Below are 57671 nucleotides of genomic sequence, written 5' to 3' on the forward strand. Positions count from 1 at the left end.
CTACTATACTAGATACGCCAATTACAGCAAAAAATCTCCCTATTCGAATCGAATAAGCCAATTCTTTTCGAATGTATATATAATTTACGATACAAATCATGATATATATGATAAGTGTACTATAAGCCGCACCAGTTATGCCAAATTTACTTACGAGTACTATATTTAATATGACTTTTACAAAACTCGCTCCAACAACTATCCACGCCGCTTGCTTAGAACGGTTAATTCCTTGCAAAATTCCTATTGATAATACCATAAGTGATGTAAAATACGAACTACCAATTAGAATAGCTAACATGCCGCTTCCTTTAGCGTCTGTAAACAATCCAACATTTAACGGAACTGTAAGCGCCATGAGCCAGATTGTTATCGGCGTTGTTAAAACATGAGCAAGCTCATTTGTTCGTTCAATTGTTTGTTTTGCTAACGCTATATCTTTCTTTGTTAATGCAGCAGTTAACAGCGGGATTAACGGAAATACCATCGCACTTGCAAACACGACAATTAATTGTGTAAACGCAAAGCCACGACTATATATACCAAATTGTTCTTGAATCGTTATAGTAGATTCATGCAACATATGTGGAATCGTTACAGAATCAACTAAATTTAACACCGGCATCGATAATGCTCCAATTGCAATTGGAATCGAAACCTGAAGTATCTTTTTTGCATTATTTTTAAAATCTTGTAATGAATATGTAGTGCTTTTATAACGATATATACTTTTTACATACTTCAATCTTAAATAAATAAGTGATGTAATTACCCCAAGGCAAGAACCAATCATTGCGCCACCTGTTACAACATCACTGTCTTTATTCCAAGATACAAATAAGAATGCAATTGCTAACATAAAGAAAACACGAATGAATTGCTCAATTACTTGTGACACCCCGGTAGGAATCATATCTCCAAAACCTTGGAAATACCCTCGATATACCGCCATATATGGTGCGATTAATAAAGCAAACGAAGTAATAATTAATGGGAGTCTCGTATCTTGTCCGCCAAGCATATTTGCAAACATGCTGGATCCAATCATAATAACTGAAAATCCAAGCACCCCAAATATTACTCCAATAATAGATGCTGACGTAAATAGTTTAGCAATCCCTTCTTTATCATTCTTCTCATGAAGTTCAGCAATTAACTGTGATATAGCTAGCGGTACTCCCGCTACTGATAAAGTTAAAGCAATCATATATACAGGAAAAACAAGGCGAAAAATCCCCAGCACTTCATCTCCTGCTATATTTTGTAATGGGATTTGAAAAAAACTTCCCAACACTTTCGATAAAAACGTTGTAATCGTTAAAATCGCAGCGCCTTTCACAAACTTATTATTCATCTTCTAGCTCTTTTCTTTCAATATATAATTTTCATACATATTACATCATAAAACGAGATAACTATATTCTTCTCTTTTTAGAAAAATTCCACTTTATCTCATTTAGCTATCATACCAAATTTATTATACATTGAATACTCTCTTTCTTTAATGGCTTTCAAATATACTATTTGCAATAACACCTTAATTCTATCCAGTTTTTTCTTCAATTTACTACTTCTACTTATTCCGGATAAACATGTGCTATAATGTAGCTATTGTCAGTAAGAGGAGTGTTTACAACATGCTGAATTCGGTAAAAAAGCTGTTAGGAGATTCTCAAAAGAGAAAACTAAAAAAATATGAACAACTTGTTCAAGAAATTAATAATTTAGAAGAAAAACTATCTGATTTATCTGATGAAGAATTACGTCATAAAACGAGCACATTTAAAAACATGCTACATGATGGAAAAACAGTGGATGATATAAAAGTAGAAGCGTTCGCTGTTGTACGTGAAGCTGCAAAGCGTGTACTTGGATTACGTCATTATGACGTGCAGTTAATTGGTGGTCTTGTACTATTAGAAGGTAATATTGCCGAGATGCCAACTGGTGAAGGAAAAACATTAGTTTCTTCTCTTCCAACGTACGTACGTGCTCTTGAAGGAAAAGGCGTTCACGTTATTACTGTAAACGACTATTTAGCAAAACGAGATAAAGAATTAATTGGCCAAGTTCATGAATTTCTAGGTTTAAAGGTTGGATTAAATATTCCTCAAATCGATCCTGCCGAAAAGAAACTTGCTTACGAAGCTGATATTACATATGGTATTGGAACAGAATTTGGCTTTGACTATTTACGAGATAATATGGCCGCTTCAAAAAATGAGCAGGTACAACGTCCTTATCATTTTGCTATTATCGATGAGATTGATAGCGTTTTAATTGATGAAGCGAAGACGCCTCTTATTATCGCTGGTAAGAAATCAAGCAGCTCTGATTTACACTATTTATGTGCAAAAGTTATTAAATCATTCCAAGATACCCTTCATTACACGTACGATGCAGAAACGAAATCTGCTAGTTTTACAGAAGACGGTATTACAAAAATAGAAGATTTATTTGATATCGATAACCTATATGATTTAGAGCATCAAACTTTATATCATTATATGATTCAAGCATTACGAGCTCATGTCGCTTTCCAATGTGATGTTGACTATATTGTACATGATGAAAAAATTCTACTCGTAGATATTTTCACAGGCCGCGTTATGGATGGTCGCTCTTTAAGCGATGGTTTACACCAAGCTCTTGAAGCAAAAGAAGGTATAGAAATCACAGAAGAAAACCAAACACAAGCGTCCATTACAATTCAAAACTTCTTCCGTATGTATCCAGCATTATCTGGTATGACTGGTACAGCAAAAACGGAAGAAAAAGAATTTAATCGTGTATATAACATGGAAGTTATGCCGATTCCGACAAACCGTCCTATCATTCGTGAAGACAAAAATGACGTCGTGTACGTAACAGCCGATGCTAAATATAAAGCTGTACGTGAAGATGTTCTAAAACACAATAAACAAGGACGCCCGATTTTAATTGGGACAATGTCTATTCTGCAATCAGAAACTGTTGCTCGTTACTTAGATGAAGCGCATATTACATATCAATTATTAAATGCAAAAAGCGCAGAACAAGAGGCGGATTTAATCGCAACAGCTGGACAAAAAGGACAAATTACAATTGCGACGAATATGGCCGGACGAGGTACTGATATTTTACTAGGTGAGGGTGTCCATGAAATTGGTGGCTTACATGTAATTGGAACAGAACGCCATGAATCAAGACGTGTTGACAATCAGTTAAAAGGTCGTGCCGGTCGTCAAGGAGATCCAGGTAGCTCTCAGTTCTTCCTTTCTTTAGAAGATGAAATGCTAAAACGTTTCGCACAAGAAGAAGTCGAGAAATTAAATAAATCACTGAAAGCAGATGAAACAGGACTTATTCTCACTTCTAAAGTCCATGATTTCGTGAACCGTACACAATTAATTTGTGAAGGTAGCCATTTCTCAATGCGTGAGTACAACTTAAAGTTAGATGATGTAATAAATGACCAGCGTAACGTTATTTATAAATTACGTAATAACTTGTTGCAAGAAGATACAAATATGATTGAAATTATTATTCCAATGATTGATCATGCTGTAGAAGCTATTTCTAAACAATATCTTTTAGAAGGTATGCTTCCGGAAGAATGGGATTTCGCTCGTTTAACAGCAAGTATAAACGAAATTTTACCGGTAAAAAACATACCATCACTATCAGCGAATAATGTACACTCACCGGAAGATTTACAATCCGTTTTGAAAGATACATTATCTCTATATAAAGAGCGCGTAAATGAACTAAATAGCAATACTGATTTACAGCAGTCGCTACGATATGTTGCCCTTCATTTCCTAGATCAGAACTGGGTAAATCACTTAGATGCAATGACCCACTTAAAAGAAGGCATCGGGCTAAGACAATACCAACAAGAAGACCCTACTCGTCTGTATCAAAAAGAAGGTTTAGATATCTTTTTATACACATATGGTAATTTCGAAAAAGAAATGTGCCGCTATGTTGCAAGACATTTAGGTGTTCCTGAAAACGTACAATAAAGAGGTGAAAGATTATGTTATCATTCCTAAAAAAAGCTAAGAAAAGCGGAAAAGATACGACTGTCTCTAGTAATCAATTATTCGGACAAGAAGAAACAACTACTGAAAATAAAGCTGTAAAACCAACGCTTTACTTCCACCCAAGCTGTGGTACAGTAGCACAAGAACAAAAATACATTTATCAATTTTTACATAAAGAACTCACGCGTTTACAAGAATATCAAATTTCTTTATCTGGAATTGAGATTGAAAAACGTAATAGTGGTTATGACGTAGCTGTATTTATTCGCAGCACTGTTCCGAAACCAATTTCTTTCGAAGAGGTTACATTAATTCTTCTAAATAAAGAGAAGAAACTATGCGCACGAAAAACATTTAACCTTTCTGCACTTGGCGATATTCCTGCAAATGTAAATATGCCATTCATCTTTACATTCGAGCAAGAAACAATTACGGATGCTGAATTATCGCAAACAGATTGGGAATTAGCATTTGAACTTGAAAGTAAGCATGTATTAGATTTAGATCCATCTTGGGAAGCTCAGTTACCTGAAGCAAGCAAAGAAGCTTTACGTAATTTCGTAGACAATTTAACACCTCCAAATGATGGTGAAATTAACTTCCTAGGTCTGCAAGCTGCAAGAAAAGAAAACGGTGATTTACATACAACACTTCTTATTCGTAACGGTTGCAAAGACACGATTCAACTAGAGCAACTTCCTCTTCATATTGAAGATGCTTCAGGTGCAGTTGTCGTTAAAGGTGCTTTCACGTTACCGAACCTTGAAATTAAAGCGAACACTACAAAACCGTGGTCATTTGTCTTCCCTGCTTCATCTATATTAAAAGAAGATATGGATCTATCTTCTTGGAAAGCGTTTGTACCACAAGACTAATAAGAGAGGCTGCTCTAGCAGCCTCTCTTATTCTTTTCCATACAAAAAAACCTGTTCAAAAAGATGGTCATCACACCTCCTTGGACAGGCTTATTCTTTATGTAAAATTTACTTCGTTACTAATAAACGTTCAATATGATATTCAGCTTCTAACTTGCACATTTCATCTACATGCTTCACTTTATTTTTCTTTAATTGCTCTACTTGCTCTTCGCTCGGCTCTTCATTAATAAGGTCGTTAATTTTTTCATTCACTTTCACTGCTAACGCTTGATGGAAATCTGGATGTTCTTTCAACTCATCATCTACTTTATTGATCCAAGTTGATTTTGTGTATAAATATTGTTTCCACTGTTCAACAAATTGCTGCATATCAAATTTTTCTTCATTCCATTCAATTTCTTTCATATACTTCTCAAAAGAAACAACAATTGAGCGTGTAATCCCGATCTTCACTCCGTGTGGTAACTGTTTGTACATCAAATATTCCCTCCAGCTTAAAGCTCTTCCTTCTGAATATAAAGGAATCTCAAAATTCATATACCTTCTTATAATAGCACATTGCTAATCTAAGATGTTACTATACTGCTAAGATTCATAAATGTCAATAAACGCAAAATATCCCTATATAGAGATATTAAACTGAATAAAAAACACCCTCATACGAGGGCATTTCCTTATATAGCTTCAGCTTTTACAAACTGTAATTTATCTTTCTGCTCATTGCTTGCCATCGTTACTAACGTGTTTTCAATATGAGCAGGCACTTGTTCTAGTGTCACACTCGCACCTACTTTATCCGACTGCTCCACAAAGTTCAGCAAAGCCATTGCGCCTGATACATCCATATAGCGCACATCTTTCATACGTAAAACAACCGGAGACTTTACGTCTTGTAAAGCATAAAAAACACGATCCACTGTTAGGAAAGAAAGCGGACCTTTAATTTTATATGTTGCTTCCTTTTCTTTTATAATAGAGGCATTACGTTCTTTACATTTCACCATGTATATAAGGAACGAAAGAATAATACCGAACGCAACAGCGATCATTAAATCAAACTTCACTGTGACAACCATCGTTACGATCATAACAATGACATCACCTTTTGGTGCTACATGCATTTTCTTCATGCTTTCCCAATCAAACATGCCAATACCAGTTAAAATTAAAATACCTGATAATACAGCGAGCGGAATGTATTGTACAACCGATCCAAGTCCCATAATGAAAATAAATAATATAACACTATGCATACTTGCTGAAAGCGCCGTTTTACCACCGCTTCTTATATTCACGATAGATCGTACAGTCGCCCCGGCCCCTGCTAATCCGCCAAATAATCCACTCATCATATTACCGATACCTTGTCCGACCAGTTCTTTATTGCTTTTATGACGTGTACCCGTCACATTATCCATTACAACCGATGTTAACAACGAGTCAATCGATCCTAATAAAGCAATACTAAGCGCTGGTAAAATAAGTTCTGCGATGCCTATTCCGCTTAAAGATGGAATATGAAGCGTCGGCATTGCTTCTGGAATCGTTCCAATCTTTTCAATCACCTTATTTAATGACAAGTTTCCGATAACCGGTAACTTCACTGTAAGCCCTTCTAGCGCAGAAGAAAATAAAGGAAGCATAGCTGTCACACCTACTAATGCGACTAAACTAGATGGAATCGCCTTAATCCATTTTCCAGAAACAATCATGACAATAATCGTTAATACTACGAGTAGAAAGCTATTTTGCACATGCTTCATTTCACCTAAAATAATAATTAATGCAATTCCGTTCATAAATCCTGAAACGACAGAATATGGAATGTATCGAACGTAAGAACCAAGCTTACATACACCGAATAAAATTTGAAACAGTCCCGCCATCATAAACGCTATAAAGCTCGCCTCTAATCCGTGCGTCGCAATCACTCCTGTCGCAATAACGGTAATCGGTCCAGTTGGCCCTGTAACTTGCCCAGGTGTACCACCAAATAACGCCGCAAATAAACCTGCAAAAATCGCACCATACAATCCGACTAGTGCTCCCTCAGACGTTCCGGTTGCTGCAATACCAAATGCAATGGCAAGTGGCAACGCAACAATCGCAACAGTAAAACCTGCTAAACATTCCTTTGCTATTTTTTGAAACATATAAAAACCACCTTCGTATAAAGTGAAACTTTAATCAGTGGGGGTTTTGTTCATCCCCCACTGATTATTAGTTGAACCAATCGGGCTTTTACAGGCAGTTAATCTCCCACCTAACTTCTTTGCTCCAGCCATATTTTGAGGTGGGAGTTTTACTGCCCGTTAATGCGGGGTAAAGTCCATTTCCCATTGTACACCTAAAAGAATATATTCGTTAGTCCACTTTTTACAGTATCGTGACGTAAACGCATTCAATTATAAGCCTCGCCTTATCTTTGGAAACTATTATAACTATGTTATAATGAACAAATTAAATCTTTTATTATATATTTGGAGGCACTATGCTAACTTTTGAAGAAAAATTATCGATTATTGAATCTTTCCCTGAATTAGAAAGAAAGAACGTATCATTAAAACGCGTGAACTTTCACTTTGAAGAAAGTCGTTTAGATAAAAAGAACGTTGTTTATCACTTACATCCAAATGGAAACGGATTTGTATATGCAAGTGGTATTAAAGGTTACAAAACGGATGATAAAGGTATGGTTAACATCCGCGAATTTTCAGCAGATGAATTACGCTCAGTAATCGAGCAATCAATTGAATTACTTTCACAAGAAGAAGTAGTTGTTCCTGCAGAACCTGCGAAAGAAGAAGAATGGCATAACGAAGACGGCCATATCCTTACTCTTATCTCAGAGGACGATATGTGGAACGTATACGCTGGTGTAAACTTAGACGGTACATTCAACTCTTATCCAGAAGCTGCGGAATACCTTGATGAAGAAGGATTTTCACGTAAATAATATAAAAAGCGGAGACTTATCGTCTCCGCTTTTTTTTACATCTTATTCTAAAAACACAAGAACTTAACACTCTCAAACTCATTATTTTTTTGGACGTCTAAATAACAGCGCACCCATAATTAATGCGAACATACCTGCAATAGTAGAAGTAGCTTCAGTTGATACTCCTCCTGTTTGAGGAAGTGATTTTGATTGCTTATTACTTTCTTTACTAGCTGGTACTTCATGTTTATTTTGTACATCTTGTTTGTTTTCTGCTTCTACTTTACCTTGAGCCTCTGGTTTGTTTGAAACTTTTGGCTGGTCTTTTACTTCTGACTTGTTTGGTTCTTCTACTTTTTCTTCTTCTGGTTTTACATGGATTTCCGGTTTTTCCGTAACTTCTGGCTTCTCTAGCTCTTTCGGCTCTTCTGTTACTTTCGGTTCTTCCGGCTTTTCTTCTTTTATTTCTTCTGTTGTTCCTTCTTCAACTTGTTCTTCTTCTGGTTTTACATGAATTTCCGGCTTCTCCGTAACCTCTGGCTTCTCTAGCTCTTTCGGCTCTTCTGTTACTTTTGGTTCTTCCGGTTTTTCTTCTTTTATTTCTTCTGTTGTTCCTTCTTCAACTTGTTCTTCTTCTGGTTTTACATGAATTTCCGGTTTTTCCGTAACTTCTGGCTTCTCTAGCTCTTTCGGCTCTTCTGTTACTTTTGGTTCTTCCGGTTTTTCTTCTTTTATTTCTTCTGTTGTTCCTTCTTCAACTTGCTCTTCTTCTGGTTTTACATGAATTTCCGGCTTCTCCGTAACCTCTGGCTTCTCTAGCTCTTTCGGCTCTTCTGTTACTTTTGGTTCTTCCGGTTTTTCTTCTTTTATTTCTTCTGTTGTTTCTTCTTCAACTTGTTCTTCTTCTGGTTTTACATGAATTTCCGGCTTCTCCGTAACTTCTGGCTTCTCTAGCACATTCGGCTCTTCTGTTACTTTTGGTTCTTCCGGTTTTTCTTCTTTTATTTCTTCTGTTGTTCCTTCTTCAACTTGCTCTTCTTCTGGTTTCACATGAATTTCCGGTTTCTCCGTAACTTCTGGCTTCTCTAGCACATTCGGCTCTTCTGTTACTTTCGGTTCTTCCGGTTTTTCTTCTTTTATTTCTTCTGTTGTTCCTTCTTCAACTTGTTCTTCTTCTGGCGTTACATGAATTTCCGGTTTCTCCGTAACTTCTGGCTTCTCTAGCTCTTTCGGCTCTTCTGTCACTTTTGGTGTTTCCGGTTTTTCTTCTTTTATTTCTTCTGTTGTTCCTTCTTCAACTTGTTCTTCTTCTGGCGTTACATGAATTTCCGGTTTCTCCGTAACTTCTGGCTTCTCTAACTCTTTCGGCTCTTCTGTTACCTGTGGTGTTTCTGGGTTAGTTGGAGCTTCCAGTTCTTCTATCGATTCTTCTTTACCTTGCTCTTCTACTTCTGTTACTTCGTGGATTTTTATATTTGTAATATCATATCCGTTAACTTTTGATTGATATCCTAATACTGGTTGTTCTTTCACTTCATACGTATGAGCTTTTCCATCGTTATCAAATGCTGGTAACTTTCCAAACTCATATTTCCAATCATTTGCTGCCGTAACTTCTTTCGTTGCAATGACTTTACCATTTTGCAGTAAATCTACTTTAATCGTTTTCGGGCGATCGTTTACTTTATCGCCTTCCCACGTTTTCGTTCCTGCAACAGATATAGTTTTTAACTTATTTGGAACCATAAGTTTTATTCCGTTTGTAGCATCCGTCTTAATTGTGAAAGGAATTTTCGCTTGTGAATCAAACTCTACATAGTTCGGAGCAGATATTTCTTGTACGTAATAATTACCTGGAGTAAGGTTTGGTGCTTCAACTATTCCATCTTGATTTGTTGTATAGGAATCACCAATTTGCTGACCTGACTCTGTAAACAATTTAAAAGAAACACCTGGAATAAACTTATTCTCGTCTCCTTCAATATGTTTAACAATCTGCAACGTTCCTTTTGCAGGTAAAACTCCTTCAGCCCCGCCGCCAAATGATATATTTTCAACCTTTACACTATTAGATTCAGAAGTAGGCTTCTCATATAAAATTTGATAATCAAGCTTGTAGTCATTCTGTAGATGTTTCAACTTTTTCCCGCTATCAGTAATCGTTGATGTGTAGAAAATGGTAAACGACGTAGCGTTCGCCATATGTCTATAAATTACAACTTCAAATGAGTTATCACTAGTGAGCTTAATATATCCATAACCTCGGTCTTGAAATTGTTTAAGAGATAAATACTCTTTATTATTGATAGTAATAGTAAAACTATCTTTATTTAGCGTTTGTCCTTCTTGTAACGTATCTTTTAAAACGATGTTGTCATGTAAATATTGTTTCTTTAAATTTATATTTAAAAACCAACGCACTTCATTACTTTCGTCTGGCTGAATATCACCAGACTTATAGAAAAAGATCCCCGGTTCTGTACCCTCTCCTTTTGGATGCGTAATACTTACCATTTGTTTTTCTAAATCTGTCCCTAAATTCGTTTGTACATCTTTCGTCTTTCCGGCTTCAACATTCGTACCTTGAACAGTGAAATTAAAGTTCCCTCTAATATTTTCAAGCTTTTCTACCGTATCATTAAATGTACAAACTACATTATTTGCATTAATCTGGCACGTACCAAAAATACGCCCCGAATCATCCTTTAATGGAATTGTGCCACTATAACCTTTTAATTCTGGCGGAAGTGCTAGCGTTAATGTATCCCCAGACTTCATCTTCTTTCCAGGCTTTTCACTAAAGTTTACATGAATGCTAGTCTTTTCCCCATAATTTAATGTTGTCTTTTCAAATGCAAAACTATCAACAAATCCTGTCGTATTTAATTCTTGGGCATGCCCTATGATAGGCATAAAAATCTGTCCAATAAGAACAGTAAAAATAAAACAAATCACAGATATTCTTTTTAAATATGTACTCATAAAACCTCCAATATTAATTGTTAATCTTTTTAGCCGTGAGATCCATTCCACCCAAAATACCCCTTAAACTAAGGGGGTACGGACTAAAGATTATTTGCAGCATCAAACCATCGTTAGTTCTACACATAAAGTAATAAACAACAAAATTCATTAATTATCTTGCGTTCATTTCTACTTTTTTCAGGCAGCCAACAATAAATACTAGTCCCAATAAAAATACATTACAAGACTGTTCATTTACATATTAATTTGTTACTATATTCATGCTACCAAAATATACTAAGTGACCAATTCATTCATCAGGTCATCTGACGACTGAATTTCTTTATCTTTCAGCGATAATTCTCCTTTCATAACTTCATTCCACTCTTACTAAAATTATTATCTCAATATCTATAAAGTCCATCTGAAAAATTCATTAAACCCTTATTTAAAGCGGTTTGTATAAATTTATAAACAAAGTGCAATACTCCAAAAAATATTTTTACATAATAATAAAAGAAGATTTATACCATTTTTTCAATCGTTTTTAAAAAAATAAAGCTACCTTTTCGTATTAGAAAAGATAGCTTTATCTGTATAGACGACTGCTCTACTCCCTATTGTTTTGCGCCTTTCAACGACTCTCTCAGGACAAATTTTTGTAATTTCCCACTCGCATTACGAGGAAGTTCATCCACAAATAAATAATGACGTGGGCGTTTATAATCTGCTAATTCATCACTTTCTTTACAATATATTTCCAAATCATTTTCTGTAATCGCTTCATCTTTCTTTACAACGACAGCCACTACACGTTCTCCCCATAATTCATCTGGCTCACCAAGCACCGCAACATCTAATACACCAGGATGACTATGAAGGAAATCTTCAATTTCACGTGGATAAATATTAACGCCGCCGCTAATCACCATATCATCCACGCGATCTGCGACAAATAAATAGCCATCTTTATCGAAGTAACCTAAATCACCAGAGTGGTACCATCCTTTATACATCGATTTTGCATTTGCTTCTTCTCGGTTATGATAACCAGCCATCATAGTTGGGCCGCGCAAAATAATCTCCCCTACTTCATAAGGAGGTAGTACATCATCTGGTTCTGCTGGTGCATCATCATTTGGTTTTACAATACGAATTTCATGACTAAAGCACGGTGTTCCCGCTGAACCTGCTTTCGTAATTTGATCTTCTTCTACGAGAAACGCAACAACTGGTCCCATCTCTGTCATTCCGTATATTTGTACAAGATCAATATAAAGACGTTCTTTACATTCCTTCACTAGCGCTGGAGCCATCGCCGCTCCTCCATATATACCAATCTTCATCGATGTTAAATCGTACTGCGTTAAATCTTTTTGCAATAACATATTCCACATCGTCGGTGCTGCAAAAAACGTCGTAATCTTCTCTTCTTGAATCGTATGTAATACTCTATCCGTATCAAAGTGATGTAAAATAACATTCTTTCCGCCAACTTGAATGCGCGGAATAATCCCAGCGTTTAACTCGCCGCAATGATATAAAGGCGCCACTACAAGCCCCGCACTATCTCTATTATATTTTAAGAAATACGTACAAATCATACTATGCTCAGCCATATCACGATGGCGATGTAGTACGCCTTTCGGATGACCAGTCGTACCGCTCGTATACAGCATAGAACAATAATCCATTTCATCGACTTCAATATCTACTTTTTCAGCTGATGCTTCATTTACTTTTTCATGGTAAGAACTAGCATAGGAAGGTGTGTCGTCTTCTACATACCAAAAAGACGAATTTGGAAAATCTCGTTCAATGATAGCAACAGTTGATTCAACCGCCTTTTCAAAGACTACTACTTTCGAGGCTGCATCCTGGAGAATATACGATAACTCTTTTGCTTTTAAACGGAAGTTAATTGGGTTAAAGATTGCCCCAATTTTCGCACAGGCTAAGTAAACGTTTACAAATTCACGGCAATTATATAAGTAAACAGATACCGTATCTCCCTTTCTTACCCCTTCTTTCAATAAAGCTTGCGCCGTTTTATTTATTTGCTCATCCCACTGTTTATACGTCCAGCGAATATTTTTTTCTGGTTCCACTAACGCCTCTTTATTTGGATACTTACCAACAGATAAATCAAATATTCTCCCTATCGTCATGTACATGCCAACAATTTCCCCCTTTTCTCTTTCATAAATCTATCATTTCGTCCATAAGTAGACATTGTCCTTTAATGATTTGACTAATTTTTCTGATTATTATCGACATAGTTTTACAAACGGTTCCGCTTTTGGCGGTCAGTGAAATTATATCGGCGATTTTCCGGATATATCGACCGTAACTTGAAATATATCAGCGATTTTCAAAATATATCGACCACAACTCAATTTATATCAGCGATTTTTCAAATATATCGACTTACCGACAAAAACTGACAAAATAAAGTGGAACTTTAATCGGCCCACACCTATCGAGCATTTACGTGCAGCCCGAATCCCACAAATAGCGGAATAAAAAGAGGTTGTTCCAAATCGGAACAACCTCTTTCTTCTTATACAAATAGCTCTTCTAAAATTTTCAGTTTATCTTCTGTATATTTTACGAAGCCATCGTTATATGATTTTGGATCTTTCGGATTTGCGAAGTGCGTAATTGCACCTGTCTTCGGATGAACAAATTTACTTGATGCACCACAGCCAAGTCCGATAATCGATTGAACTTCTTCCATAATGACAATGTTGTAAATACTTTCTTGCGTCGGCATTGCATAACCAACGTTCTCTAAGTTACCTAAAATATTCTTTTGACGATATAGGTAATATGGTACGTAATTATGCTTTTGCGTCCACTCTTCTGCTTCGTGCATCATCGCTGTAATTTCTTCGCGACCTGCCACTTTATATTTACGTTTGTTTTGCGTCATTTCAGAAGCACGTTTGAATGATAACGTATGAACTGTTAATGATTCTGGCATTAACTTTTCTGTTTCATCTAACGTATGCTTGAAAATATCTAACCCTTCACCAGGAAGACCAATAATTAAGTCCATATTAATATTGTTCATTCCCATTTCACGAGCTAAATGATACTTCTCAATTGTTTCTTCTACAGTATGGTGACGTCCGATTGCTTTTAGTGTCTCTTGATGGTATGACTGCGGATTAATACTAATACGGTCAATATTCCATTTGTTTAACACTTCTAGCTTCGCTGGCGTAATTGTATCTGGGCGACCTGCCTCAACTGTTACTTCACGCACATTTTTCACATCTGGGAACGCTTCATACATTTCTTCATACAGCATATCCATCTCTTCTGCTGTAATACTTGTCGGTGTACCGCCGCCGTAATAAATCGTCGTAACTGTTACACCTTTTTCTTTTAAAAACTTACCAATTTCACGAACTTCATAATGTAAACCACCTAAGAATGAATCAACAGAACCTTGACGTCCGTTAATTGCATACGCCGGGAATGTACAGTATGCACACTTTGTTGGGCAGAATGGAATACCGATATAAATACTTACTTCCTCTTTCAAACGGTATAAATCCGGAACTACCGCTAATTGGCAATCCACAATACGCTGAAGAAGTTCAATTTTCTCTTCATGAATTAAATAGCTTTCACGAAGTTCTTGGTGTGCTTCTTCTTTTGACATACCATTTTGAAGCATTTTATGAAGAAGTTTCGTCGGACGAACTCCCGTTAAAATGCCCCAGCTTTGTTCAAGCCCAGTTAACTGCTGAAGAACAGAAAGATATACATAAGAAACAACGTGCTTCACTTGCTTCATACGCTCTTTTTCATCTGTGAAAGCAGATAAATCTTTTGCGAATGTTTCTTCATACACATTTCCAGTCGCAACATCTGTTAAACGAGCTGATGCTTTCACATTCTCTTCAATGTGTATGTCAACGATAAGATTTGCTTCCTCTTGTTCAAATCCAATCGTACTATCTTCAAAAAATAAGCCGCCAATATTTTGTAGCGGACGTAAAAAACGATCATCTTGTAACGTTTTAATTGAAATTAACAACATTATCACCTTTTCATTTGCAAACTCTCTTTAGTTTACTTGAAGGGCGTTTGCAGGTCAATACAGAAGGTTTTACCTTATTTAGATATCCTATTTAAAACAAACTGAATATTGATTTTTAATGAACTTTCTCTAGTTGTATAGACATTAGAATATACTCTTGTTACAATCTAGAACGTATTAGTACTTGCTACTAATTTAAATACATATAAAGGAGGACTCTTAACACGCAATAAAGACTATCACGTGTTAAAACAACTATGAAAAAAAAGCTTTACAACATTTTAGCATTATCTTTGGCATTACAAACATGTATAGTACCTACCCATTCATTCGCAGAGAATATAGAGAGAACTGCGGAATTGTCTATGGATGAACAAGCTTTAAAAAGCATTGAAGAACATGCAAAGCAGCATAGACATGACGAAGAAAACGACCTTGAAATCTCGGGTGAATATCTTCTCCACTTATTAACAAAACTTCCACTATACGATTCAAACGACTTAAAAACCAAAACAAATATTGAAATTGCTGAACCAGTAGTAAATGCAACGAAGAAAAAAGGGAATGCATATTACGTGCAAACTACATCCGGTTCTGGCTGGGTTAATAAGGAAAGTAATAGTTTAGAAGTACAAGAGATTCATAAACTTTCGAATCAAAAACTAATTGTAACAGAAGAAACATCAGTATATTCGTTCCCTTTCCAATCGTTTAAAGAAGAAAAGACGTTACAGCCACAAACAGTAACTCCTACTGAACAAGCTGGAAATTGGTTTAAAATTCAAATGAACGGAACTGAAAAATGGATTTATGCTCCTTCAGCGACATTTGAAGGTACGAAAGCATCATTATTTGAAAAAACAGATGCTATCGAAAAGAGAAGCGCAACTTTCTTCAAAACACCTTCTAATTTACCTACAAATAATATTTATGGTGTTACATTTAAAGAAATGATCGTCCCAAAAGGGAATGAAAATATTCGTCCTGGCTACGCAATGGAACCAAAATACATAACAATTCACGAAACTGCTAATACAAGTAAAGGTGCGAACGCTTTAAATCATGCGAAGTACTTAGATAATCAAGCCCGCGGAAATACTGACCGTTCAGCATCTTGGCATTTTACAGTAGATGACAAAGAAATTTATCAACATCTTCCACTAAATGAAGTTGGCTGGCATGCTGGAAATAAGACTGGAAACTATGAATCTATCGGAATTGAAATTGCTGTGAATAGTGATGGAAATTATGCTAAAGCAGTAGAAAACGCACGAAAATTAGCAGCCTATTTAATGAACGAATTAAATATCTCCCTCGATCACGTTCAAAAACATCAATTTTGGAGCGGAAAAAACTGCCCTGCATTTATGATTCAACGTGGACAATGGGATGCTTTCTTAAAGGGCACGAACGCTTACTATAATGAACATCGTAAAGAGGTTATTCCGCCGCCAGAAGTCCCTCATGAAAAAGACGATATTACAGGTGGATGGTATGAGCAAGACATTCGTCAGTTAGCAGCTAGAAAAATCATGTTCGGTGACGGAAATGGTTCTTACTGGCCAAATCGTCTTGTCACACGAGCTGAGTTTGCAAATTTAATGTCGAGAGCTTTACAATTACCTGCTGGAAATGCTAAATTTACAGACTTAAACGAAGCACATCCATCTTTAGTGGATGGAATTAAACGTGCTGCTAGTGCAGGTATCATTAGTGGTCGTGGGAATAATAAATTTGATCCCAATGCTACAATAACACGTGATGAAGCTGTTATTATGATTGACCGTGCATTAGAATATAAATGGATTTATAGAAAAGAAGTGAAATTACCATTCACTGACCAAAACTTAGCATACGATAAAAAAGCATTACAAAACGTTTATGCATATGGAATTGTAAAGGGTAACGAACGGAATGAATTCGTACCAAAAGGCACAGCAACACGCGCTGAATCAGCCGCATTTTTAAATCGAATGCTTAAGGTTATTGAAGCGTGAACAAAGAAAAACGTAGCGAAAACGCTACGTTTTTCTTTTATCGTTTCGGTGTATTTTTATGATTCTTCAAAAACGGAAGCGGGAATTGCTTGCGGAAATGTTCTTTAATCATATACTCTACACCGTTTTCACTATTTGAACGTGTAATCCAGTCGGCTGCTTGCTTTAATTCTACAGGCGCGTTCCCCATCGCTACCCCGAGACCCACATTTTCAATGACCTCTAAATCTTCCATACTATCTCCAATCGCAACCATTTCGTTTAGCGAAATATTTAAATGCTCTCCAAGCAATTGTAATCCACGTAATTTCGATACATTTTGCGGCAAAATTTCTATTCGTTTTGAATCACACTCAACATACTCTAAATCTTGGAACGCTTTTCTTAATGTATGGATCCCTCGTTCTTTTTCACCTTTACTTTGGAAAATAACATCAATTTTTGGCGCTGCTACTGGATGATCACGAAGCGCATCACCTAATGAGTCTACAAATTGAACTGGATAAAATAACGGATCTGCACTCGATAATACAGTACGCGCAATTAAGTTTGGTGTATTTCTCTCACGATTTCCGATTGAAAACCGTTCATGAGAAATGCGGACGTTACAGTCAAAATGCTCTAATACTTGCACAATGTTAAACGTCTTCTCTTCCGATAATCTTCTTTGAACATACGGCTTATCTAACGTTGCTGAAACGAAAGCACCGCCGTGTGTCACTAATATAGAATCTAATTTTAGCGCCTTTGCTACTTTATGAGCGGACTGAAAATTACGGCTCGTAAACAATGTAACGTATACATCTTTTCTTTTCACAAATTCAATTGTTTCTCGTAATCCTTTTGCAATTTTTCCGTTGTTGTATAGTAGTGTCCCATCTATATTAAGAGCTAGTAAGCGATAAATCATGTCGCACTCCCCCTCTTCGCTGTTGTACTCTATCCATAATTTATGAAATAAATGTAGCAAATAGAACGAGTTAGAATTACTACTGAAAATTTGGTTTACTATATACATATACACTCAGTAAAGGAGATAGTACAATGCAAGCACCACCTTCCTTTTATGAAGGCGATACGTTAGAAGTCGCAAAGAAGTTACTCGGGCAAAAACTTGTGCATATTGTAGATGGAATAAAACGAAGCGGAATCATTGTAGAAGTAGAAGCATACAAAGGTCCCGATGATAAAGCCGCGCATAGTTACGGAGGCAGACGAACGGACCGCACAGAAGTTATGTTTGGTGCGCCAGGACATGCTTACATATATTTAATTTACGGTATGTATCATTGTTTTAATGTCATTACAGCGCCAGTTGGCACCCCGCAAGGTGTTCTCATTCGAGCCCTTGAACCGGTAGACGGGATTGAAGAAATAAAACTCGCGCGCTACAACAAAACAGACGTTACAAAAGCGCAGTATAAAAACGTAACGAACGGACCTGGCAAACTATGCCGTGCCCTCGGAATTACTTTAGAAGAACGAGGCGTATCATTACAAAGTGAAACATTACATATTGAACTCGTCCCAGAAGAAGAACACATGTCATCACAATATGAAATAACAGCAGGACCTCGTATTAACATCGACTATGCAGAAGAAGCTGTACATTATCCGTGGCGTTTTTATTATGAGGGACATCCGTTCGTTTCAAAGAAATAAACGATTCAACAAAAACTATTCAAAAAAGAAGACTGTTCCAAAATGGAACAGTCTCTCCCTTTTTACTCCGCACCTTCCGCAGTCGCAATATTATCCTCTAAGTTTTCTCTTGATAATTCAGCCGCCATAAAATCCGCTGTTTCCGGAAGTGCTAAATGCATGTGAGCTTTTTGACAAATTTGAATCGTACAGTTTTCAACAACATAGTCAAAAACATGTCCGCCTCCGCTTCTTTCATCGTCAATATAATGTAAGTGGAAACCAGCTACACCAATACCTTGTGCGTAATCTGGTGTCCAAAATCCAGCAAGCGTACCTTCTGTATGTTTAAATGAAAAGATCGGTTGTGATTTCGTCACTTCAACGAGCGGTGTATACGGTTTTTCTTGTCTCGGAACAGTTCTCGTTCTCACTTCGCGGAACGTACCGTCCATTCGAATACCATAAAATAAGTTTTTACTCGGCATTAATTCATGTAATAATGCCTCAACTTCTTCACGATTCATCGGACGCTCTACTGTATAACTCATTTCTTTTTCAAAAAACGTTACCGTCGCAAACGGCGTTGTTTCTTCCGGTTCTACTTTTTCTGCTGAACCGTCTGAACGTAAATGATAAAATTCATTATCAAATGCGATCATTTCACCATCTAATTGATCAAATGTACCGATGCCGAAATCACCACGTTCTTTCAATTCCTCAAAGCTAATTACACCATCATATATACCATCTAATAGTGCAAGCATTGTAGATGTTTGATATACTTCATTACTCGTTTTCGTTTTTTTTGCATCAATATCGATTAATTGCGCAACAGTCATCTCAAATCTGCCTCCATTAGTTTAATTGGTTTGGTAATAATTTTTCGCTTAATTTAATGTTGTCACGGTAGTCGATTGGAATATCAATAATGACAGGACCGTCTGCTGCTAATGCAGATTTTAATACCCCTTCTAATTCATCAGGCGTGTTAACACGAAGACCTAACGCCCCGAAACTTTCCGCATATTTCACAAGATCAACATCGCCAAACTCTGTAGCTGATGTTCTGCCGTATTTCATCATTTGTTGGAATGCAACCATATCATATGTGCCGTCTCTCCAAACAAGATGTACGATTGGAGAATTTAAACGTACCGCTGTTTCTAATTCCATCGCGGAGAATAAGAAACCACCGTCACCTGATACGGAAACTACTTTTTTACCTGGTTCTACTAAAGTAGCTGCAATTGCCCAAGGAAGTGCAACACCTAACGTTTGCATACCGTTGCTAAATAATAATCTACGTGGTTCATAAGAACGGAAACATCTCGCCATCCAAATAGAATGGGAACCGATGTCACATGTAACGGTTGTATCGTCACTAATTAAAGAACGAAGTGTACGAATCACTTGAAGTGGATGCGTAACACCTTCTGAAGGACGATTTGGCACTTCTGCTTGTTCTGATAATTTCGCGCGTAATCGTTCTAATACTGCTTCTGATTTCGTACTTAATACAAGTTTCGGTAATTTTTCTGCGATGCTATTTACTGTTAAGGCAATATCACCAATTAATTCACGCTCTGGTTGGTAATCATGATCGATATCTGCTTGATGATCATCAAGATGAATAATCGTTCTGTCCCCAAGTTTATTCCAGAATTTCGGATCATATTCAATTGGGTCATAACCGACAGAAATAACAAGATCTGCTTCTTCTAGTAAAATATCACCTGGTTGATTACGGAATAACCCAACACGGCCGAAGAAATGATCTTCTAACTCACGTGAAATAGCACCAGCCGCTTGATATGTTTCAACGACAGGAAGTTCTGTATCTGCAATTAATTCACGAACGGCTTTCGTCACTTCATTTGTGCTCGCTCTCATACCGAGTAAAATAACCGGTAATTTCGCTGCTTTTATTTTTTCTACTACATATGTAATATCCTGTGTGGGAGCGATTCCAAGTTGTGGCTTAGAAAGCGCACCAATAGACTCTACAGTCGTTTCCGCAGTCATAACGTCTTGCGGAAGACTTACTAAAGTAGCGCCTGGATTTGTGGAAGTCGCACTTCGAAATGCATTTGATAATGCTTCTGGCACATTATCAGGATGCTCTACTTCTACGCTATATTTTGTGATTGGTTCGAATAGTGCAGCATTATCCATAGATTGATGCGTACGTTTTAATCGATCTGTACGTGGAACTGCACCAGCTAAAGCAACAACGGGATCACTCTCCGCATTCGCAGTAACAAGACCTGTCGCTAAATTTGATGTCCCTGGTCCTGAAGTTACAAGACATACGCCCGGTTTCCCTGTTAATCTACCAATCGCAGCTGCCATAAATGCTGCATTTTGTTCATGACGACAAACAATTAACTCTGGTCCTCTTTCTTGCAGTACATCAAATACAGAGTCAATCTTCGCTCCTGGAATACCGAAAACATGTGTAACACCTTGTTTAATTAAACAATCAACAACAAGATCTGCTCCTTTTGTTTTTGCCTTCACGTCGTTTGCTTTTACACCTGTCAAACTAATCATCCCTTTATTTCATAATGTGTGTAATAAAGATTTTTAATTTCACCTAGTTAATTAACGTGGTGAAGTATTATTTATCATTATATTACAAATGCTTTATTTTTCCAACGATATGAATTTGACAGTTTTTTGACGCTCATTAAGGAATGCGCTTACAATCCTTTATTTATCCTAAAATAATATTTTCATATTTTCTCGAAAAAATCTAAAAAACTTCCATCTCATCACAGTATTTTAAAAATAACAGTACCTTGCAAAGAACACTACCAAATGATATATTTGTAAATAATGGAATACCCATTAATTGTAATTCGTATCCCCCTTTTCAAAAGATAAGATTCTCAGCTTTCATTCATCATTCTATAAAGGAAAGTGATCGTTATGAACAAAAGTGAATTTTTAGAACAACTTAGTTCCTCCCTGCGGAATATGCCTAATGCAGAAAAGAAAGATATTATTTCAGAGTATGAAACTCATTTTATTAGTGGTAAACAAGATGGAAAATGTGAAGAAGAAATTGCTAGAAAACTAGGAAACCCTAAAATGATCGCGAAAGAACTGAATGTTTCCTATGCAATAAGCAATGCTGACAAGAAACGCAGCTTCAAAAATATGATAACTGCACTATTTTCTGTTATGAGCTTAAGTGTTTTAAACTTTGCCTTTATCTTTATCGCCTTTTTCGTACTACTCTTTTTATTACCGATTATTCTAGCACTTATCATTGCCACTCCAGTATTAATCATTTCACCTATTTTATTAATAGGATTAGGATTCTTTAAAGGGTTTCATCAAATTAGTTATTCCGATGTTTATAATGTGTTCATCGCTTTTTGCGTCGGTTTACTCATATCCGTCATAAGTTATCAAATGATCAAACATCTATACGCAGCTTTAGTTAAGTATTTGAAATGGAATGTAGCTATTTTACAAAGACACTAATGCAAAAGGAGATTAAGATGAAAAAGTATATTTTATATCCACTCATGCTACTGACAATTTTATTTCTATCAGCTTGTTCAAACAGTGCAGAACCTAAGGAAGAAAACGATGTACAATCTATTAAAGATGTTACGGTTAAAATTCCGGAAACTATATTTACTTCCTCAAAAAAGAATGAAACGATTAACGAAAACGAAATGAAACAAAATATAAAAACGTATTTAAATTATAGCGGAGAGTTATACGAAAACATCGTCCCACTTTCGTCAGCCATGTCTGACGAGAATGTCACGGAATCCGACCGGGAGAAATTAAAACAACTAGTAGATTTAGCGCAACAAAACGATGCGAACTTCCATCATTTTATTAGTAACAATACGATCCCCGATGATTACAAACAGCCTTCGAAGGAAATTCATGAATATATTTCATCGTCTACGGCACTTTCAGTAGAACTAGAGCAAGAACTAGACAAACTCGCTGAAGATGGTAACTTATTCAAGACTGATTTTTCTTTTACAAAACGCTTTGAGAAAGTTAATGGTAGGAAGCAAAAAGAAATTGAAAAGTTTTTGAAGGAAAAGAAGATTGAGACTGAGTATTTCAAAAAATAAAAAATAACAAACAAAAAAGACGTGTGTAGAGATAATAAAGTTGTTTACTTCTTATAGAACTAACGAAGTAGTTTAATAGAAGAAGAATTTATAGTGAGTGTTATAATAATCAATAACTTAAGCAAAGGAGGCAGCATTTTTGCACAAACTCAATGCATTAATACCAGAGCTATCAGTTTCAGATATGGAGAAAAGTTTAAATTTCTATTCGGAAATTCTCCTATTTAAAATTGAATATCAAAGACCAGAGGATAAGTTTGCTTTACTGTCTTTAAATGACTGCCAGATTATGATTGAAGAAGTAAATGGTCATTGGAGTACTGGGGAGTTATCTTATCCCTACGGAAGAGGAATCAATTTTCAAATTATCATAAATGATATTGATTCACTATATGATAGTTTGAAAAAGAACGAGTATCCAATTAAATTTGATATTCAAGAGAATTGGTATAGAGCTGATACTAAATTAAAGGGACAAAAAGAATTTTTAATTATGGACCCTGATGGTTATCTATTAAGATTTGTTCAAAATTTAGGTGAAAAAGATGTTGAGGCAGATTAAGCTATGTAAAACAGGATGAAAATTTAGTAAATGGAGCAAGCTACTTTTTTTCAATAAGCGGCATTAGTTGAAAAAGAATTAACCAACTTTATTATTTTTATAAATTAAAGGCCACAACAATTAAATTTAGTCTTAAATAACTTTAAAACCACCTACAAGTTAATTTTAGTAGGTGGCTATTACATTTCTTATACTAAAATTAAATACCTTTATTGTCACTGAAAAAGACGCCCCTATACTAGGAGCGTCTTCACTATTACGCTTGTTGTTGCGCGTTATATAAATCTTCAAGTGGCTTCATGATAATTTTGTTAACGTCAGTGATAACGATGTTTAAACGTTGCTCAGTTTCCATTAACTTTGTGATTTTAGCATCTTGTTGAATGCGAGCTACAACTTCTTGTGCTTTTTGGTTATCTTCTTCAGTGATTTCTTGACCTTGCATCATTTTTTGTTGTAGGCCAAGTTGCATTGTACGGAACTCATCGAATAAGTTCTTTGAAGCAGTATCAGCTTGAACTGCTGCGTAGCTTGCTTTTAATGTTTGGAAATCTTCGTTTTCAGCGATTGCTTTTTGTAATTCATATGCAACATCATGAATGTTTTTTGTCATTTTATTTTTCCTCCTTTAGAAGGCTAGCACTTGTCATGCGCACTGCCTTTTCAGTACGTTTACATACGCACCTCTTCTTACCATATCAAACTATGCAAGAGATGTGAAGAAATTTCACTTTTATTTCTATGTACTTAGCTTATTATTTAAGGAACAACAGTAATAATCCTTGCAAGAGTCCAATCATCCCGCCTAATAATGCTCCTAAATACGTAATCATTTTCAGTTCATTTTTTGTAATGGACAACACTAAATCTTCTAGTCTCTCCGTTGAAAATGTGGATACTTCTTGTTGGACAATTTCCGCAAGATGGAGATTCTTTAATATACTCGCTACGTTTTCTGTCCCCCACTTCAAACCTTTCGTTACTGCACTTGGGACTACCTTTTCCATAATTGTTTCTCGAACTGGCTCACATACTTGCTGCACAGATTGATTTAAAAACTTGCTCACTGTTTCCTCAACTTTAACCGCTGACAAGATGGAGTTTACAATCATTTCTTTTTCTACAAACGTTTCTAATTCTTTTACATCTCTTCCTTTTAACTTTTCCCACTCTTTTTGCAATACATCAGTTAAAAGTTGTTTCGTGCCTTCTTGCCCTAAAAACTTAATGACTTCTGGCTGCACACGATCCACTACACTTACATTCCCTAAAAACATTCCGACTAAGTTAAGCAGCGTTCCCCTAGAAGCAAAGAAATCATCAATCATTTTTGAAAGACGAGCTTTCCCTTCTTCACTTTCAAAAAAACGAATTCCTCGCTCTACAATAAACGCCGAAACATTCGGGATCGTATTTTCTATTTTTTCATGAACAGAATGAGGTAAAGCCTGTTCCCATGTATATGTATAGTACTCTTCTAAAAATGCCTCAATCTTTTCTGTAATCACATGTTCGATTTTCCCGGTTGCTTCTTTTTCTACATGCGCTACATCCCATTTTTCTAACATTTGTCGCATTGATTGTTCGTTCGTCATTACTTTATCCACTTCTACTTGCGCCCAGTGGATTAAACCTTTTTGAAACTCTTCATTTGTTAGCTTCTTTCCGATTCCTTCTGGCGTTAACAAATGCTCGACAACCATTTTTCCTAATTGCACAGCAAGTTCATCGCGTCGCTTCGGAATTAATCCTGGTGTAAATGGAACTTGAAATTTCCCAATATAAATAGGGCGATGAGGACGAAATAACATTTTTATCGCTAAATGATTTGTGAATCCTCCAATAATTGCTCCGAGCCCTGTCGTCGTTAACATACTTAACCATATATTCATTACAATCAACCTTTCGCTTCTCCAAAACTATAGCATATCATCATACGGACAAAAGTATAATGGTATAAAAACGTATTTGCAATATATAGCTTCGCCTATTGTGCCAACATTTTGTTAGTAAAGGAGTGATTTCGTTGGTTCTTGGTATTTTAACTTCTCAGCCTCATTATGAGCAAACGTATTACACCGAAATCGCTAAACGCGCTCGGCTTTATCATAATGTCGTTGCCCAGTTTACGCCATTTAGTATTGATCCTAAAACAGATCTTATTTCTGGTCTGATTTATGATACTGATACAGGAAAATGGAAAGAGCAAACATTCCCTATTCCTTCTTATATATACGATCGTTCTTCTTTTAACGAGGACACAGACTTTGAAAAAGCAAAGTCAATTATTCAATCATTACACAACCATCCTACCACTACCTTTTTAAATAACACACTCATTGACTTAAGTGAACTACATGATGTATTTCTCACGAATAAAAAATTATCTCCTTATATACCAAAATTTGAAATAGCGACGATACAAAACATTTTCAAACTGTTATTAAAAACAAAAGATATTATTATACGTCCTACTAACACACATTCCAATGAAAGTCTGTACCGAGTCGTTTATAAAAATAAAACGTTTCATATTGATACGATAAATACCGCATATCGTACTTCTGTTCCAATCAAACGGACAGATGAATTTATATCTTGGTACAAATCTAATATACGATCAGCACGTTACATTACCCATACAATGCTGCAGCCCCCAAACCAATTAACATACCCACTCCATATTCGAACCATTTTGCAAAAGAATAAAGAACAAAAGTGGAATGCTATCGGACAATTTATACAAAAAAGCTCATTTCCGAATCAACTTTTACTTTCGGCAACAGATGATTCCTCGCTGCATTCATTTTCAAAAGTTAAATACGTACTATCTAGTACCGGTGTACAGTTATTACAAGACGCTTTACAAGACATTATAAATGAAGTATTTCAAACACTAGATCAATCTTATTCTTCGTTATTTGAGCTAGAGCTTTCCACCATTATGGATCAAAAGGGGGCAATTTGGCTTATGTATGTCAACACGATTCCCCCGTACGAACATTACATTCGTCATAGTGATTCATTAGCCGAGAAAATATATCACGGACCACTAAAGTTTAGTCGCTTTACACCATAATGAAAGGAGGTAAACCTATTTTGAAAGAGCACATATATACATTAAACATTTCAGATGAACATCCAAATAGTATTACTTTACCTTATATTTTTTCCATTACACCACCCATTACATCCCTTTCCTTCGGCGTACGCCATGTTGCAAGTGCGGAGGTAAAAATTCATTATTCCTTTACTCGCGAAATCATTATTGGACAACAAATTGCAGAGAAGCTTTTGCTTCCTCATTCCACTACCATTCATGCATTCACACAAAATGAAACGATTATTTTCGGACCATTAATCGGGATTTTCACAACTGGTTTTAATGATGATTCTTCTAATCCTTTAGGAAACCGTTCAACTTCTCTTGGCGAGTTACTCACGCCGCCATTCACTTTGCGACCATTTGTATTCGTTTTTGGTGTGCAACATATAGACTGGGAAGATGAAACAATTGAAGGGTATTTCTTTCAAGAGGAACAATGGATTAAGAAAAAAGTACCTTTTCCGAATGTCATTTACGATCGCTTACCAAATCGGAAAGCCGAAAATTATAAACCAATTGTAAGAGCAAAAAGAAAATTAGAGCATGATTATGCTATTCCATGGTTTAATCCAGGATTTTTTAATAAATGGGAAGTGCATCAACTTCTTATGAAAGACGAATCAATCATGCCGTTCTTACCAAACACAGAAACATTCCAACACTTCGAACAAGTAGAACGATTTCTCGGTACGTATAAATCGATTTACATGAAACCAATTCACGGCAGCTTCGGCAGAAATATTCATCAACTATTTTATTCTCAAGCAGAGAATTGCTATTACTGTCGTTATCGTGAAAATGAAGAAAACAAACTAAGAAAGTATCAATCATTAGAAACGCTTCTAAATCATGTGTTAAAAGGACATGATTTAAAAAAGTTTATCGTACAGCAAGGTATTCCCTTACTTCGCTTCGATGGGCAACCTGTTGATTTTCGCATTCATACAAATAAAAATCATTTCGGCCAATGGATGGTCAGTGCAATCGTCGCAAAAATTGCTGGCAAAGGTAGCTTAACAACACATGTAAATAGCGGTGGTGATACGAAATTACTGCAAGAACTTTTTCCGGATTCCACGAAACAAGTACAAATTGAAAATAAGTTAAAACATACCGCCTTACAAATTAGTTACGCGCTCGATGAACAAGTAACCGGAAATATTGGAGAAATCGGTTTTGATATCGGTTTAGACACGCAGGAAAACCCATGGCTCTTTGAAGCGAACTCTAAACCTGGGCGAACTGTATTCCAAGACGCCAAGTTAAAAGAACAAAGTGAACTAACGCGCCAATTATTTTACGAATATGCCATCTACTTAACTGAACATTCTTTGCGCGATGCAAAAGAAAAAATGTCTCAAATAAAATCAGGCGCTTCCTTAAGCACTGAGCATATCCCGTCCCCTATGATTCACTCACAAATACGAAAACAAAAACTTCCACCTCATTCATAAGGTGGAAGTTTTCTATTTACACAAGTTTTACTACAACCTCTGTTTCCACATTACACACTCCGCAATAAAAAATATGATTGCAGTATTCATTTGAATTATTATTTGTTAATCCATCTACTGCACTTAATAACTCTTGGTCCATATACGCACTATAATCGTCTATGTAATCTACAGTTTTCCCATAATCTTGGAGTATACTTTGGCAATTTTGACAAGAATATGTTTGTGATTCTAATGCATTACAAAGCGGGCAAATTCCCATCACGATTCCTCCATACGTTATCAGTACATAGGAGCGCTCTGTCTCACTCCTACTCAAAATAGAACTATACGTGTGATAAGTCATAAATAAGAAGTTAATGATTTCCCCCAAAGTAGCGGGATACAAAAAACATATTTCAAATCGCTCTTAGTTTAGCCTTCTTTCTAAAAAATACAACGATTACTCTTATTTCATACTTTACGAAATCACTAATATTTTTTACAAAATTTACAAATTATTATTTCGTATATCTTTCTAGGTAACATCCATACTATGAGTACAAACTTAATTACCGATGGATTAGCGCCAAACGGGGCGATAATCTGGTTCAACTCCAGCTAGTCCAACCAAAAAAATTTTTATAACTCTAAGGAGGATATATTCCTATGGCAAACCAAAATTCTTCAAATCAATTAGTAGTACCAGGAGCAACAGCTGCAATCGACCAAATGAAGTACGAAATCGCTCAAGAATTTGGTGTACAATTAGGAGCAGATTCTACGGCTCGTGCTAACGGTTCTGTTGGTGGAGAAATTACAAAACGTCTAGTTGCAATGGCTGAGCAAAGCCTTGGCGGATTCCAAAAATAAATATATATGGCAAAAAGGTCTCAAGGCATATGCCTTGAGACCTTCCTTATTTATTGCAACATTTGTAAAAACTTCTTCGTACGTTCTTCTTTTGGATTTGTAAATACATCTTCTGGTGTACCTTGTTCGACAACGACACCGCCATCCATGAAAATAACGCGGTTCGCAATTTGATGTGCAAAGCGCATTTCGTGCGTTACAATAACCATCGTCATGCCTTCTTTAGCAAGTTCTTTCATTACTTTCAGAACTTCTTGAACGAGTTCAGGATCAAGCGCTGACGTCGGCTCATCAAATAGTAACACTTCCGGCTCCATCGCAAGCGCGCGAGCAATTCCAACGCGCTGTTGTTGTCCGCCTGATAATTGGAACGGATATAAGTCTACTTTATCCGCAAGACCAACTTTTTCAAGGAAATAGTTTGCTTTCTTCTTCGCATCTTCTTTCCCCATCTTTTTCACTGTAACGAGCCCTTCCATTACATTTTGAAGTGCTGTTAAATGTGGAAATAGATTATGGTGCTGGAATACCATACCTGTTTGCGTACGAAGATTGACAATATCTTTCTTCGATACTTTTTGAGAGAAGTCGAGCTCTTTATTACCGATACGAATACTACCAGCGTTCGGCGTTTCTAGCACGTTGAGACAACGTAAGAATGTCGTTTTACCAGATCCAGATGGTCCGATAATAACAACAACTTCTCCCTTCTCAACTGATAAATCTATATGCTTTAGTACGGTATTATCTCCGAAACTTTTTTGTAAATGTTGAATTGAAATCATAAAAACAAAAACTCCTTTTATGAAAGGGTTATTTTAGAGTGTAACGTTCTGAACGTTTTTCTAATATTTGTTGCACGATAGATAATAAGAAGCAAATTACCCAATAAATAAGACCTGCTTCGAAATAAACAATTAAAAACTCGTAGTTCATTGCCGCAATTTCCTGTGCTTTTCTGAACATTTCTGTTACTAAAATTAACGATGCTAATGAAGTATCCTTCACTAAACTAATAAATGTATTCGAAAGCGGCGGGATAGATACGCGCGTCGCTTGCGGTAAAATAACACGTTTTAGCGCTTGCGGATATGTCATTCCAATTGTGTAAGCTGCTTCCCACTGCCCTTTCGGAATGGAAAGAATTGAAGCACGAATAATTTCAGATGCATATGCACCGACATTTAATGAAAATCCAATAACTGCTGCTGTATATGGCTCAACCTCAATATTAAGAGTTGGAAGACCATAGAAAATAATGAATAATTGTACAAGAAGTGGCGTTCCGCGAATGATAGATACATAGATACGAGCAATCCATTGTAAAATACGACTACCTGAAATACGTGCAAGCGCCGTTAACGTCGCAAGTATAAGACCGATAATAAATGTAATAAGCGTTAATGGAATTGTCGTAAAAACAGCTTCCTTCAGCATAGGCATGAAGGAAGACTGCATAATATCCATCCAAGTAGACAATCGATCTGAAACCAACGCACTACTTAGATACATTTTCACCGAACCATTTTTTCGTTATTTTGTCATACGTACCATCTTTTTTCATATCTTCTAACGCTTTATCTACTTCTTGTACTAGCTTAGTGCTACCTTTACGGAATAAAAATCCACTTTCTGAAGCTTCTTTTTCTGTATCTACAATTTTAATTTTTGCATCTTTTTTCGTTTCTAAATAGTTTAACACTGATAATTTGTCATTAATTGTAAAATCAACGCGTCCTGAAGCTAATAATTCTGCTGCTTGGCTAAATCCTTCTACACCAACAATTTCCGCGCCATTTTTCTTAGCGATATCTGCATAGTTACTTGTTAAAGATTGTGCTCCTTTTAATCCTTTTACATCAGCAAATGTAGCAGGTTTATCTTTATCTTTTGCAATAACTAATGCCGCTGAAGATGAAACATACGGTTTAGAGAAATCATATTTCTTTTGACGATCTTCACGAATACCAACTTCATTCGCAACCATATCGAAACGTTTTGCATCTAGACCAGCAAGTAAGCTATCCCATTGTGTTTCTTTAAATACAGGTTTTACACCTAAACGTTTTGCAACTTCTTCTGCTAATTCAACGTCAAATCCAGTTAATTTATTGCTTGAATCGTGGAATGTGAACGGTGGATATGTACCTTCTGTTCCAATTACAAGTTCACCACTTTGTTTTATCTTTTGTAACGCATCTTGACTAGCTGTATCTTTTTTCTCTTCTTTACCGCAGCCCGCTACAATCCCGATCGCTAATGTAGTTACTGCAAGTACTGAAAATAATTTTTTCATAATGGTAATCCTCCAAGTATTCTGATAGGAATTTAAAAACTATATTGATTGTATGCAATCTTGAACAATTTTTCAATGAAAATGTTCTTATTTAGTTTATCCTTTTTCTTCATAATCAAACAAAAGGGGAAAATAACGCTACATACAAAAAATAAGTAACATTTTTTAATATAGCATTTATTGTAGGAAAGGTAAAACAATACTTCTTATTTAACTGCCCTGATTCACTAAAAAAAGAACTTGCGAAAATCACAAGTTCTCTCCCCTACCTATTAAGCGCTCTGATTACCTTCCATTTGCGTTTTGTACATATCGTAATAACGCCCGCGCTTTTTCATTAATTCATCATGAGAGCCTTTTTCTAAAATCGTTCCTCTATCAAGCACAATAATTTGATCTGCGCTTTTAATTGTGGAAAGGCGGTGAGCGATAATAAATGTCGTTCTTCCTTTTTTCACAACTTCTAGCGCTTGTTGGATCATCGCCTCTGTTTCCGTATCAATACTAGACGTTGCCTCATCTAAAATTAAAATAGCTGGGTCAAAAGCAAGTGCCCTAGCAAACGATATAAGCTGACGTTCTCCGGTTGAAAGTGTACTTCCTTTCTCCGTAATTTCTTCATCTATATTGTTCGCAAACCGTTCAGCACCAACATCACGCAATGCTTTTACGATGCGCTCTTTTGAAATGTTTTCATTCTCTAAGCTAACATTAGATGCCACTGTTCCGCTAAATAAAAACGGATCTTGCAGTACGATTCCCATATGCTCACGAGTTGCTTGTTTCGGCATCTCTTTTACATCGTGACCGTCAATCGTAAGCTTTCCTTTTTCAAACTCGTAAAACTGAAAGAGTACATTCATAATGGAACTTTTTCCTGATCCAGTATGGCCGACAAGTGCTACTGTCTCGCCTTGTTTCGCTTCAAAAGAAATATTTTTTAACACTTCATCTTTTCCATTATAAGAAAATGACACATTATCAAATTTCACATTTCCTTGTAAGCGAGGCATACGCTCTTCTTCTACAGCTTCCCCTTTTTCCTCTAGCAATTCAAAAACACGTTCTGATGCAACACGCGATTGTTCTAAGTTAGCAAGCTGATTTACCATATTTGTAATCGGTGAGAACAATCGTGTTAAATAATCAACGAACGCATACAGTATCCCTAGCGAAATGACGCCTGTAGCACTTAATGAAGCGCCACCGAAATACCAAATCACACCTGTGAATGCGATATTTCTTAATACAGACACTAAGTTATGCGAAGTTGCTGCATTTAAGTTCAAAATTTTATTTTGATACTTAAAATAATCGCCATTTAATTCTTCAAATTCTTTCTTCGTTTCACGCTCTTGACGAAACGCTTGAATAATTGGCATACCTTGAATGGATTCATTCACTGTTCCGTTAATATCAGATAAACGTGAACGCATTTTATGATTGTATACAGACGCATACTTTCTATAAAGAATGGCCCAAACGATTAAAATCGGGATAATAAGTAAACATAACGTCGCCAATTTTACATCGAGTAAAAATAGCGCAGCGAATATCCCGATAATATAAATGATACTAGAGACGAATGTCGCAAGCACCGTTACATATAAATCCCGAATGGCTTCCGTATCATTCGTTACACGCGATACAATTTTCCCTGCTGGTAAATGATCGAAATAACGAATCGGCAACGTTTGAATATGAGAAAACACATCTTCCCTCATAATTTGAATAATTTTGTTCGCTGCCTTCTGTAAGAAAAATTGCTTTCCGTATGCAAATAATGAAACGACTACTAATAAAGCGAAATAGCCACCACCAAGTAATAATAGTCGGTTTATTTCTGGTTTATAAAACGCAAACACTTCTTCTTTCGTTAATGCTTTCGCTTTATACACTTGCACCGCCTTACCATTTTGAACGGTAATCATATCACCTTTTACAGTACGTGACCCTTCAGCATTCACTTTATTCGGCACAAAGTAATATTGAAAACCGACTTGCATCACGCGTACTTCTTTTCCTTTTTTCTCACCTTGTTCAAAGCGATCGCTTCGCTTATAAAAGGTGCCATTATACGAAACAGCCTCTTCACTCTTTTCTGTTTCATACCAAGGTTTCTCTATTCCAACGATATGATCGTCAATCATCGTTTTCGCGACGAAAGGACCAGCAAGCTCTGCGATAACGAAAATAAATAACATTAGCATCGCCGCGAAAATTGTCCCTTTTACTTTCATCGCGTATTGAAACAATCGTTTTGAAACGCTCATATTTTCACCCCACTATCCGCACTTTCACTTTCCCCTTGTTGTCTTTCGAACTGCTCAGCATACCAGCCTCCGCGCTTAATAAGCTGATCATGCGTACCCTCTTCCATTACTTCACCTTCATCCATAACGAGAATCCAATCCGCATGTTGTACGGCTGATAAACGATGCGTCGTAATAATCGTCGTCTTTCCGCTTCTTTCTGTTCTTATATTTTCAATAATCGCTGCTTCCGTACGAGCATCAACAGCTGATAAAGAATCGTCCAAAATTAAAATTTCTGGATTTTGAATCACAGCTCGTGCAATCGAGATCCTTTGTTTTTGCCCTCCTGATAAAGAAACACCCTTCTCTCCAACGAGTGTTTCTAACCCTTCTGGTAAAAACTCTAAATCCTTTGTAAACGCCGCAATCTCAATCGCTTTCTCGAGTTCTTCTTCCGTCGCTTCCCTATTCCCGAATAAAATATTTTCCCTCGCTGTTTTTGAAAATAAAATATGTTCCTGAGGTACATACCCAATCCACCCGAGTACATTTTCGTTCGTTATGTTATTTAACGTCACATCAGAGACTGCAATATCCCCATCTCCAAGCGGATATTGACGAAGAAGCTGACGTACAAGCGTCGTTTTTCCGCTTCCTGTTTTTCCAACAACCCCAAGCGTTTCCCCTTGTTTTAATGTAAATGAAACCTTTTTTAAATTTGTTTCAGTTGATGAAGGATATGAAAAGGTAACGTCATCAAACTGAATATAATCCGGTTCTTGTACAAGCTTTGGATGTTTCGGATCCTTTACATCTGGTTCATACGCTAACGTTTCATTCACACGGTCGAGTGAAGCATTTCCTCTTTGCATAACATTAATTAATTCACCAATTGCAAACATCGGCCAAATCATCATCCCTAAATACACGTTAAAGGAAACGAGTTCACCAAGTGTTACCTTTGATTGAAATACAAGATACGCGCCATACACTAAACCGATTAAATAACTAAGGCCAACAAGCATTTTCACAGTTGGCTGGAATAGTGCATCAATTCTAGCTACCTTCATATTTTTTTCGTAGACGTCATCTCCTAAATGATGAAATCTTTCCTGATCTGCATTCTCTTGTACATACGCACGAATCACACGCACGCCAGCGATCGATTCTAGTACTTTGTCGTTCATATCACCGAACGCATCTTGCGCAACTGTAAATCTTTCATGCAATTTCTTTCCATATATATTCATCGCATACGCCATAATCGGAAGCGGTATAAGTGCCGCAAATGTAAGCTCCCAACTAATTGTAAATCCCATCATAAAGACAATCGTAAGCATATATAAACTCGAATCCACGAGCGTTAATATACCGAAACCAGCTGTCATAGCGATTGCTTTTAAATCATTTGTCGCTCTCGCCATTAAATCACCAGTACGATTCTTTTGATAAAAAGTCGGCGTCATTTTAAGCAAATGTCCCATAAATTTAGAGCGCATCGTCTTCTCCAGTACGAATGCACCACCAAACAACTGATGTTGCCAAACGAAAGTAAGACCATATCCAACGATCGTAACCCCTATTAAAATAAGAATAGATTGCATAATTGCTTCATTCGATAACGTTCCTGTTTTTATATTATCAATCGTAACCCCTAACACTTTCGGGGGAATGACTTCAACTATATTTACAATTAAAAGAGCTCCAATGGCGATACTATATCTCTTCCAATGCTCTTTAAAAAACCATTTTAACTTTAGTAATACTGATAACAATGTAACCTCTCCCTTCTCGTTCTCGTTTCCCTCTCATTTCTTTATCCGCTATCCAGACCCATCACATTTACATTTCGTAACCCATACAATCTCATCACATTTTTCCACCTTCCAAAGTTTTATATAGTAACATGGAAAATAAACAAAAAAAAGCATACCGCCGCTTGACGATATGCACAAAAATGCATAAAAGCGTACGTTACGATATACGCAACGTACGCTTTTTATAAGACAAAGATGCCCTATATATCCGTACGGGTTGCGTAATGATATGAATGTTTTCTGCCATTTAACAGAGCTAAGCCCATTACATTTACGATTACAATCATTACGCACACCCCCTTCATTTATTTTCCATTTATAATCTTACAACTTTATTGAGTATTCTGTCAATTGTTTTTTTACACGCCGAATAAAAATATGCTCTTCATCATTTTGAAATAAGAGAATGTTCTGTAAGAAAGGGCATACAAAATAAAAAAAGAATAAGAAATCGTTTTCACAAACATTTCATTTGAAAAATGTTATCAAACCCCCTACAATCACCTTATACTCACTCTTACAAGTTGCTATTTTAGGAGGACTAATCATGACAACTAGCAATACGTACAAATTTTATTTAAACGGAGAATGGAGAGAAAGCTCTTCAGGAGAAACAATCGAAATTCCATCTCCATACTTACACGAAGTAATTGGACAAGTACAAGCAATTACTCGCGGAGAAGTAGATGAAGCAATTGCATCTGCAAAAGAAGCTCAAAAATCATGGGCGGAAGCTTCTCTACAAGATCGCGCAAAATATTTATATAAATGGGCTGATGAGCTCGTAAATATGCAAGATGAAATTGCCGATATCATTATGAAAGAAGTCGGTAAAGGATATAAAGATGCGAAGAAAGAAGTTGTTCGTACAGCTGACTTCATTCGTTACACAATCGAAGAAGCTTTACATATGCACGGAGAAAGCATGATGGGCGATAGCTTCCCTGGCGGAACGAAATCTAAACTTGCGATCATCCAACGCGCACCACTTGGTGTTGTATTAGCAATCGCACCATTTAACTACCCAGTAAACTTATCTGCTGCAAAACTTGCACCAGCATTAATTATGGGTAACGCTGTTATTTTCAAACCTGCAACTCAAGGTGCAATTAGCGGTATTAAAATGGTTGAAGCACTTCATAAAGCTGGCCTTCCAAAAGGTCTTGTAAACGTAGCTACAGGACGCGGTTCTGTAATTGGTGACTACTTAGTAGAGCATGCTGGCATCAATATGGTATCGTTCACAGGTGGTACGAACACAGGTAAACATTTAGCGAAAAAAGCTGCAATGATTCCACTTGTATTAGAACTTGGCGGTAAAGACCCTGGTATCGTTCGTGAAGATGCTGACTTACAAGATGCTGCAAACCATATCGTAAGCGGTGCGTTCTCTTACTCTGGTCAACGTTGTACAGCTATTAAACGTGTCCTTGTACACGAAAACGTAGCGGACGAGCTTGTTGGCTTATTACAAGAGCAAGTAGCTAAATTATCAGTTGGATCTCCAGAACAAGACAGCACAATCGTTCCATTAATCGACGATAAGTCTGCTGACTTCGTTCAAGGTTTAGTTGACGATGCTGTAGAAAAAGGTGCTACAATCGTTATCGGTAACAAACGTGAGCGTAACTTAATTTACCCAACATTAATCGACCACGTAACAGAAGAAATGAAAGTTGCTTGGGAAGAGCCGTTCGGTCCAATCCTTCCAATCATCCGCGTTTCTTCAGATGAAGAGGCAATTGAAATTGCTAACAAATCAGAGTTCGGCTTGCAAGCGAGTGTCTTCACAAAAGACATTAACAAAGCATTCGCAATTGCTAACAAAATCGAAACTGGTTCTGTTCAAATTAACGGACGCACAGAGCGCGGCCCTGACCACTTCCCATTCATCGGTGTAAAAGGTTCAGGTATGGGCGCACAAGGTATTCGTAAGAGCCTTGAGTCTATGACACGTGAAAAAGTAACTGTATTAAACTTAGTTTAATCTTATATGTAGAAGCTGATCTAGTTTTAGATCAGCTTCTTTTTACATACATGCTTCCAAAAATAATACCGTATTTAGTTCAATTTTCGATTTGGTTTTCCAAATCGAACTAAAACATGCCATAATAATTTTAATTCCTGAAGTACTTCTTCATATGTTCCGCGATCACTCCACGATAGTGGATTACTTTTCAAATCCACTACAGCAGAACCAATTATATGTGCATCTATGCAATTATTTCGTGCAATACGTCTTGCCAAAGATGGCATTTTCGAACCTCTGAAATCCATTGGAACTTCATCTACCATCAGTACAAAACCCTTGTGCCAATACAAATCAATAGAATACTTCAAACAAATCTCTTCTAAAGTTCTACCTACATTCGTCCCCTTAAATGAAGGATCTACAACAAGCACTTCCACGTCTTCTTTAAGAGAAATATCTCCATGAATCTGTGCTTCAATATAATGGTTAAGATTACGGGCTGACTCTTTGTTTACGAAATCTATAAACGGTCTTTCCAGGTTAGCCAGTAAATGACGAATGAGTCTTGTTGGAGTCAAATTCCCTTCACCAATTGCAAACTCTCTTACGAATGTCTCTTCCAAAAGAGCAGCTAAAATCATATCAAACTCCTCATAAGTCCCCTTTTCTTTTGGATCTTGATGCGAATCTAAATACGTATATGTAGAGCGATAAGAAACTTTTGGAGATAAGAGAAAATAACATGATCCAAAGCGCGGGGCAGGCCCATCTGGATGTAACATTACATTTAGCGCGCCATATTTAGGCCGTTCATTATTCGTTACGCCTTCCAATTGATATGCGCCTCCAAATATTCTCTGTTCCCAAAGGTCACGTTCACCACCCGGATAAGCAGATACACTCCCATTAGATAGCAATGTTTCAAACTGACTTTTATATCCTCCTTGCTCAAACAGTGCTTCAGCAATACTTTTCATATTCGAATCTAATCTGTCTGGATGAAAGTGTAACGCAATCCTTGCATGAGATTTTAAGTTAGCGACAGCTTCTTCAAACATTTCATCTGGAATATTAGACATTTTCAATATATGATTAATTGTTGCTTTAGCCTCACCCTTTTCGTTCTCTGCATATTTTGAAATATACTGTAAAGCAAATAATTGCGATCTTGATAATTCCATAATCAAACCTCTCCTTTCATTAAAATGACCTTAATCATTTCAATGAAAAGCTTATTCTTTCCTTCTTATGAAACGAACCTGGTTTATTAAAAAAGTAATTTAATAAACCCTAATTATACATACGCGCATTTTTCATCGGCAAATGTACATATTCTACAGAAATTTGATACCCTAGCCATCGCTCAGCAATATGTTCAAATGATAAGGCAGAGCCTGTTGTAAAAAATCGATGTTTCGGATTAAGTTTGTCAGACAGAATTCCTTTGTGCTGTAAAATTGTGCTTAACTCTATTGCTGTTTCTTCTGCCGAACTAATAATCGTTACATCTTCTCCTAATTCCTTTTTTATATAGGGCTCTAAAAGTGGATAATGCGTACACCCAAGAATTAGTGTATCTATATCTTCTTTCGTTAATGGCAGTAAAGCTTGTTTCACTTGCTGCGTTACATATACTGTATCTTCTAATTGATTTTCTACAACTGTAGCTAAAGTCGGGCACGCATAACTATGCACTTCCAAATATGTATCAAGCTCGTGTAATGCTTTTTCGTACATATTAGATTTTATCGTACCTACAGTTCCAATTACCCCGATTTTCCCTTTCTTCGTCACTTTAATGGCAGCTCTTGCTCCCGGATGTATAACGCCAATAACTGGAATAGAAAGTGCTTCTTGCAAATCAGTCAATGCAGCAGCTGCACCAGTATTACATGCTACCACTAGAGCTTTTAATGGAAACTGTTTGAGGAAATCAACCATTTCAAATATGAAAGATTGTACCTCCTCTACACTTCTTGGCCCATACGGACAACGCTCATTATCACCAATATAATAAATGCTCTCCTTAGGCAATTGACGTATAATCTCACTCGCAACTGTTAATCCCCCAACCCCTGAATCTAGTACACCTATTACGGAATTTTCATTACATACAGACATATACTTCATCCCCTTCTCAATCTTCTAGCCCTCATAATATTTATTATATTATGAAAATTCGATATTACATAATAATCCCTCTCTCCTTTAATCACAAACTCTTCTCTATAATCTGATTATTACTATATCCATTGACGTATAAAAATTCATTTGTTACTCTTAAAGACGTTAATTTAATATTTAAATCCTCATTCGTATCTCGGTGAGGTAGAGGTTGCAGTCATTAAGAGTATCATTTCAGGAGATGTAGTGGCATTGATGAAGAAATGAGAAAGGAATGATTGCCGAAGTAAGCCCGTGTCCACCATGCACGCTTGCTGGGTCTGCATTTAATAAGTGCAGAACTGTCACAAACGTTTCGTTTGTGGAGAGCTATCGAGAGGTATGTCGTGGGTTTCTTATAAGATAGAAAGCATGTAGCGGCAAATTACGTGCTTTTTTTGTTTTGTTTGGGACTTTTCTTCTCTACTAAGAAGACATACATATCTCCTCGCTTGACTTGGTTATACTAACTTTGGAGGTATTTTCTATGCAACAAAAAAAATGGGGCTTTTGGGTACTAACAGCTTTCGTTGTCGGTAACATGGTTGGCGCTGGTATTTTCATGGTGCCAAGTACGTTAGCACAAACAGCAAGCCCTCTCGGTGTCACTTTAGCTTGGTTAACAACAGGGTTTGGTGTTTTAATGCTAGCTCTTGTTTTCGGTAATTTAGCAATTCGTCGTCCTGATTTAACGACAGGACCACAAAGTCATGCATATGCTTTATTCTCAACACCAAAAAAGAAAAAAATGGCTGGTTTCAGTATGGTATGGGGATATTGGGTTGCAAACTGGGCAAGTAACGTTGCCATCATTACATCATTTGCGGGATATTTATCACTCTTCTTCCCAATTATGAAAGATACACGACTACTATTTTCAATCGGTTCTTTTGACATAGAAGTCGGAAAACTAATTACATTTACGATTTGTTCCATCTTACTTTGGGGAACTCATATTATATTAACGAACGGTGTAAGTGGAGCTGGAAAACTAAACTTCTTAGCAACAACAACAAAAGTAACTGGATTCCTTTTATTCATCGTCGTTACGTTATTTGCATTCGAAGCTTCTAAGTTTGGACAATGGTACACACCGATGATCGACAAATCAGGTGTATCACACGGCCTACTTTCACAAGTAAACTTAGCTGCTCTTACAACGCTTTGGGCATTTATCGGAATTGAATCAGCGGTTCTCTTATCAAACCGTGCTGTTTCTCCAAAAACAGTAAAACGTGCAACAGTTGCGGGATTACTTATTACAGTTGCGATTTACTTAGGAATTACAATTTTAACAATGGGTGTACTTCACGTTGATACATTACAAGCTTCTGAACGTCCATTAGCAGACGCACTAAACGCTGCAATGGGTCATGGAGGCGGGAAACTGATGGCATTACTTGCTCTTACTTCCCTGTTCGGTTCGATTTTAGGCTGGATATTATTAAGTTCAGAAGTACCATATCAAGCAGCAAAAGAAGGTTTCTTCCCTTCCTTCTTCACGAAAACGAACAAAAAAGGAAGCCCAATTTATTCATTACGCTTAACAAACATTATGTCGCAAGTGTTCTTATTCTCAACATTATCAGGAACAATTGCGGAAGCTTATACATTCGTTATTACCGTATCAACACTGGCCTACCTCATTCCATATCTCGTTTCACCAATCTTCCAGTTAAAACTAGTCGCTACTGGTGAAACGTATAAAAATGAAATGCGGGCAAGAATTACAGATGGCATAGTCGCAGTGATCGCACTTTGCTACGCACTATGGGTTATTAAAACGGGTGCAGCCGATATAAAAACGTTCCTTCTCGGAATTGGTTTATTCGTAATCGGCTTTGCCTTCTATCCATTAATGAATCGTGATCAGAAAAAAAATAACGAAAAGAAAAACGAGCAAGTTGCGTAACGCAATTTTGCTCGTTTTTTCTTTTATAAAACATATATAATAGAACAAAGAGGTGAAAAACATGTCAATCGAATCATTATGGAGCAGTCGCTTCCAACAACATATGCAAAATATCATTACATACTTTGCACGTATGATTAACGGTTTACTATATAGCTTTATCTTTATTTCATGCGTTGGCGCATATTACTATGCTCAGTTTCTAAAAGCATCTCCTTCTAAAGGAATATCTTTACTACTTATCACGATTGTACTTACATTCATTGTAACGAGATGCCCGATCCGTACATTTATTCAAAAACCTGATGCGGTCTATTTGCTTGCATTAGAAGAGAAACTAACATCTTATTTTAAAAAATCTCTTCTATATAATTACATCATTCAGCTTTTCCCATTATTATTTACGTTCCTTATTCTCGTTCCACTTGCCATGCAATCATTACAAGTAACGATACCTTTCTTATGTACAATCTTTATCGTTTTAATGATTACGAAAGCTTGGAACATGTACATACATTGGATGTGGCGTGATAGTCACGAAAGAAGCATATGGTTCATTATTCGTATTACTTGTAATGCGCTCATTATTTACATGCTGTTTTACTCAGCACATGTTCTCATATTAGGCGGATTACTCTTACTACTTACTTTCCTGCTTTTATATACGAAAAAGCAGCCAACAAAACGAATACCGTGGGATTACATAATTGAACAAGAAGAAAAAATGAACGTTCGTTTTTATCAATTTGCTAGCATTTTCACCGATGTTCCGCAACTGAATAAACAAGTAAATAAAAGAAAATGGCTTACAAACTGGATTGAACCTTTATTACATAAAAAACGAGCGACTTTCTTCTATTTACATACACTCGCATTTTTACGCGGGAATGATTATTTCGGTATATATATTCGCTTAGGCTTAATCGGTGCCTTCGCCTTATATTTTATACCAAACATATACGTAAAAGGCGCTATCGCATACATCGTCCTATATATGATTTCTATGCAGCTCCGTTCCCTGTGGAAATATTTTTCGGGAAATATTATTGTAGCATTATATCCAATTCATACTGAAAAACGAATGAATCAATTTCTTCACTTAATCTTTATATTGCTAAGCATTCAACTCATTGTATTTTCAATTGTTATACTCATTGCTACAGGTCAATTTTTACATAGCCTTATCATTATGATTATCGGGTTACTCTGGATCAAATTTATTATTGTACCAAAAACGAAGCAACGTGTTTCTTCGTTTTAACGAAAAGAATTATCTTAAAAGCCAAGGAGAAAATAAATTTTCTCCTTGTTTTTTTATTTTTCTTCCTCAAACAAGAATCACTGAAACAACCAATATTTTATGCTTTTTACATACAAAAACGATACTACATGTTTACGTCCTAATAAAAAGGGTATGTATTAAAGTAACAGGGCAAAGGAACTGGAGGGAATGAAAAATATGAATTAAAAGTTTCACTTTATAAAAGACATTGCTCAAGGATGATTCTGAAACCGATAATATTAATGTAAGGAGCGGATTAGAATGAGTAAAAAAATTGCTATTTTAATAACGGATTATTTCGAGGATACAGAATACACAGAGCCAGTAGAGGCGTTTCATCAAAAGGGATATGAATTAACAACTATTGAAATGCAAAAAGGGAAAACGGTACACGGTAAGCAAGGAAAAAGTGAAGTCGTAATTGATAAAAGTATTGATGGTGTTTCTCCAGATAACTTTGATGCCCTCTTCATACCGGGTGGATTTTCCCCAGATATACTTCGTGCAGATGAGCGTTTTGTACGCTTTAGTAAAGCATTTATGGATGCGGAAAAACCTGTTTTCGCTATTTGTCATGGACCTCAGCTACTCATCACTGCACAAACACTTGAAGGACGTGATGTGACTGGATATAAATCTATTGAAGTCGATTTAAAAAACGCCGGCGGAAACTTTCACGACAAAGAGGTAGTTGTATGCCAAAATCAGCTAGTAACAAGTAGACAACCGGAGGATATCCCAGCGTTTATTGAAGAATCGTTGCGTATATTAGGATAGTTACTTTGCTTAATCCCCTTTTATTTATATGAAAGAATTTAATCAGTGGGGGGTTTGTTCATCCCCCACTGATTATCCCCACTTCACCAACTAGTGAGATAAATAAAAAAAGATAAGGAACACTTTACTGGTACGTAAAGTGGAAACGACTAAAAAAAGAGAAAACATCTGTTACGCCTATTAGGATGATTCAATATTTAAAAAGACTTAAAAAGATAACTATAGCATTCATTATCACAGGATTTATTACGTTTACTATTGATTTTATAATTTGGTATCCCCACTTACCTTTAGGCGGGCTATCATTCACTCTATTTATTTATATTTTTGCATTACTTGAGTACATTAACTATTATCATACTCAGCTTTCATACGATAACATCTTTGATATTAAACATTTAATCAAATCAAAAAAACTAAAGCAATCCTGTATAAATAAAGATTTTCAACGTATTTCACAAAATAAAACTTAATTAGTGAGAGTTTTGTTCATCCCCGCTAAGTATTCACCCGCACCAATCAGGCTTTTACGGGCAGCCCGACTCCCACAAATAGCAGGATAAAACAAAAACCCCTTACCGTCGTAAGGGGTTTGATTACTTCGCAAAACTTTCAGCTAGCTGTTTCTCTCTCCACATAAACGTAATACCGAGACCCACTATTAAAACAACTCCTGAAAATGCATATGGATAATGAATGTTCATATCAAATAATATGCCGCCCATCGCTGGTCCTGCTATATTTCCTAAACTCGTATAAGTCGAGTTCATACCAGCAACGAATCCTTGCTCTTTTCCAGCTGCTTTTGATAAAAACGTCGTTAAAGCTGGACGAAGTAAATCAAATGCAAGGAAAATAAAGCACGTAACGAGAAGTACGATCCAATAATTAAAGACTACAGTTGAAACGAATGCTAATACTGCACCTACAATTAAACAGATTTGAATTAACACTTTTTCACCGAACATGTCGACTAATTTGCCAAACATAAATACTTGCACAACTACCCCAAAGATTGAACTAATTGTAATGATTGCCGCAATATCTTTCGGCGTGAATCCAAACTTATGATCAGAAAACAGACTAAACACAGTTTCATACGCTGATAAACCGAATGCGAGTACAAATACGATAATAAATGCAATTGCATACATTGGATGTAATGATTTCTTTAAATCACCAATAAAGCTTGATTCTTTCGTATTAGAAGAAATCTCTGCAAGCTCTTCTTTCGTTAACGGTTCTTTTAAAATAAAGATAGAAATTACACATGCTATAAAAGCAATTGCTGCTGCAACGAAGAACGGTACACGTATACCGTACTCTGCAATAAATCCGCCAATTCCAGGTCCTATAATAAACCCAGTACTAATCGCCGCAGATAAATATCCCATCGCCTTTGGGCGTTCCTGAATTGATGTAATATCCGCAACATATGCCGTAACACCAGGCATAATAAAAGCAGCACTAATTCCGCCTAACACCCTCGCTACATAAAGCATCCACACATCTTTTCCTAATCCGAAAAGAAGTTCTGAAACACCAAAAATAAATAATCCAATGATGATCATTTTCTTCCTACCGTAAAGATCGACCCACCGGCCTGTTATAGGTGAAGCAATAAGCTGAGCCATTGCAAATACTGCAACGAGATATCCCATCGTCTTCCCTGTTAAACTCATGTCATTCATAAAGGACGGCATAACCGGAATGATTAATCCAATCCCTAAAAAAGCGATAAATATATTACTCAAAAGAATGACCAGTACCATCTTTTGTTCTTTTATCGGTTTCTTCACTTTTTAACACCTCTTCCCGTAAGCTCCTCTCAAAAAAATAATACCCAAGAAGCTTTTTCTTTATCCTACTATTTGTGGGCTAATCATGAGTAGAGATGCCCCTACCCATTAGAATCTCACTCTATCCTTCCACACATACATACGCATTAGGTGAATGACTATCATTCATTTCCCTTCAAAAATAAACCTACCTTCTCAGACAGGTTCATCTCACTTTTTCTTTATATGTAGTGCATGTGTTAAAAAATCTAGTACTTCTGCCTTTTGTAGCTCGACTTGCTCATCATCTTTATGATCATATAAATAAACTTGTTCCGCTGCTGATTCAACTAGAGCGATAAATAACTTAGCTGTTCGCTCTGCATGAACCGAATCGCGAATTTCACCAGCTTCTTTCGCCTCATTTAAAAATTCACTTAGCCACATATAAAGAGGCTCATACACAGCTTCCCATTCTTTTATATGTTCTGTAGATGCAAGACCTGCATACATTAAAGCTTGTATTTCACGATACTCAGCTATGAAGTGAAACACCGCATCTATTACTTGCGTCACTTTACTTGAGAAAGGCGCATCATTTTGCACTTTTTCTTTCACTGCAAGTATCATCTTTTCAACCATCACTTCTGCTATTGCAGGCATAACAGATAACTTAGAAGGAAAATATAAATAGAAAGTTCCTTGTGCAATGCCAGCCAATTTCACGATATCAGAAATCTTCGTTTTTTCAACGCCCTTTTCCTGAAACACTTCAATAGCTGCATAGACAATTTTCTCTTTTTTATTCATCATCTAAACCCTTTCAAACACATATTGAATGACTGTCACTCATTTTATAAAATAACTAGCTGTACTGTCAATTATCGTGCACTTTTTATAGTAAAAATCTCCTAACGACTTGTTAGGAGATAAGTATATCTTTACGAAAGAGCCTTTAATCCTGTCACTCCGCATACAATAAGAGCCACACTAATGATACGTGCTTTACTTTTTGACTCACCAAACAGGAACATGTTTAATAAAACGGCACCTGCTGTTCCAATACCAATCCAAACCGCATACGCGACACTGACTTGTAAAAATAAGAAAGATGTATACAAGAATGCAAAGGATGTAGCAAACCCGCCTATATAAAGCGCACCATTTGCTAACGTTTTATCTTTACTATACATTTTAAGACCGATCACACCGACTATTTCACTAATTGCAGCACAAAATACGAAAAACCAACCCATCTTTAAGCAGCTCCTTCCACAGTTTCTTCCTTATTATCAGCTAGCTTTAAACCGATAACGCCAGCTACAACCATCACGATAAAGAATAATTTCCCTACACTGAAACTTCCGCCGAAAAGGAATACGTCCATTAAGAAAGTACCTACCGTACCAGCTCCGGCGAAAATGGCATACACAGTCCCTGTCGCAAGATGCTCACACGCTTTAGAAAGAAAGTGAAAATCAACAGCGATAACTCCTAAAATAATAATCCAATGCCACCAAGTATCGGCCGTATTAAAACCAAACACCCAAAAAATTTCAAAGATACATGTTAATATGACATATAACCAAGCTCTATTTTTCATACCTCTCACCTCTTATGACTGACTATCAGTCATTTTTGTTTTAAAAAAATATACTCCTTTATCACTACTATATATAAACAACTATCATCCTCATTTACCGTTATATTTGTTCCATTTCCAAGCAAACTACATTCTGTTATAAAAAATGACTGAATGTCATTCATAAATATTGTACATGAATATTTTAAAATCTGTCAATGCCGAAAGTTTATTTTAAATTTATTTCATCCGGTTTGTATATTTCCTAATAATCTGTTAATACTGCTAGTAACATAATATTTTCTCCACTCCCCCTTGGAGAGATCCCTTTAATAGAGCAGTTAGCGTTTGCTAGCTGCTCTTTTTTATATTTGTTTCACCCAACATACCGAATCATCGCCACCTCATCACAATAATCAACCTTTGGACAATGCCTACAATCAATCCATACTTTCTCTGGTAATGCCTCTCTATTCACAAAATCAAACCCGCATTTTTGAAAAAATTCTGTTTCATATGTTAAAGAAATGACTCTACTCACTTTTATTTTCGCTGCCTCATTTATTACATGGTTCACTAACATACGCCCGATTCCCTTCCCTGCATATGTATGCGAAACGACCAAAGACCGTACTTCTGCAAGATCTTCCCCTAATACATGTAATCCAGCAACTCCAACAATTTCCCCGTCTGCTTTCATAACATATAAACATTGCAAATATTGATAGAGAGACAACAAAGAACGCGGTAAAACAACTCCCTCTTTTGCGTAAATTTCAATGAGACTATAAATTTCTTTCACATCACTCGTAACTGCATTAAAGATTTTCATATTCTATCCCCTTGCCCCCAATATTAATATTTATAACTTTAAATGGATTTTAATTCATAATTTTATATAATAATACATCTCTCTTTTCTCCTCGTCAATCACTTTATACAAACAAAAAACCAAGCAATCTAATCGATGCTTGGTTCCTCATTTCGTATCGGTAATACCGTCGAATATTTAATTTCACGAAGTGCTAAACTCGTCTGTATACGCGTAATACCAAGCTTATTCAGCTTTCTAATAAACTGCTCCAGCTCTTTACGATCACGATTTGCAACCTTTAATAAATAATCGTACTCTCCTGTTAAACAGTGACATTCTAACACTTCCGGCATCGATTCTAATTCTCTCTCCAACACTTCCAGTTTATCCGATTGATGAATATTCGTACTCATAAAAATGAAGCATAACAAATCAAAACCAAGCTTTTCTTGATTTAAAATGGCTACTTGCTTATCAATGAACCCTTCTCCATCTAATCTCTTTATTCTTGCATGCATCGCAGCTGGTGATAAATTAACTCGTCGCGCAAGCTCTGCATTACTTACTTGTGACTCCTTCTGCAATATATCTAAAATTCGTACATCTAAATCATCTAACACTTTAATAACAGACGACTCCATCAAAATTCCCCCTTTTTATTACCGATGATTATTCGAAAAAACAACTTATAATCTATATAAAACTGAATATCTTTCCATAAATATCATCCAAAACAAAATATATTATCAACTTTTATCCATTATACAAAAGAATATATTACACAATAAAGAAAAATGCTAAAATTATTTACAATTCACATTGATTACAACAAAGGGGATTTTAATATGCCTTATTTTTATGTCTTTTTACTATTACTAACAAGCTTATTATGGGGAGGAAATTTCGTCGTTGGAAAATCGCTCGTTGATCATGCGTCTCCGATGACACTTACAAGTTTAAGATGGATGATTGCAATCGTTTGTTTATTACCGATGGTTTGGTTTAAAGAAAAGAAAATCATTCCGCCTCGTGCTGCACTACTCCCATTAATACTGATGGGAATTTCAGGAGTCGCTCTTTTTAACATCTTTCAATTTTTAGCATTAGAAAAAACATCCGCAACGAATGTAGGGCTTATTTCTACATTAAACGCAATTTCCATCGCATTATTTTCTGTCTTATTTCTAAAAGAAAAAGTAAACACACTTCAAATTTTATCTATGATTCTTTCATTCTTTGGGGTTATCCTCGTCCTATTAAAAGGTAATTTCTCGCTTTTATTTTCACTACATTTTAACAGTGGCGATTTATGGATGATTGCGGCAGTTTGTATTTGGGGAATCTATTCTGTTTGCAGTAAATGGGCAACAAAAACAACGACGCCACTTATGGCGACGTTATACTCTGGTATTTTTGGTGTTATTTTATTATTGCCATTTAACATAGGTAGCTTCACTGTTACGAATATAAACACATCTTTTATAACATCACTTTTATATACAGGACTCATTTCCACAGTTCTTTGTATGGTATTTTGGAATGTTGGCGTACAAAAATTAGGAGCAACTACATCTGGCATTTTTCTAAACTTCAATCCAATTTTCACAGCTATTTTAGCATTCCTTTTCCTCGGTGAAGAACTAACATGGATACAAATTTTCGGGACAATAATTGTTGTAACAGGATGTTATTTATTTTCTCATTTCAAAACTGTTGCTGTTCAGCCGACTAGAGCTTTAATACGAAAACATTCTTAATGAAAAAACATCGTCATCTGAGTTGGCGATGTTTTTATTTATTCTTCATTTCTTTTATATACTTCTTTTCTTCTTCTGGTGATAAACGTTCTGTTGCCTTGCCAGTATCTCCACCTTGAAGGCTCCATAAAGTGAAACTTTAATCAGTGGGGGTTTTGTTCATCCCCCACTGATTATTAGTTGAACCAATCGGGCTTTTACGGGCAGTTGATCCCCACCTAACTTCTTTGCTTCCGCTGAATTTTGATGTGGGGGTCTTACTGTCCGTTAATGCGGGGTAAAAAGTTATGCTCCTCAACAGTTTGAGAAAAATCTCCTTTTTCCCATCTATTTATAATAGAAAATAACTTCATTTTATATTGAAAACCTATACTATTTTCAATATCTCTTTTCACATGAGAAATTTCCTTGTTCGTCATTTCTACAAAACCCCATTTTTCAGAGGATTTTACCTTTTGATGCACCATTTTATGCATAGTAGAAATAACTTCACCTTCACTAACTTGTGGATCTTCTTCTGCAACTTTCTTCTCTTTTTCGTTTGCCGCTTGCTGGGTTTGAATATTTTTATTTTCTTTTTCCACATATGCAAGCAATTTCTTTCCGCCAACTATAGACGAGATAATTACTATAATTGTAATGCATATACCTACGATCCATTTAAAAAGCATTAGCTTTTCATCGCTTCCCTAACAATATGACTATCTACATACTGCTTAAATTTCACGATTTTTCCGTTCTCCAGTTGCCATACGTGAACAAAATCTGCTTCAAATGATTTTCCCGTTTCTTTATAAACTCCTGAATAAACACCTTCAGCAATAATTACATCTTTTCCGTTTACTTCATGGTACATATTTACACTCGCTTTATAATCATCCCATTCTGATCCTAATCGGCTAAATACATTTTTTATTATTGCTTCTATCCCTATATAAGTTCCCCCGTACGGGAATCCTTCTGCCTCTGTCCATTCTACTTTTTCAGAAAGGGCTTCTACTAAATGTTTTGCATTCGAAGAGGCTGATCCTTCATACGTACTTCGAATCATTTCTAAATTTGATTTAGGCATGTTACTTCCTCCCGTTTTATTTATTTTTTACACAAGATGTAACTGATTAAGTTACATCTTGTGTAAAAAAATATTTAAATTGTTTTATTCTTAATCCGCTAGTTGTAATCATTATAGTTACATTAATGATTCAAGTCAACATTTTATAAATAAGTTTACTTCGTTTTCATTACTTTCTCTTTTAAGAAGCGATCTACATATCCTTCTGCTTTTACAACGAATAAATACGCACCCATTGCTAGTAATGCAAGATCTAATTCATATCCTGGATTCTTTCCATCTCCTAATAAACCTGCTGCTCCATTTACCTTTACGATAGCTCCAGCTAAAATAAGAGCGAATAACAATCCTACATATTTTACGCCTAAACCGATAATTAATAATATACCACCAACTAATTCTACAGTTGCTACGCCGTATGCAAGACCACCTGGTAAACCGATGCTTGTAAACCATCCTGCTACGTTATCGATACCTGATTGAAACTTCGTTAAACCGTGCGCAAAGAATGTCACTCCTAACACGATGCGAATAATTAAATTCCCAATATATTGGTTCATTTTGAACTCTCCTTTTTGTTTTGTTATGGTGAACTTTTATTTACAAGTCAAAACAATACGGTATTTCATTTCATTCGTCAAATACTTTTTTAAAGAAAACAAAAAACATTATCCCTTTTACGGATAATGTTTTCTTACAAAATAGCGCTAATTCAGGCTTTTACTCTATCACACAGAAAAAGTTGAAACATTTTTCCAGCACTAACATACGGCAATAAAGACACATCTTCTTCTATAACCATGCCAACAACATTCACCTTCTCATCTTGAGGCAAATCCTGTACAACAACCTGCATCTCCCCAGCATATCTACCGTACAATTCATTATCAATTGTAATGCTGCCTTTCTTTCTTGAAATGGTAGACATCGGCTGTAACACGACTTTATTTTCTTCTCGTGATTCTACAGAGCGAATGACATCACGAGCTGGATCTAGTCTATTTGTATGAACTCGCTCCACCACTTTTAATGCTTTTTTATCATTTATAAACGATTTGTAGCGTAGAGGAATAATCCCTCTACTCGCACTCGCTATCTCTTGTACACTTTCTACACTTCCACTTATATCCCCGATTAACACCTTATCGACACCACAATCTTGTACAAGTTCTAAGTACGATTCAAGCGGGCGCATATTACGGTGCTTTTCTAACGTTGGTAAGCCTTCATATAGCGGACCACGTTTTTCCCCATCTCCCGGAATAAATGCCATCGTTTTTATTCCGCACTCATGTAAGTATTCGTTTTGCTTTTGTAAAAAGGACTTTGCTAGTCCTGTTTCTGGGCGCGGATAAAAATTATGCCAAGCTTCTACATTCTCTACCCTTATCTTTTCTGTGATTAACTCTTTCCAAAATGAATCTGTAATCGTACTCGCATTTAAAGCTACTTTCATCCGATGAGATACACGCGCTATTTCTTTCGGTGCAATGCCATAATCCATTCGTAAACCAGTAATGCCCCATTCCACTAACTCTTCCACATTTTCGTACGTCATTCCTAAATGTTGTAACGATTTTGGAGAAACATCGACCATTAACTCCATTTCATTGTCGAGAGCTTGTTTCCCAAGTATTTGAATTAACTCTTTATACGTACCCGGATCATCTTCTGGAATGTGTAGTGATGTGAAAATAGATAAAAATCCGTTTCCCTTCGCTACTTTTAGCCACTCTTCTTGTTTCTTTACTCGCTCTTTTGAAAGATATATTGAAACTCCTAGCATATGAATCTCCCTTTCTATGAATAGAAAAAGAGAAAGGAATCCCTTTCTCTATATGTTTTCTGCCATTTCTTCTTTAAAGCCAAAGAAGTACGTAAAGATAAATCCGAAAGTATATGCAACAACTAATCCAAGGAAATATAATAAATATTTATTATCAGCAATTAATGGGATTAAAGATAATCCTGATACGCCAATTCCTAGCGCGGCTGTTTTCATAACTGCTTGGAATGCACCGCCGACAGCCGCTCCTAAACATGCAGTAATAAACGGTTTCCCAAGTGGTAATGTAACACCGTATAATAACGGTTCACCAATTCCTAAAAATCCAACTGGTAATCCACCTTTAATCACATTACGAAGGCGTTTATTTTTTGTTTTTACAAAAATCGCAATTGCTGCGCCAACCTGCCCAGCACCTGCCATTGCGAGTACTGGTAATAGAGGTGTTACGTGCGTTTGATTAATAAATTCCATATGAATTGGTGTTAAACCGTGATGTAATCCGACCATAACGAGAGGTAAAAAAGTTCCGGCAAGTACCGCTCCAGCGAACGCTCCGCCAATGTTTAAAATACCATTAATTCCGCTTGTAATACCATCAGATAAAAATCCTGCTACTGGCTGAATTGCTAACATCGTTACAATACTTACAGCTAATACAGTAATAAGCGGCGTTACAATAATATCAACTGCATTCGGCACAGCTTTTCGAACTTGTCTTTCCACTACAACCATAAGCCACGCTGCAAAAATTACTGCAAACAATCCGCCCCGTCCTGGCACTAACGCTTCACCAAATAACTTTACGTTCGCCATCGCCGGGTTGAAAATTAAAATACCTGCAATTGCCCCAAGAACCGGTGTCCCGCCAAATTCTTTCGCTGTATTCCAGCCGACTAAAATGCCTAGGAATGTAAAGATACCGCCACCAATGAGTAGTAACATTTGTAGCCATGTAGCGTTCGGATCAGCACCTGCGTTTTTCGCAAAGTTAGCGACCCCGTTTATAATACCTGACGCTACAAGACCGGGAATTAACGGAATGAAAATGCTTCCTATTTTTCGTAAAAAGTTTTTCACTGGTGTATTATTTTTCTTCTTAATCTCTGACTTTATCTCTTGCCCAATATCTTCAAGGTGATGATCTGCTACCTCACCAATTCTAAGTCCTGTTAAACCTTCCATTTCAGCTGCTACTTTATTTACCGTTCCTGGGCCCACGACAACTTGAAGCGTCTCATCTTCAATAACCCCCATAACGCCTTCAACCTTTTTCAAAAGGTCCATATTTACTTTACTTTCATCATGAAGCGTTAATCGTAATCTCGTCATGCAATGAGCAATGCCACGAATATTTTTTATTCCCCCAAGTTGCTCTGAAATCTCTTTGGCCATTCTCTCTTCTTTCTTCATAATAGAATCCCCCTCCCTATTACTTATAGTGCCTTCTTCACAAATCCTTTCGCTTCGTTTAATTTCTCCAGTGCTTTCCCATACTCACACTGCAATAACACCATCACAATCGCAGCTTTCACATTACGTTCTGCTTTTTCATAATACTCTGCCGCTACTTCATAACTAGCGCCTGTTGCTTCCACAATAATTCGTTTTGATCGTTCTACTAACTTTTCATTTGTAGACTGAACATCTACCATTAAGTTTTTATATACTTTCCCCACACCAATCATGGAAGCTGTTGAAATCATATTCAGTACTAATTTTTGCGCTGTACCAGCCTTCAACCGCGTTGAGCCTGTTAAAATTTCTGCGCCTGTTTCTACTTCCACGTTTAGTTTTGCATATTTACTTATTTCAGCATTTTTATTACAAGAAACACTAGCTGTACTCGCTCCCACACTATTTGCGTATTTCAAGCCGCCAATTACATAAGGAGTTCGACCACTCGCTGCAATTCCAATCACAGTATCTTTCTCATTTAATCCAATACTTTTTAAATCTTCTTCTGCCAATTCTTCGCGGTCTTCAGCACCTTCCACCGCTTTAGTGAACGCTTTCAATCCGCCTGCTATAAATCCTTGCACCATTTTATCATCTGTGCCGAATGTCGGCGGGCATTCCACCGCATCTAAAATACCTAAACGGCCACTCGTACCAGCCCCAATGTAAATTAATCGGCCCTCTTGTTCAAAGGATTTAATAACAATCTGTACAACCTTTTCAATTTCTTCTATTTCATTTTCAACTGCTAACGCAACAGTTCGATCTTCTTCATTCATACTTTGTAACACTTCTTTTATGCTCATCTCATCTAAATTCATCGTCTTCTCATTACGATGTTCTGTCGATAAATTTTCTAACATATTGCCACCCTCTTTGAAATTATATTTCACACTTTTATTATAACTTTAAGAAATTAAAAATCAATAACTCTTTCTTATTCTATGAAATAAAATTTCATAGAATGACATATTTTTGTCAAAGATAATAAAAAAAAGATGAGCCTTCTCATCTTTCTTCTACTTTAACTTCCGTAACCGCACTGCTTCTTCTCGTGTCTCCATAAATTGATCCAATACGTTATTACCAATTCGGTTGAACGTAATGACATATAAAGCATCAATCATATTCAATTGTGTCATTCTTGAAGCAATACTTGCAATGCGATGATCTTGTTCTACATCTGGCATACAAAGACGAATATCCGCCTCTTTATATAACGGTGATGATTGATCAAGCTTCGTAATCGCAATAACTGTTGCACCTTGTCTCTTCGCATATTGCGCCATTTCAAGCACATCTTTTGTTCGACCAGATGTTGAAATCGCCACAAATATATCGCCTTCTTTTAAATTCGTCACAAGCGGCAACATCATATGAAAATCAGATAGCATCATCGCTGTAAATCCGAGCCTTGTAAATTTATAGGCCCCGTCCATCGCTGGAGTAGCTGATCCGCCGACTCCGTAAAATATAACCTTATCCGCATTTACAATACGATCTGCAGCTTTCTCAAGTTCTTTTTTATCTATCGCCGTAACGCTCGCCTCAATTGCAGCTTTATTCACATATGTAACTTTATTAAACAAGTCGTACGGTCCATCTTCCGTATTCATCACTGAAAAATCGTTAATATTATAATCAGCAATCGTTAATTCGCGAACGAGCGCGATTTTAAATGCTTTAAAACTTCCGATTCCAATCGACTTACAAAAGCGAACAACACTCGCTTCACTTGCGCCTGCATTCGTTGACACTTCTTTCGTCGTTAAGTTCGGAACAATCTCTGCATTCTCCATTATGTACATGGCAACCTTCTTTTCAGCTGGTGAAAATTGATCCATATTACTTTCAATTTTAAATAGTAACGTTGAAGCTTTCACTATTTAACCTCCACTTCTTACGGTTGCTTTCATTTATTTTCTCTTGTTTCAAAAAGATAAAAACCATCATCGCCAGGAGGATGGTGAACAATTACAGTTCGATCCCCTTTTTTATATGACGTTATTTCACCTTCAGATCGCTGTTTTTCCCATCCATGTATCCAAATTACAAAGTCAGGTACAAAAGCAGTGTACTTATAGTCTTTCGGGTTTTCGTCTTCTACATAAGAAGAAAAAATAGAAACTGGAAAATCTTTCACTTTTGACTCTTTCCATGCGGTAAATGGTATACATAGTGCAATAAGTATGATTACACCTATAACCTTCCCCCTCGTAATCTTCACACATTTTCTCCCCTCGACTTATCATATACGTAGATTTTACCATAATTACAACCTATTCACGCTATATGACCATTGCTTTTTCCAATAAAAAAGAGCTTACCTACATCAGATAAGCCCTTCCTCTCTATACAAAATATTTCTTCAAAAGTGGCGGCGTAATAATCGTCGTTAATATAACAACAATAACAATCGCTGTGAAATTTTCTTTCGCTAATAAATTCGCCGCAAGTCCATTCGCTGCGATGATAAGCGCCACTTCTCCGCGCGACACCATCCCCGCACCAATACTAATAGAAGATTGAAGGTTGAATCCTGTTAATCTTGCTCCTAAACCTGATCCGATTAACTTTGTAAAAATCGCAATGAGCGTCATAATGATAATGAACCAAAGCTGGCTTCCGATACCTTGAAATGTAATTTCCATTCCAATACTTACGAAGAACACCGGGACAAATATCGCATATGCGATCGGTTCAATTTTATGTTCTACTTCATGCTTATACTCTGTTTGAGAAATAGCAATGCCGGCTGCAAATGCTCCAATAATACCCGCAATTCCCATCATTTCACTGTAATACGAAAAAGAGAAGCAAATAATAAGAGCCGCGCTAATTAATGCTTCTGTTACGCGAAGTGGTACGAGCATTTTCATAATCCATGGAACAACTTTCCAAGAAATAAAAACAATACTTACAAAAAAGATAATTTTCTTTGCAATGACAAGCGTTACATTTACATCTTGTGTACCTAAAAAACTCATGACAAACGCTAATAAAATAACGACAATCACATCATCAAATACAGCTGCACCTAAAATCGTTGTACTTTCTCTCGTATTCATTTTCCCTAAATCTCTTAACGTTTGAACAGAAATACTAACCGATGTTGCGCAAAGTAATAACCCTAAAAAGATCGCATGAGACTGCAACATGCCAAAAGCAAGTCCTGCTAAATACCCACCAAGGAATGGGAAAATAATTCCTCCCATCGCTACCGCGAACGCAGATTTCAAATTCCGATTTAACTCTTCTAAATCGGTCTCAAGCCCTGCCATAAACATAAGTAGTAAAACACCAATTTCACTCAGTTCATCGATTAATTCAGAGCTATTAATAATACCAAGTACTGCTGGACCGATAATAATACCGACAATTAATTTACCAAGTACAGAAGGCTGGCCGAGTCTCACACTAATATCGCCAGCTAATTTCGTACAAAGTAAAATGACAACAAGTTCAAAATAAAATAACATAGCATCTGCTCCTACTTTAACTTTAATGAGTGGGTCATTAACCCTCGTCCATTCCTGCCAGTAGTTTCCCCTATTCATTTGCATTTTATTTGTCATAATTTTATTTGACAAAATATTCTGAATTATATTAAGATTAATCCAGCAATTTTAAAAACAACATACCATAACTGTACCTCCATTTCCTTACATACCCTTTTTTAGTGGACTCATACTATAGTCGCAGTTATGGAAATGAAAAAACGGGGGGAGAGTCCAAAGTGAAGTCATTATTACGAAAAAAAGCGCTTAGTACTGAATCACCACGGCAGTTAGAAAGGACATTAACGGCACTCGATTTAACATTCTTAGGAATTGGCGCCGTAATTGGAACAGGGATTTTTGTATTAACAGGTATTGTCGCAGCAAAACATTCTGGTCCTGGTATTATGCTATCATTCCTTATTGCGGCATTTACTTGTGCTTGTGTAGCCTTTTGTTATGCCGAATTCGCTTCTTCTATTCCTGTCTCAGGGAGTGTGTATACTTACGCATACATGACAGTCGGAGAAGTCGTCGCCTTCATCGTCGGCTGGTGTTTAATGCTCGAATATTTACTTGCAGTCGCGGCAGTAGCTGTCGGTTGGTCTGGTTATTTGCAATCTTTACTACAAGGATTTAACATCCATCTGCCCGCCATAATCGCCTCGGCCCCTGGCGTAGGAAAAGGCGGTCTTATCGATTTACCGGCTGTTTGTATTTTACTACTCATTACAGGACTTTTAAGTTTCGGTATACGCGAAAGCGCACGCATTAATAATATTATGGTTCTTATCAAGTTAGCTGTTATTATCGCCTTTATCGTAGCAGGCGCAAAATATGTAAAACCTGAAAATTGGACGCCATTCATTCCGTTCGGAT

General features: G+C 36.5%; 50 protein-coding genes, 3 pseudogenes and 1 riboswitch (2 of these 54 only partly in view). Of the genes and pseudogenes, 18 read left to right on the forward strand and 35 right to left on the reverse strand.

Annotated elements, in window-relative coordinates; all coding sequences use genetic code 11:
- Positions 1-1354 carry the 5' portion of a putative polysaccharide biosynthesis protein gene (locus tag VF726_RS22990; RefSeq protein WP_440172427.1) on the reverse strand. It extends 167 nt beyond the left edge of the window, so the window shows 1354 of its 1521 coding nt (coding positions 1-1354); it begins with the start codon at positions 1352-1354; its stop codon lies off the left edge, out of view.
- A 283-nt stretch (positions 1355-1637) separates the two neighbouring features.
- Between VF726_RS22990 and secA2 the strand changes: the two genes are divergently transcribed.
- The gene (gene secA2 / locus VF726_RS22995) at positions 1638-4004 is read left to right on the forward strand and encodes an accessory Sec system translocase SecA2 (protein ID WP_440172430.1); all 2367 of its coding nucleotides are present in this window, start codon (positions 1638-1640) and stop codon (positions 4002-4004) included.
- A gap of 14 nt (positions 4005-4018) precedes the next feature.
- Positions 4019-4900, forward strand: coding sequence for an accessory Sec system S-layer assembly protein (locus VF726_RS23000; RefSeq protein ID WP_440172433.1), 882 nt, complete (start codon positions 4019-4021; stop codon positions 4898-4900).
- 108 nt (positions 4901-5008) lie between these two features.
- On the opposite strand, the gene VF726_RS23005 is transcribed toward VF726_RS23000, so the two are convergent.
- Complete coding sequence (locus tag VF726_RS23005; RefSeq protein ID WP_440172435.1) at positions 5009-5380, reverse strand: hypothetical protein; 372 nt, start codon at positions 5378-5380, stop codon at positions 5009-5011.
- Positions 5381-5577: 197 nt separating this feature from the next.
- Positions 5578-7056: a SulP family inorganic anion transporter gene (locus VF726_RS23010; protein WP_440172437.1), complete on the reverse strand. Its 1479-nt coding sequence runs from the start codon at positions 7054-7056 to the stop codon at positions 5578-5580.
- Positions 7057-7394: 338 nt separating this feature from the next.
- On the opposite strand from VF726_RS23010, the gene VF726_RS23015 reads away from it, so the two are divergent.
- Positions 7395-7859, forward strand: a complete 465-nt coding sequence (locus tag VF726_RS23015; protein WP_098759192.1) for a hypothetical protein — start codon at positions 7395-7397, stop codon at positions 7857-7859.
- Between the two features lie 81 nt (positions 7860-7940).
- Here VF726_RS23015 and VF726_RS23020 read toward each other — a convergent pair whose 3' ends face one another.
- From VF726_RS23020 to VF726_RS23030, 3 genes are all read right to left on the reverse strand, one after another.
- The gene (locus VF726_RS23020; protein ID WP_440172531.1) at positions 7941-10823 is read right to left on the reverse strand and encodes a Cna B-type domain-containing protein; all 2883 of its coding nucleotides are present in this window, start codon (positions 10821-10823) and stop codon (positions 7941-7943) included.
- 599 nt (positions 10824-11422) lie between these two features.
- On the reverse strand, positions 11423-12979 hold the full coding sequence (locus VF726_RS23025) for a fatty acid--CoA ligase (RefSeq protein ID WP_440172440.1): 1557 nt from the start codon (positions 12977-12979) through the stop codon (positions 11423-11425).
- 386 nt (positions 12980-13365) lie between these two features.
- Entirely contained in the window at positions 13366-14856 is a 1491-nt protein-coding gene (locus VF726_RS23030; protein ID WP_002047350.1) for a coproporphyrinogen III oxidase, read from the reverse strand.
- A gap of 257 nt (positions 14857-15113) precedes the next feature.
- Here VF726_RS23030 and VF726_RS23035 point away from each other — a divergent pair, with 257 nt between their 5' ends.
- The gene (locus tag VF726_RS23035) at positions 15114-16853 is read left to right on the forward strand and encodes an S-layer homology domain-containing protein (RefSeq protein WP_440172443.1); all 1740 of its coding nucleotides are present in this window, start codon (positions 15114-15116) and stop codon (positions 16851-16853) included.
- Positions 16854-16890: 37 nt separating this feature from the next.
- Here VF726_RS23035 and VF726_RS23040 read toward each other — a convergent pair whose 3' ends face one another.
- Complete coding sequence (locus VF726_RS23040) at positions 16891-17763, reverse strand: Cof-type HAD-IIB family hydrolase (protein WP_440172445.1); 873 nt, start codon at positions 17761-17763, stop codon at positions 16891-16893.
- 134 nt (positions 17764-17897) lie between these two features.
- On the opposite strand from VF726_RS23040, the gene VF726_RS23045 reads away from it, so the two are divergent.
- Positions 17898-18515: a DNA-3-methyladenine glycosylase gene (locus tag VF726_RS23045; RefSeq protein WP_440172447.1), complete on the forward strand. Its 618-nt coding sequence runs from the start codon at positions 17898-17900 to the stop codon at positions 18513-18515.
- Between the two features lie 62 nt (positions 18516-18577).
- Here the strand turns inward: VF726_RS23045 and alsD are convergent, their stop codons facing one another.
- Together alsD and alsS are read right to left on the reverse strand one after the other, a co-directional pair.
- Complete coding sequence (gene alsD, locus VF726_RS23050; RefSeq protein WP_440172449.1) at positions 18578-19336, reverse strand: alpha-acetolactate decarboxylase; 759 nt, start codon at positions 19334-19336, stop codon at positions 18578-18580.
- Positions 19337-19352: 16 nt separating this feature from the next.
- Entirely contained in the window at positions 19353-21047 is a 1695-nt protein-coding gene (gene alsS, locus VF726_RS23055; RefSeq protein ID WP_440172451.1) for an acetolactate synthase AlsS, read from the reverse strand.
- Between the two features lie 378 nt (positions 21048-21425).
- Here alsS and VF726_RS23060 point away from each other — a divergent pair, with 378 nt between their 5' ends.
- The 3 genes from VF726_RS23060 (at position 21426) to VF726_RS23070 (ending at position 23162) form a co-directional block, all read left to right on the forward strand.
- Positions 21426-21986: an HAAS signaling domain-containing protein gene (locus VF726_RS23060; protein ID WP_440172453.1), complete on the forward strand. Its 561-nt coding sequence runs from the start codon at positions 21426-21428 to the stop codon at positions 21984-21986.
- Positions 21987-22003: 17 nt separating this feature from the next.
- Positions 22004-22600 carry an NDxxF motif lipoprotein gene (locus VF726_RS23065; protein ID WP_440172455.1) on the forward strand — a complete coding sequence of 199 codons (597 nt, stop codon included), beginning with the start codon at positions 22004-22006 and terminating at the stop codon, positions 22598-22600.
- 139 nt (positions 22601-22739) lie between these two features.
- Entirely contained in the window at positions 22740-23162 is a 423-nt protein-coding gene (locus VF726_RS23070; RefSeq protein ID WP_080468595.1) for a bleomycin resistance protein, read from the forward strand.
- Between the two features lie 256 nt (positions 23163-23418).
- On the opposite strand, the gene VF726_RS23075 is transcribed toward VF726_RS23070, so the two are convergent.
- Positions 23419-23775 carry a YlbF/YmcA family competence regulator gene (locus tag VF726_RS23075; protein WP_097844551.1) on the reverse strand — a complete coding sequence of 119 codons (357 nt, stop codon included), beginning with the start codon at positions 23773-23775 and terminating at the stop codon, positions 23419-23421.
- A gap of 142 nt (positions 23776-23917) precedes the next feature.
- Positions 23918-25054: a DUF445 domain-containing protein gene (locus VF726_RS23080; protein WP_440172458.1), complete on the reverse strand. Its 1137-nt coding sequence runs from the start codon at positions 25052-25054 to the stop codon at positions 23918-23920.
- A gap of 134 nt (positions 25055-25188) precedes the next feature.
- Between VF726_RS23080 and VF726_RS23085 the strand changes: the two genes are divergently transcribed.
- Both VF726_RS23085 and VF726_RS23090 read left to right on the forward strand, forming a co-directional pair.
- Positions 25189-26241, forward strand: a complete 1053-nt coding sequence (locus VF726_RS23085) for a YheC/YheD family protein (protein WP_440172460.1) — start codon at positions 25189-25191, stop codon at positions 26239-26241.
- A gap of 20 nt (positions 26242-26261) precedes the next feature.
- Positions 26262-27722, forward strand: coding sequence for a YheC/YheD family endospore coat-associated protein (locus VF726_RS23090; RefSeq protein WP_440172462.1), 1461 nt, complete (start codon positions 26262-26264; stop codon positions 27720-27722).
- Positions 27723-27738: 16 nt separating this feature from the next.
- Here VF726_RS23090 and VF726_RS23095 read toward each other — a convergent pair whose 3' ends face one another.
- Positions 27739-27984 (reverse strand): hypothetical protein, encoded by a 246-nt coding sequence (locus VF726_RS23095; RefSeq protein WP_071759244.1) that lies wholly within the window; start codon positions 27982-27984, stop codon positions 27739-27741.
- 386 nt (positions 27985-28370) lie between these two features.
- Here VF726_RS23095 and sasP point away from each other — a divergent pair, with 386 nt between their 5' ends.
- Positions 28371-28574: a small acid-soluble spore protein, SasP family gene (gene sasP, locus VF726_RS23100; RefSeq protein ID WP_000013339.1), complete on the forward strand. Its 204-nt coding sequence runs from the start codon at positions 28371-28373 to the stop codon at positions 28572-28574.
- Positions 28575-28624: 50 nt separating this feature from the next.
- On the opposite strand, the gene VF726_RS23105 is transcribed toward sasP, so the two are convergent.
- The 5 genes from VF726_RS23105 to VF726_RS23125 all read right to left on the reverse strand — a co-directional run bounded on the left by VF726_RS23105 (position 28625) and on the right by VF726_RS23125 (position 34900).
- Positions 28625-29359, reverse strand: a complete 735-nt coding sequence (locus VF726_RS23105) for an amino acid ABC transporter ATP-binding protein (protein WP_144613107.1) — start codon at positions 29357-29359, stop codon at positions 28625-28627.
- A gap of 28 nt (positions 29360-29387) precedes the next feature.
- A complete protein-coding gene (locus tag VF726_RS23110; RefSeq protein ID WP_440172466.1) occupies positions 29388-30086 on the reverse strand; it encodes an amino acid ABC transporter permease in 699 nt (232 codons plus the stop codon).
- The gene (locus VF726_RS23115; protein WP_000732846.1) at positions 30073-30870 is read right to left on the reverse strand and encodes an amino acid ABC transporter substrate-binding protein; all 798 of its coding nucleotides are present in this window, start codon (positions 30868-30870) and stop codon (positions 30073-30075) included. Before VF726_RS23115 ends, VF726_RS23110 begins: the two co-directional genes overlap by 14 nt.
- Positions 30871-31142: 272 nt before the next feature.
- A complete protein-coding gene (locus VF726_RS23120; RefSeq protein WP_440172468.1) occupies positions 31143-33143 on the reverse strand; it encodes an ABC transporter ATP-binding protein in 2001 nt (666 codons plus the stop codon).
- Positions 33140-34900 (reverse strand): ABC transporter ATP-binding protein, encoded by a 1761-nt coding sequence (locus VF726_RS23125; protein ID WP_440172470.1) that lies wholly within the window; start codon positions 34898-34900, stop codon positions 33140-33142. The genes VF726_RS23120 and VF726_RS23125 overlap by 4 nt, the downstream gene beginning before the upstream one ends.
- Before the next feature lie 589 nt (positions 34901-35489).
- Here VF726_RS23125 and gapN point away from each other — a divergent pair.
- A complete protein-coding gene (gene gapN, locus VF726_RS23130) occupies positions 35490-36929 on the forward strand; it encodes an NADP-dependent glyceraldehyde-3-phosphate dehydrogenase (protein WP_440172472.1) in 1440 nt (479 codons plus the stop codon).
- A 74-nt stretch (positions 36930-37003) separates the two neighbouring features.
- Here gapN and VF726_RS23135 read toward each other — a convergent pair whose 3' ends face one another.
- The gene (locus tag VF726_RS23135) at positions 37004-38095 is read right to left on the reverse strand and encodes a DUF3626 domain-containing protein (RefSeq protein ID WP_440172474.1); all 1092 of its coding nucleotides are present in this window, start codon (positions 38093-38095) and stop codon (positions 37004-37006) included.
- A gap of 109 nt (positions 38096-38204) precedes the next feature.
- Complete coding sequence (racE, locus tag VF726_RS23140) at positions 38205-39035, reverse strand: glutamate racemase (protein ID WP_440172476.1); 831 nt, start codon at positions 39033-39035, stop codon at positions 38205-38207.
- Positions 39036-39235: 200 nt separating this feature from the next.
- Positions 39236-39418, forward strand: a riboswitch (Lysine riboswitch).
- 146 nt (positions 39419-39564) lie between these two features.
- Here racE and VF726_RS23145 point away from each other — a divergent pair.
- The 4 genes and pseudogenes from VF726_RS23145 to VF726_RS23160 all read left to right on the forward strand — a co-directional run.
- Positions 39565-40989: an amino acid permease gene (locus tag VF726_RS23145; RefSeq protein ID WP_440172478.1), complete on the forward strand. Its 1425-nt coding sequence runs from the start codon at positions 39565-39567 to the stop codon at positions 40987-40989.
- 61 nt (positions 40990-41050) lie between these two features.
- Positions 41051-42250, forward strand: a complete 1200-nt coding sequence (locus VF726_RS23150) for an ABC transporter permease (RefSeq protein WP_440172480.1) — start codon at positions 41051-41053, stop codon at positions 42248-42250.
- A 282-nt stretch (positions 42251-42532) separates the two neighbouring features.
- Positions 42533-43048: a type 1 glutamine amidotransferase domain-containing protein gene (locus VF726_RS23155; protein ID WP_440172482.1), complete on the forward strand. Its 516-nt coding sequence runs from the start codon at positions 42533-42535 to the stop codon at positions 43046-43048.
- Between the two features lie 116 nt (positions 43049-43164).
- Positions 43165-43521, forward strand: a pseudogene (locus tag VF726_RS23160) (general stress protein); the annotation flags it as partial.
- A 123-nt stretch (positions 43522-43644) separates the two neighbouring features.
- Here the strand turns inward: VF726_RS23160 and VF726_RS23165 are convergent.
- The 6 genes from VF726_RS23165 to VF726_RS23190 form a co-directional block, all read right to left on the reverse strand.
- The gene (locus tag VF726_RS23165) at positions 43645-44847 is read right to left on the reverse strand and encodes an MFS transporter (protein WP_440172484.1); all 1203 of its coding nucleotides are present in this window, start codon (positions 44845-44847) and stop codon (positions 43645-43647) included.
- A 210-nt stretch (positions 44848-45057) separates the two neighbouring features.
- Positions 45058-45639, reverse strand: a complete 582-nt coding sequence (locus VF726_RS23170) for a TetR family transcriptional regulator (RefSeq protein ID WP_440172486.1) — start codon at positions 45637-45639, stop codon at positions 45058-45060.
- A gap of 128 nt (positions 45640-45767) precedes the next feature.
- Entirely contained in the window at positions 45768-46082 is a 315-nt protein-coding gene (locus VF726_RS23175; RefSeq protein WP_000539674.1) for a DMT family transporter, read from the reverse strand.
- A gap of 2 nt (positions 46083-46084) precedes the next feature.
- Positions 46085-46429, reverse strand: coding sequence for a DMT family transporter (locus VF726_RS23180; protein WP_000796014.1), 345 nt, complete (start codon positions 46427-46429; stop codon positions 46085-46087).
- Between the two features lie 355 nt (positions 46430-46784).
- Positions 46785-47240, reverse strand: coding sequence for an N-acetyltransferase (locus VF726_RS23185; protein ID WP_440172489.1), 456 nt, complete (start codon positions 47238-47240; stop codon positions 46785-46787).
- A 128-nt stretch (positions 47241-47368) separates the two neighbouring features.
- Positions 47369-47863: an Lrp/AsnC family transcriptional regulator gene (locus VF726_RS23190; RefSeq protein ID WP_440172490.1), complete on the reverse strand. Its 495-nt coding sequence runs from the start codon at positions 47861-47863 to the stop codon at positions 47369-47371.
- A gap of 204 nt (positions 47864-48067) precedes the next feature.
- Here VF726_RS23190 and VF726_RS23195 point away from each other — a divergent pair, with 204 nt between their 5' ends.
- Positions 48068-48979, forward strand: a complete 912-nt coding sequence (locus VF726_RS23195; protein WP_440172492.1) for a DMT family transporter — start codon at positions 48068-48070, stop codon at positions 48977-48979.
- Between the two features lie 34 nt (positions 48980-49013).
- Here the strand turns inward: VF726_RS23195 and VF726_RS23200 are convergent.
- The 10 genes and pseudogenes from VF726_RS23200 to VF726_RS23245 all read right to left on the reverse strand — a co-directional run.
- Positions 49014-49109: pseudogene (locus VF726_RS23200) on the reverse strand (hypothetical protein); the annotation flags it as partial.
- A 150-nt stretch (positions 49110-49259) separates the two neighbouring features.
- Positions 49260-49650 (reverse strand): annotated as a pseudogene (locus VF726_RS23205) (DUF6241 domain-containing protein); the annotation flags it as partial.
- Positions 49650-50051 (reverse strand): nuclear transport factor 2 family protein, encoded by a 402-nt coding sequence (locus VF726_RS23210; protein ID WP_440172494.1) that lies wholly within the window; start codon positions 50049-50051, stop codon positions 49650-49652. The gene VF726_RS23210 and the pseudogene VF726_RS23205, both read right to left, overlap by 1 nt.
- A 155-nt stretch (positions 50052-50206) precedes the next feature.
- The gene (locus tag VF726_RS23215; protein WP_440172496.1) at positions 50207-50611 is read right to left on the reverse strand and encodes a DoxX family protein; all 405 of its coding nucleotides are present in this window, start codon (positions 50609-50611) and stop codon (positions 50207-50209) included.
- Positions 50612-50763: 152 nt separating this feature from the next.
- Entirely contained in the window at positions 50764-51837 is a 1074-nt protein-coding gene (locus VF726_RS23220) for a DUF871 domain-containing protein (protein WP_440172498.1), read from the reverse strand.
- A gap of 48 nt (positions 51838-51885) precedes the next feature.
- Positions 51886-53250, reverse strand: a complete 1365-nt coding sequence (locus VF726_RS23225; RefSeq protein ID WP_440172500.1) for a PTS transporter subunit EIIC — start codon at positions 53248-53250, stop codon at positions 51886-51888.
- Between the two features lie 23 nt (positions 53251-53273).
- On the reverse strand, positions 53274-54158 hold the full coding sequence (murQ, locus tag VF726_RS23230; protein WP_440172502.1) for an N-acetylmuramic acid 6-phosphate etherase: 885 nt from the start codon (positions 54156-54158) through the stop codon (positions 53274-53276).
- A gap of 156 nt (positions 54159-54314) precedes the next feature.
- On the reverse strand, positions 54315-55178 hold the full coding sequence (locus tag VF726_RS23235) for a MurR/RpiR family transcriptional regulator (RefSeq protein WP_440172504.1): 864 nt from the start codon (positions 55176-55178) through the stop codon (positions 54315-54317).
- 29 nt (positions 55179-55207) lie between these two features.
- On the reverse strand, positions 55208-55522 hold the full coding sequence (locus VF726_RS23240) for an outer surface protein (RefSeq protein WP_440172506.1): 315 nt from the start codon (positions 55520-55522) through the stop codon (positions 55208-55210).
- A gap of 124 nt (positions 55523-55646) precedes the next feature.
- Complete coding sequence (locus VF726_RS23245) at positions 55647-56852, reverse strand: cation:proton antiporter (RefSeq protein ID WP_440172533.1); 1206 nt, start codon at positions 56850-56852, stop codon at positions 55647-55649.
- Between the two features lie 179 nt (positions 56853-57031).
- On the opposite strand from VF726_RS23245, the gene VF726_RS23250 reads away from it, so the two are divergent.
- A protein-coding gene (locus VF726_RS23250) for an amino acid permease (RefSeq protein ID WP_440172508.1) crosses the window boundary here: on the forward strand, positions 57032-57671 show its beginning. The gene runs 764 nt beyond the window's last position; the window shows 640 of its 1404 coding nt (coding positions 1-640); it begins with the start codon at positions 57032-57034; the stop codon falls past the right edge of the window.

This window comes from Bacillus sp. Brlt_9, from assembly GCF_051948935.1.
Taxonomy (GTDB): domain Bacteria; phylum Bacillota; class Bacilli; order Bacillales; family Bacillaceae_G; genus Bacillus_A.

Excerpts from the sequence above, each read along its gene's own strand:
- VF726_RS23075 (WP_097844551.1), bottom strand. The coding sequence starts at position 23,775 with ATGACAAAAAACATTCATGATGTTGCATATGAATTACAAAAAGCAATC.
- VF726_RS23040 (WP_440172445.1), bottom strand. The coding sequence starts at position 17,763 with ATGATTTATCGCTTACTAGCTCTTAATATAGATGGGACACTACTATAC.
- racE (WP_440172476.1), bottom strand. The coding sequence starts at position 39,035 with ATGTCTGTATGTAATGAAAATTCCGTAATAGGTGTACTAGATTCAGGG.
- alsD (WP_440172449.1), bottom strand. The coding sequence starts at position 19,336 with ATGACTGTTGCGCAATTAATCGATATTGATGCAAAAAAAACGAAAACG.
- VF726_RS23000 (WP_440172433.1), top strand. The coding sequence starts at position 4,019 with ATGTTATCATTCCTAAAAAAAGCTAAGAAAAGCGGAAAAGATACGACT.
- VF726_RS23150 (WP_440172480.1), top strand. The coding sequence starts at position 41,051 with ATGTCAATCGAATCATTATGGAGCAGTCGCTTCCAACAACATATGCAA.
- VF726_RS23060 (WP_440172453.1), top strand. The coding sequence starts at position 21,426 with ATGAACAAAAGTGAATTTTTAGAACAACTTAGTTCCTCCCTGCGGAAT.
- VF726_RS23110 (WP_440172466.1), bottom strand. The coding sequence starts at position 30,086 with ATGTATCTAAGTAGTGCGTTGGTTTCAGATCGATTGTCTACTTGGATG.
- VF726_RS23190 (WP_440172490.1), bottom strand. The coding sequence starts at position 47,863 with ATGGAGTCGTCTGTTATTAAAGTGTTAGATGATTTAGATGTACGAATT.
- VF726_RS23245 (WP_440172533.1), bottom strand. The coding sequence starts at position 56,852 with ATGAATAGGGGAAACTACTGGCAGGAATGGACGAGGGTTAATGACCCA.
- VF726_RS23180 (WP_000796014.1), bottom strand. The coding sequence starts at position 46,429 with ATGAAAAATAGAGCTTGGTTATATGTCATATTAACATGTATCTTTGAA.
- secA2 (WP_440172430.1), top strand. The coding sequence starts at position 1,638 with ATGCTGAATTCGGTAAAAAAGCTGTTAGGAGATTCTCAAAAGAGAAAA.
- VF726_RS23005 (WP_440172435.1), bottom strand. The coding sequence starts at position 5,380 with ATGTACAAACAGTTACCACACGGAGTGAAGATCGGGATTACACGCTCA.
- VF726_RS23065 (WP_440172455.1), top strand. The coding sequence starts at position 22,004 with ATGAAAAAGTATATTTTATATCCACTCATGCTACTGACAATTTTATTT.
- VF726_RS23030 (WP_002047350.1), bottom strand. The coding sequence starts at position 14,856 with ATGTTGTTAATTTCAATTAAAACGTTACAAGATGATCGTTTTTTACGT.
- VF726_RS23175 (WP_000539674.1), bottom strand. The coding sequence starts at position 46,082 with ATGGGTTGGTTTTTCGTATTTTGTGCTGCAATTAGTGAAATAGTCGGT.
- VF726_RS23220 (WP_440172498.1), bottom strand. The coding sequence starts at position 51,837 with ATGCTAGGAGTTTCAATATATCTTTCAAAAGAGCGAGTAAAGAAACAA.
- VF726_RS23215 (WP_440172496.1), bottom strand. The coding sequence starts at position 50,611 with ATGAACCAATATATTGGGAATTTAATTATTCGCATCGTGTTAGGAGTG.
- VF726_RS23120 (WP_440172468.1), bottom strand. The coding sequence starts at position 33,143 with ATGAGCGTTTCAAAACGATTGTTTCAATACGCGATGAAAGTAAAAGGG.
- VF726_RS23155 (WP_440172482.1), top strand. The coding sequence starts at position 42,533 with ATGAGTAAAAAAATTGCTATTTTAATAACGGATTATTTCGAGGATACA.
- gapN (WP_440172472.1), top strand. The coding sequence starts at position 35,490 with ATGACAACTAGCAATACGTACAAATTTTATTTAAACGGAGAATGGAGA.
- VF726_RS23020 (WP_440172531.1), bottom strand. The coding sequence starts at position 10,823 with ATGAGTACATATTTAAAAAGAATATCTGTGATTTGTTTTATTTTTACT.
- VF726_RS23015 (WP_098759192.1), top strand. The coding sequence starts at position 7,395 with ATGCTAACTTTTGAAGAAAAATTATCGATTATTGAATCTTTCCCTGAA.
- VF726_RS23115 (WP_000732846.1), bottom strand. The coding sequence starts at position 30,870 with ATGAAAAAATTATTTTCAGTACTTGCAGTAACTACATTAGCGATCGGG.
- VF726_RS23210 (WP_440172494.1), bottom strand. The coding sequence starts at position 50,051 with ATGCCTAAATCAAATTTAGAAATGATTCGAAGTACGTATGAAGGATCA.
- sasP (WP_000013339.1), top strand. The coding sequence starts at position 28,371 with ATGGCAAACCAAAATTCTTCAAATCAATTAGTAGTACCAGGAGCAACA.
- VF726_RS23035 (WP_440172443.1), top strand. The coding sequence starts at position 15,114 with ATGAAAAAAAAGCTTTACAACATTTTAGCATTATCTTTGGCATTACAA.
- VF726_RS23045 (WP_440172447.1), top strand. The coding sequence starts at position 17,898 with ATGCAAGCACCACCTTCCTTTTATGAAGGCGATACGTTAGAAGTCGCA.
- VF726_RS23080 (WP_440172458.1), bottom strand. The coding sequence starts at position 25,054 with ATGAATATATGGTTAAGTATGTTAACGACGACAGGGCTCGGAGCAATT.
- VF726_RS23010 (WP_440172437.1), bottom strand. The coding sequence starts at position 7,056 with ATGTTTCAAAAAATAGCAAAGGAATGTTTAGCAGGTTTTACTGTTGCG.
- VF726_RS23095 (WP_071759244.1), bottom strand. The coding sequence starts at position 27,984 with ATGGGAATTTGCCCGCTTTGTAATGCATTAGAATCACAAACATATTCT.
- alsS (WP_440172451.1), bottom strand. The coding sequence starts at position 21,047 with ATGATTAGTTTGACAGGTGTAAAAGCAAACGACGTGAAGGCAAAAACA.
- VF726_RS23025 (WP_440172440.1), bottom strand. The coding sequence starts at position 12,979 with ATGTACATGACGATAGGGAGAATATTTGATTTATCTGTTGGTAAGTAT.
- VF726_RS23105 (WP_144613107.1), bottom strand. The coding sequence starts at position 29,359 with ATGATTTCAATTCAACATTTACAAAAAAGTTTCGGAGATAATACCGTA.
- VF726_RS23145 (WP_440172478.1), top strand. The coding sequence starts at position 39,565 with ATGCAACAAAAAAAATGGGGCTTTTGGGTACTAACAGCTTTCGTTGTC.
- VF726_RS23225 (WP_440172500.1), bottom strand. The coding sequence starts at position 53,250 with ATGAAGAAAGAAGAGAGAATGGCCAAAGAGATTTCAGAGCAACTTGGG.
- VF726_RS23135 (WP_440172474.1), bottom strand. The coding sequence starts at position 38,095 with ATGGAATTATCAAGATCGCAATTATTTGCTTTACAGTATATTTCAAAA.
- VF726_RS23170 (WP_440172486.1), bottom strand. The coding sequence starts at position 45,639 with ATGATGAATAAAAAAGAGAAAATTGTCTATGCAGCTATTGAAGTGTTT.
- VF726_RS23195 (WP_440172492.1), top strand. The coding sequence starts at position 48,068 with ATGCCTTATTTTTATGTCTTTTTACTATTACTAACAAGCTTATTATGG.
- VF726_RS23185 (WP_440172489.1), bottom strand. The coding sequence starts at position 47,240 with ATGAAAATCTTTAATGCAGTTACGAGTGATGTGAAAGAAATTTATAGT.
- murQ (WP_440172502.1), bottom strand. The coding sequence starts at position 54,158 with ATGTTAGAAAATTTATCGACAGAACATCGTAATGAGAAGACGATGAAT.